Origin of the sequence: Shewanella sp. SP1S1-7 (assembly GCF_031932105.1) — a bacterium.
Taxonomy (GTDB): Bacteria; Pseudomonadota; Gammaproteobacteria; order Enterobacterales; family Shewanellaceae; genus Shewanella; species Shewanella baltica.
The window spans coordinates 1-57,671 of the sequence record NZ_JAUOEU010000011.1; the positions used below are offsets into that span (position 1 = coordinate 1).

Consider the following 57,671-nt stretch of genomic DNA (forward strand, 5'->3'; position numbering starts at 1 on the left):
CCCAATAGAATATAGCTAGGCAGCCAGATATCGGTAGTGAAAGTAATGATGTCCAAAAAAGTGTGCTGACAACAGTTTGCTCCGTTGGTAATTTTCTCGCGGTAAGGTTGAACAACGCAATTGTGAATGTGGTAACAAGGGCGAAGACTGCCGCCAATTCAAATTCTGATGGTCTTAAAACCACGATAACTCCTGAAAACCCTATAAGAGATAATACACTGCTCTTAATCGTTAGTTTCTCTCGGAGAAGTAAAATCGATAATGGAAGCATCATTAGTGGCGCAGCATGAAAAACCGCATTAGCCGTCGCTAAAGTTAAGTGAGTGATTGCAATTACCATACAACCGCTGCCTATTATAATTAGATGTGCCCTAAATAGATTGAGTTTAGCGCTATACAGTTTTCGCTTTTGTTTGGACTGCTTTAACCATAAAGGACAAATAACTAAAGTAGAAAATAATTGCCGTATAAAAATGTACTGAAAGGTTGATACCTCCCCATTAAGTAACTTAACTGCGACATCAGATAGTGAAGCAGCAAGATTACCTAATATGAGAAGGATAATCGCGAGGTTTACCACAGAAAAAGACACTGTTATTTTTCCAACTTCATATCGATATGTGGGATATCATCCTCCAAATACATTACAGAAGTCGGCATAAATCCATGGTTTTGGTAGAATTCTGATAGGTGTTCTTGAGCGCCAATTTCGATTGACTCTCTGGGCCACAACTTGTCACATGCACATAGAGCCTCTTGTACCAGTTGATGCCCTATGCCACCTCCACGAGAACTTTTTGAAATAGCAACACGACCAATACTGACGGATGGATAACTAACCCCCTTTGACATTAAGCGTGCACAGGCTATTAACTTGTCATCTTGATAACCCAGTAAGTGGTAAACACCTTCTTGGTGATCTTTACCATCCAACTCAGGATAGGGACATTCTTGCTCGACAACAAACACGTCAACTCTGAGTTTTAGCAGTTGATATAGTTGCATTGTTGTTAATTGGGGAAACGGATGGAATTGCCAAGTAATCATTTTAATTCAGCCTTACAAATAGTGATATCCGAAATTTAGCAAGGTGAATAAGTCTAGGCATTAACAATTGTTAAGTTAGGCTGCGTTTTTTGATACGACTAAGGCTGATAGGTGTAATGCCAAGATAAGCTGCAATTTGATAATCGGTGAGACGCTCTAACAAGTTAGGATAACTGTTACAGAACTGTAGATAGCGTTCTTCTGGAGTATAAAGCAACATAAAACGCTCTTTGTTTTCTTTATACATCAGTTGTATTTCCAATAGCTTGAGATAAATACTATATTTATTCTCACGCCATTTTCTTAATGTTTCGATAGGGAGAGACATAATCGAGCAAGGGGTAAGTGATTCAAGTTGGTATGGTGATGGCGTTTGGCTAACTAGGCTTTCAAAACCGATGATCCAGTCATTTTCCCAATAAAACTGTTTGCTAAACTCTTTGCCCTTGTCAGTAAAATAAACAGCGTGACATATTCCTTCTAATAGAAAGAAAATCTCTTTTGCAACTTCCCCTTGATGGTGAAAAATATGCCGACTAGGCAAAGAACACAGCTTTGCAGATTGCTTTAGTTGTTCTACTTCGTGCCGAGTAAAGTCATTTTGTTGTAACTGCTCTAGGAAAGCGTCAAGCATAATTGGTTGTACCTAAGTATTTATCTATAACCAAACGTTAACTGAATATTTAAGCACACAATAAATTCGCAAAAAACAATTAAAGTGGATGTGTGCAGGTGATGATAATCTACATTAAATTAACATTCTATGTGCCATTTTATCCCCCAAGGTTCCTTATTTGTAGCTACGAAGGAATTACAAGCAAGAATCGTAATTAATAAAACAAGAACATTTCGCATATTCACCTGTAGGTATCATTTATCAGCAAGACTTTGCAAGGTAGCATACCCTGTGAGTTTACTATCTGCCAGTGTCTACTTATCGTTCAAAGCCGATCTTTAGAGTAATTGCGTTAGCTCGTTAAGGGCATTAGCTTGTTAAGATAACAAGCCTAGAATCTTATCGTAGTGAATAGAGGTTCATACAACTTCTGCTCGCACGGTCATTATCCATTTAGATACTTATGATTCCATGTATTCTGAGACGTTAGCGATCATCTTGCGGCTTTAGGTGTTCCATTTCATTGAATATGTAGTCATTCAATATCACACGTTTGAAAAGTAACTTTCGCGTTACTTCAGAGACATCTACTTCGTTACACACGGATTCAAACTCTTGAATAATCGTATTAATCTGCGATCTGATAATTTCTTCTGCTTTTTCGGCCTTAATATTGAAGCTTGGTGCTGCTTTCAGACAAAGTGATAACAGAGACAAATTTGAATTGTCGAAGAGCTTCATTCCATGATTTGCCTCCCCACCGCTACGGTTTTGTGGACAAATATCATAAGCAGGTGATAGAGATATTTTATCCCCTTCGACAAAGAAAGCGTGATTGCGAGCATGGTCATCCGTATTGCCGATCAGCACGTTAAATACCATCCGTGCAAATAGCTCTTGGCTATCAGAGGCAAATGCGATGCAATACTGCTTCATAACGTTTACTAGGTCTACATAAGAAGCCTCGCTAGCCAATGCTTCATCTAAGCCTAAAACTGTCAGTCCGGACACCATAGAGCGACGACACCAAATACCACCAATCAAGTCTCTATCGAATCGTTTAACAAGAAGAACATCTTTGCCTAATGCTTTTTTTAATACAACTTCGGCCACATTGAGTCCGGCTAACTTAGCTAACTTCATGGCTACGTATTCTGAATAGACAACCTCGTAAGTATCATTTTGGGATGAAAACTTAGCAATATACTTAGCTTCACCACCAGTGATCATCGCTTTCGGACGAGCACCTCCCAGCGATGTACAATGCATAAGTGCTTTATCCAAATCCAACGGGATTTTCTTACCTTGAGCGACGATTTCAGACACCAGGTATAACTCTTCAAGCGTGGCTGCATCAGTAGAACGATCAACATACTCAGTGGCCGATTCTTGAAAGTCGAGAGAACCGATCCGGTCTGAAGCGGAATGCATCAAATACGTTATTTCGTTAGACTCAGCATCATAGCCTTTGCTCATCAGCCGAGAAATAATGGCCCTACGTCCCCAAGCATCAGGAGCTGCATCACGCAAGCATGAGAATATAGACATGCCTTGAACTGGCTGCATAGTACCAGCAGAAAGCGGTAATTCATGTGAGTAAATTGGCTCTGCATCTGGACGCTTCAAGTAAGACTGACCATAGGTAAAATGTTGGCCAGATTCATCAATAGTGAGTCTACCGGCTACCACAGGTTCTGACTGTCCTCTAAGCCATTTCCAAACGAAGCATTGGTTACTAGAAGTCGTCATCCAAAATTACCTTTTTCCTTCTTACTCGATTAGGCAGCAGTGCTTCTATTTTCGCATTTGTTTTATGTTTAATAGCAAACCGATTTTCATCGGGTTCAAATAAGGAAACACCTAACACCCAAGCAGTTTCGAAGTAAAGTCCGATACTTACAGACGGATCACCCTTAAGAATCTTTATCATAGTGGGCTTAGATGCCCCAACTCGTGAACACAGCTCTTCTACAGTGAGTTTCTTTTCCTTACGCTGGATTGAAAGCAGAGTGGCGAAATGAGCTAGTGCAACACTAGCAACAGTGCCAATTTGAATTTTATTCCTTCCCACAAGTAAATTACTCTTTACCATAAACTAATTAGAGTGAACAATAATTTACCAAAACCCAAATGTCAAAGTAATAGGCCAAAACTAGCTTGGTAAAAAATAATTTACCTTAAAAATTTTAAAGTAAACTATATTCTACCAAGTAAGCATCATTGAAATGGCAGAAAATGAACAACAGAGATCCTATCTGAACTCTCTATTAGGTCGTTGGTTTAACACGCTTCGGGGTAAAACGTTTTAAAGCATCAATCCACTTCTGGACATTTTCCAAGCTACAATTTTCAGTCGATATATCTATCTTCATCGCGATATTAAAGGACAGCACTTAAGCATTAGCATCAGTAAATCACTTTTTGAGGAGCATACTGAGTTTGATACTCAGTATTTAATGGGCTTGGAAATGATGATGCTATTGTTGATGTATAAAGATGAAATATCTGGCTATTGAGAGTTGTTTACTGCGGATTCAAGCAGTTATTAGGATCGTCCCGACTCTCAATTTTGACACCGACGAACAATTCTGGGCTGAGCAGATTATTGAAGTTTAAGTTTAAGATAACGTTTAGCAGTGATGTTAAGTGTTAGCCCTTACTCGCGAACCCAAAAGGGTTCGCTTCCATACATAATCAAACTTGTTCACGAATTAAGTCCATAAATCATTTTTAATTAGGCTCTAGCAAGATGTGACAACACAAACACTTTAGAACAGAAACGTATCAGATTACTCACTAATTTAGTTACAGATGAATTACTCGGATTAACCAATTAACGCATGCTTTGATTTACGAACTACATCACAATTTATATTCACTCTTTAGACTGAGACTTCAAAACACTCACAGAAAGCTCTTGCAACTTCTTAATAAACACATCCCAGTTGTAACCTGCAACACCACCAATAGCTAAATAACCTAGAGTCGCACTTTCTGGGCTCTTTTCACTACTAACATTTCCTGCTAATACAAATAACCCAGCTTGAATCAAAGCAAAAACCAAAATCCCTACAACAAGAGCAAGCACTGGAAGAAAAAAATATCCCCATATGTGGTCAACCTCGAAAGATTTTTCAATCGCTTTGTAACGATGAAATGAAGTTATACCTAATAGGGCACTACCTAATAATGAGCCTATTATGACAAAATTCAGGAAATAAATGAGCTCTGGAAATTGTGTCCGTTCATCCCCCCCCCATAGCCAAGTAATTGACGAAAACTGGTTTAGCCAACCATCAAATAGAAGCCAAACGGCTCCAAGGGTATATGCACAAATATAAAGAGGCACAATAACTACTATTTTACTATAAGCATTCTGTATCTTGGACACCCAAATTCTCCCTTTAAGCTAAGTCAATGAATAAACTACAATATGCAATAAACTATTATGCATTATCAAGCGTTACATGATAGCATTAAAGCAATAATTTCGGGTGTAAAAACACCTCTTCAGGCAATTCAAAGATTCGATATTTAGAATGATCAATAACAAAACTGAATATAGTTGGCCAGCTAACTTCCCTGAAGGGATTCCTGCACTAGAGGAAACAGTACCAGCTGAAGGCTGGGTATACCGACTGGCAAGAACATTTCCACCAACACAAGTGGATTTTCTCCCTCATAGAGAAGAAAAACCTAACTACCCTTACAACAAAGACCAAATCCCGTTGTCATATGGAGTCTCTGTTTGGACGAAGCTAGATAAAATCAAGCAAGTTGCACGAAATTATCCTTATCCAGAACAATATGGGAATTGGCATACTGTGTGTGGAAGCTTATGCCCAGAACTAGGCGTAATACCTAAAGAACTGACCATGAGTGGGCACGTAACTTTATGGGTACAGGAAGGAGCTAAACCTCACGAGTACATAAGTCATAAGGTAGAAGAATAATGAAAGTTTTACCTAGAGACACATATTTAGGCCAACTAAGATTTTTTGAAATCTACGATGACTTTTATGGGCCAAAATGCTTTTCTGTAAAAGATGAGTTAGATCACTTACATCTAGTTTACTGGGGTGGGGACTACGACGACCACACTTGCACCAAGTGGGTTTACGCTCCTGTATCAACTGCAATCCTTGATGAATTACTTCGTGAAGAACGAACTTTTCATAGTGTATTTCAAAAGTCGAAACAATTAAAAATTGTTTCGACTTTTGATGAGAGTCGTGGGCTACCTACGTCTATTGAAGAACTTACAGAACTTAACTGCGCTTCTGTTAATCTACCTCCAAAAGGTTTTTCAATTGATTTTGAAGAAATACAATCAATTGCCCCAGAATCTAATTGGGACTTTAACTTACGAATAGCCAAGCGTAGTGGCCATAACTCTCCAAGTGATGGTGCTGTATCCAATGTACTTTCTGCATTTGGGGATATGATCAAACTATTAATGAAGGACGAGCGTAACAAAAAGCCTGGCATATACCCATTATCAGCTCAATATGGTTCTTTTGATGTGAAGCTTGGTTCAAGTAACCAAGATCGAGCGGCTGTCGCTATAGAGCTACTTGAGAGTATCCTCGCAGATGAAAATACGATTCTAGACAAACTAGAAGAATTAGAGGTTGACCCTTACCGTCTTAAAAACCTTCTTGATGTTGTGAATCTCGACAGCCTTGAATTAACGCTTCGGTCAAAAACATCTGATACTTTGAAAAAGCCAATACGAATTAGTTCAGTAAGTCTATTACCAATCATTAAGAAGCTTGAAGAAAGTACCAAAGTGTTTATTGACTCAAACAAGGTACCTCAAGCCAACTGCTTAGACCGTGTAATTACAATTGTAAAGCAAAGGTTAAACGGTGGTGAGCTTAAACATGAATTAATTGAAGGTATTACTTCAGACCGCCAAGTGGATTACCACACACATGCTGCAAAATGTTTGGGGCTCCTTAACCCAAATAACACCGTTACAACTGCTGGTCGTGTCCTTTTACAGAAAAACAATGATATTGCGAAATATCAATACCTTGCCGATAGATTTGAATCTAGCGATTTTGGCTGGACTTGGATGAAATGGGCTGAAGTTACCAGCATAGTAGAACTTGACCCTGCAACAGCTGAACAATTTGTTAAAGAAAGGGTAAAAGGCCTAAGAAGGACAAGTATTGCACGACGATCCAGCTGTTTAGCCAGTTGGGTGATTATTTTAAAAAAGTTTCATAGAGGCTATAACGAAACTAAATAGAACTCTAAGTAATAAAAAGGAGCCGTTAGGCTCCTTTTTATATTCATTGGTAAAATTATTGCGCCAACCTAATATCTTAAATTGTAGTGGCCAAACGCAACACATAGCCAAAATGCCACGCGATGCAAATCAGTCTTAAACAGTTATAAACCGATTTCGATGAAGTGATCTTCATAAGTTACATTGAGCACTATATTATTAAAGATCCACGTGATATGGGAGTTTTCACCTCTGCCCTTTTTTGGTCTCTGACGAACGTACCAAATACCAAAAAATATATACTCAGCCCCAACTTTAAAGTGCTTCAAAAGCCGAGGATCTTTAATTGTAATTTCAGGTGTCGGTTTATTTATGACACCTTTCTCATTCACTTCAATGAATGGGGATTCTAACTTTATTTGATGATATCTAAAGCGCTCTGTTGGCGGACTAATCTCTTTTATGTGCCCTGATATCGCCAAAGGCGGTGTGGTTTCCTCTGGTTTATAGTATTTCAAAAAATCAAATAGGTTACTGATATCGAAGAAGAATTGGCTCCAAGGTATTTTACTCCCCTTAAAATCAAGTGTTACCAAAGAAGAAAGTTCTTCTTTTTCTTCACATAATTCTCTTAGTTCTAATATCTGTTTTAGTGTACGTAGATAATTGGTTAAGTGCCCTTTGTTTGAAAACTTTTTATTTTGTTCACCTGTTGCTCCCCAACTAGCCCCTTTTCGTTTCACTTGATGATCTGTTAACTCCCTTAGCGCTCTCAATAGTATGTGTAAACGAAACTCATATTTGAATGCTGAAACAGCTCTGAATACTTCTGAGTCAGAGCTCTTAGCGACAAGTTCTAATCTCCCAGATAAATCAAACTTGCAACTCAAACTATGTTGCTCATATCGCTTTAGTCTAAAACATGGAGCAATTTCTACCGTTTTTGACTCATACTTTCTGTTATGTCTTTTGACAAAACTAAGTTCTGCGTGGCACCCGTCGACGCTGCAAAATAGCTTACCAAAAGGCTGTTCTTCAAAGCCTAAAGCAGAGACCAAAGTACCATTTACTCGAATCGCTTCTGGAATTTTACTACCCACTATTCCTCCATAGGTTTATAACGCCCACATTTATGACAGGCTTGTAGCGGAGTAGAATACCAGTCCGACAACATGTACTTGTTATGCATTTCGTTCCACATTTTGAAGAGTGTTTAGCTCAAATATTGAATCAGAAAGCCTAGTTCCTGCTCCTACGACTCGGGCTAAAACTTTGAGCTGTTCCTGTATCACCTTGCTTTTAGATGGTTCCGGATAATTGAAAGTATGATCAATCTCTCCCCAAACTTCTTCAAATAAAGTGCGAACTTGAACCTCGCAGGTGATGTTGCTGTCCGCCCTAGGTTTAAACACATAATGTACACTGGTATAAAAACTTTCTTTAAGCTTGGGGGAAACCCCTAAAGCAGCAAATGTTTTGGAATATTCAGGATCCCATGTATATGCCTTTGGTGGCTCAAAAAGAGCAAGTTCCCCCGATTCAACATATTTCATTAGCGTTTTATGAATGGCTTCAAATTGACCAATATAAAGGTGGAGTATTCGTATACCACAAATATCAGTAATTCGAGCTTTTATGTTGTCTTTCGTTATAGGCCCCTTCCTCTCACCTTCAGGCAACATTAAATCATCATGATTTTTCCTCTCAATTTTGCTTTTTAGATGGTCAAGATCCTTAAATCTAGACTTATAGCTATGAACCAACTTTTTAAGCTCAGGATCTCTGTTTATATAAGATAAAAATTTGTCATGGAGTAATTCATACGAATGCATATCGTCTTTAATGAAGTTAATTGCGTCATCCAGATTGATATTTTCCATATTAGAGTAACTCCAATCTTTCCAATACATCATTGGCAAGTTCTAAATAGCCCTTTCGAGTATCGAAATAGCTACCAGCATTCCCTTTTATCGTAGGTTTTTCATCACCTAAGTTTGGAAGATTTGGAACCTCCCACATTGGGGCTTTATATTTTTGAGCCATTGTCGGGAGGGTGCCATGGCCATGAATTACAGAGTTACCACCTATTGAACTGTCAAAATATTTCTTGCCACTGTTTATTAAACAGTCACTTGGGATAAAAGTTTTTATAGTTGTTGGAATTTTTTTTGCATAATTATAATGTGCGAGAGCTATGTTCAGCTCATTGGGAGCATCAGATCTTTTTTTGGCATTGTAGACCGTGTACCCCAAGAGTTTCACAAATTTACTTGGGAAGTATTTCCTTTTACTGTCAGATAGTAAGGAATACATTGTATTGAACTCCCTGCTCCATACGGAAAGAGCATTACCAATATTTCTAATACCGTAGTCAGAAAACATATCAGGAGCACAAGGGATAAGTATTGCGTCAGCGCTTGATATAATTACTTTATTAAGAGACCCTAGACTAGGGGATGTATCAATAAGTGTAATGTCATAACCAAATTTTTGAGAATAGTCTTCACATATTTTTCGTACTGAAGTAACAATTCTGATTGCCTGAGGCTCACCTAAAAAAGCTTCGCTCCAGTGTTTAGCTAGTTTATTTTCGAACAGGTGAAGGGTTAGTCTACCAGGAATTAAATCTAAATTAGGCCTCAGAGAAACAGGTGTAGATAATTCTTTTTCTTCTGATTCGCCGTCTTCAATTGGTTTTAATAGATAATGTATCGAATGGTTATCATTTTGGAAAGCCTTAAACTGCTCGTCACTCATTTTTGATTTCGCAGCTTTATAGTCTGCAATATACTCATCTTCTGAATTCCAAATTTCCTCTAATCGAGCTTCGGAAAGACCGTACAACGTTAAATTAGACTGAGGGTCGAGGTCGATAAGTAAAACTTTCTTTCCTTTCTCTGATAAAGCTGCACCTAAGTGGTAGGTCAAAGTGGATTTACCAACTCCTCCTTTGTTGTTAAATACCGATATTATTTTCATCTATACTCCTTTATGAATATTTTGCGTCATCTGAGTTTGGTCTGTACTCTCGCTTGCATAACAGTTTATTAATGCACAAGCGCGTTTACCTCATTAGACCAGTAAAAACGCGAATTGTGAATCGCCATCAATTCAACAATCATCAGAGTGTCAATGAAATGTGAGCCACTCCTTAATCTCACCTCTAGGTGAGCATGAACATTAGTCGCCGATTCACTTCATCAGTAAATGAAGCTTATTGTTAATAAACTACCACTTTCAACATTACAAAAAGTAGGTCAATTGGCCCGTGGTCGCTAGTAACAAATAATCTAGCGGTGACTCTGAATGAGGCAGATAATGAGATATCAGTTTTGAAAGACAAAAGGAATCAATGAACACGAGAATACGTTTTCCCATCCAAGAGTCTTTTTACTTGGAGCACATTAAGAGCACCTATTTTATCTGCAATATCTTCCACAGATATTCCAACTAGATTGAGATCACGAGCTGTACGAACTTGCTCGACTGATAGGCGACCTTCAGCACCACAAATGATTTTTGCGGCATAACTGTCTTCTTTCCATAATTCAGAAATAAGGAGGTTAGGTACGCCGCTTCTCGGATTAGCTCGTTCGGCAGCTTCAATCGCAGTTAGACGCTCTTTCAACGTGGGCCGCTCTTTGTTAAGAACACCAAGCTTATGTAATTCGCGTATCCCCTTGAAGCCACCCGGGATCATATTTAATGCCCGTCCCTCCGCCATTTCGATATCCACTCGAGCTTCTTCCCAAGCCATGATGTCATCGTAAGACTGATTAGCAACGATCAGTTCAGACATGAAGTCGACACGCTCATTTTTAGCGAAATGTCTCCAAGAATTATAGAACTTTTTGTTTTCGCCCGATTCAATACCACGTATATGCTCTTTCATTCTAATCAACCAATTACGTGATGTAATACCAACGTAGTTGTATCGCGGCTCTTCTGGGATCCCCTCCAAAGTCGCATTGTTGTTCAGCCACTCAAGCAAATATGAGTCTGGGTGCTGAACAACAAAGCTATGGTAGTAACCCATGTGACCGTTCGGTTTCAATGGGAAGCCTTTCATGAGGTACTGAATCGGAACTGATATTCGCCATATATGACCGTTGAACATATCTTTGTATATGTGCAAGATTGCTCGATGTTCATCTGGTGGCCGATAGCATGATCTGCATTTGCAATCACTGAGGTTATAGACCTGAACGGTGGATTCCAGCAAGGTCTGTTCGCTCCAGCTTTCATGGAAGCGAGGCATGTCTTGTTTAGAACCATACCTAATTGTCAGGTCGAATGGTGCAGAATAGAACGAACGATCCCTCATTATTTCTGAATGAGACACTAACTTGCGATTGTATTTTTCCATTTCATCAACAACACCAAGCACCGTACTTTCGTATTCTTTGCTTAGATATTTAGGCTTTACATCGCCGCCTCCCATGCGAATAACAGCTTCGTCATTTAAAGCTATGAGATCAACATCAATCAGTTTGGCTAAAATACCTGAGGGAAAAAAACTACCGAGAAGGCGTTTAACTTTTAATGGGTCAATGTAACGAAGTTTTTTATTGTATTTTTGTTGTTCAAGAACCTGATTAATATGTTTGCGACGAACTCTCATATCAAATACCTATTGAACGCTATTTCCTGCCATTGGACACCAATTGATCTCCAATATTTTGTTTATAGGCGGTTTTTAGTCCGGCCCTATGAGCATATCGAACGATTTTTATATAGTTGTATCCAAAATATCACTCCCGAATACAAGATTAAATTACTAGATAAATGAATCACCACAGCTACTCTCTTCACCTTGTTGTATTACTAAAATTTAGTCAACTGATTCATGTTGGCAAAGAGAAAAAAACTGGCGCTAAAACGTTTTTAGGCAATAATGTTTTAAAGCATCATCCACTTTTGTACATTTTTCGGGTTATAAATTTCAGTCGACAGCGGCATATTAGATAAAAATAATGCTATTAAAGTAGCCCATTTCACTCAATCACTTCAAACCGGAGACAAAATTAGTTTTCCAATTTAATCACCGCGTAGTAGCACATAAAGCTTTTAAGTAACCTAACCTTAGAGCTGTAAATGATTTGTTATGTCTCTTTATTTTTAATCCCATCGTTTGAAATATTTCTTCAACTTGATTGAATTATCCTAAGATGTGCTTACTTATCAATGTGGGGAACAGGGACGACCTCGCAATGAAGCCTTAACAGGTTGAAATAATAAAAATTATTATTTCAGATGGCAGTACCAAAGTGTGCAGCCGACTTCATCTACTGGTAATGCATTGTAAAATCTTTGTATACCCTTCAAAAGGCACTTAGGTGCCTTTTGTCGTTTTTGGAAATTAGAGATTGTTTGCTAGCGATAAAACCGTTCGGTGAGTTCATCACACAGCAGAGTACGATAGATAATTCGTTGCTTAAGTGATGCCGCATCTTGCGCAGTTAATAAAGGCTGACGAGTCTTTTTATCAGGCCTTGTGGTTAGCTCCTCATAGAGCTGCTCATGAAGTCGTTTAATGTCGCTAAAAATGTGCAAGGATTGAGAAAACAGCATGACCTTATCGTAGTAGCCTTGCCCTATCCCATCATGCCATTTCAGTAAAATGGTTTGCCGCGCGGCTTTTGTCTTAAAGGAATGCTCTATTTCGACGGCACAAATGGTTCCATCCACCTCCCTCACTATTCCATCCACATTTCGCACGCTGCTGTGAGTAAAACGCCGTTTAAACTCGGGCTCAGTCATCATGGCACACCATAGCGGGTTAGGTTCTCCGTTGGGCTTGTGATGATGGATGCCTTTCAACAACACAAACTGCATGATTAAGTCGTGCATTAAAGTGTTCTGGTTCACTTGCAGCGCCGGATGCTCTTTCGCACGATAATAGACTGCAACATTCAGTAACTCTTCGGCGTATTTTGCGCCACTGTAAGTGAGTGTATAAACACGGCCATCGTGGGAACGATGGGTAGTAACAAGGCAGAGCAGTTGCTCTTGGACAAGCTTATTTAAATGCTCCAGAGATTGCCGATGGCTGATGCCATAGAGCCAAGCAATGTTACTCGGTGAAATCAGACCGAATCGAGCCACCAATTTCATGGTGAACTCGCGGCGGATTTTCCCCGTTTTATTGTTATTTACGCCAGGTCGATATTGCATATCGAAATTCAAAAACGGGTCGTATCGAAGTGGAAGATTCGCGACCGATTTATCCTTTGCGCTACTGTGTGATGTCATTAAAAATACCTTTGATTAAATGGGTACAATTAACTAGCCATCGAGGGGACAAATTTAACGCATTGATGATATTTTTGAGTGAATAATTGCAGATTTTCATCACGATAAACTGCTTTCATCCTGTCGGAATGAAAATAGCGATGAACATCGCTACCAAGCCAGCCTTTGGCTGATGAGTCACTTGCTGCGCAAACGACTCAGATGCCCTGAAGCGCCCGCCAGCTCTGATGACTCGTCATCGACGCTAGCTTACGAACTCCGTTCTAGCACTCCACGGCATCAGACGCGCATGCACCGAGCTACGCTCTGTACTAACCGCATTTTCGCCGCTCACGTCGAGGGGGCGATGTGCCATCTTATTCCCCCTCGCGTCTCGCTCACTTTTCTCACGAAAAGTCTGGGGTTTAGCGGTGTATTTGTGCCAAATTCACCCCTAAATTTTGCTGAGGCAAAACTAAAATGCGGTTAGTACAGACCAGCTGTACATGCGCGTGCTCCTTTGAGCCATTACTGCGTAATCGCCCAAATCCGCGCTTGAAAGCTTGTTATCACAAGCACTTTTGTCGCAGAAAATCGTACCGATTTTTGCTCGTCAAAAAGCACATTCTGTTAACGCCAACCTGCAAGCTCAGCATTAAAATGTCGTCACTAATGTGAGTGTGAAGTCCGAGACAAGATAAAAAAATGAAAGAAAAACTACAAAACTCACTCAACATTTTTATTGTCCACCATTGCGAAAAATATGCTTGAAAAAGTGCTTTTTTTCATTAATGTCAATTTAGGAGCTTTACTCTTAATCACATTAAAGGAATAACTGCATGACTGACAATAATCACAACGGCCCGATCGTAAACATTGATGGCACACCTATGATAAGTAACACAGGAGTCGATGTGCATGGCAACCCATTTGGCATTACTGAATCCGACACATCGGCGTGTAATAGCAGCACAAGCGATGATGCTTGGTCATTGCCTAACGACACATTTAGCTGCGATTTCGACAGTGGATTTGGGGATGGTTTCTAATTATGCGCCGTCATCTAAACGACAAAACACTTGCCAAATGGATACCTTTAGTCCTTTTGAGCATTATCACTATCATGTGCTTTTGCTGGTTTATCTATACTGAGGATATGAATTGCCTTTTACCTCCGTTAATACTGCATATTAAGTACGCCTTCGGTGTTTTAGCCTATGATAGACGTTATGCAAATACACCCGAGCCAGAAGATCCATGGGTGCGTTTTAAGTACATGATGTTCCGGTTTTGCTAAACCTCAACGTAACTAACCAGACAAATTAGTGAATGACGCCTATAGGGCGGTTAAGGAAAAATGATGGAATTTTTACTACCAATTGCGCTAATGATTATTGGCAGCATAGTGCTTGTGAAAAGATGTAAGCCAAAGAAATAGATAAGAAAAAACTCTGAAACCCGTGACCATAGTAAGGAATCTGCCTAAATGTTAAAGCAGTTTCCTTATTTAAATCGCATCGAAATCAATCTGGCTCAACCACCACTTCGAGCCAACAACTTTCGCCAGTTAGCTTGACTATTAAGTAAGGCGTCATCATCTGAGAAAGTTATTAAATAACTCAATCTCAACAGCACTCCAGTCTGGAAAGCGTATTGAACCAAACTGCCACAAATCCCCCTTAAAAAACTCTTGGCCCTTTCCTTCAACGTGGTCGTCGATAAGAATATCTCCCTTCAGCAATCCTTTGTTCGGAATTATGATAAGACGACTGACATATTCCATGCCTAAGTGTTGCTCTACCCAAATACGCTTCTCCATATAACACAATGGATTTTGCAAACTTGGCGCTGTGGCTATGTAAGGTTCAATTTCTGGATGTTCGAGCATCTTTTTCATCACAGCAATGCCACCTACTTTAGGGGCTAAGCAGCTGAAAAATCCCAATTCAGCTTGAGGGTATGCCTGCTCAGGTTTCTGGAGTTTTTTAAAGGTTACAGCTTCTGTATAATTTACAAGCACATCGTCCATGTCTACATATACGATTTTTGGCATATATTAACCTTAAGTAATTTCAATCATTTAAATCAAAATGTGAAAGCTTTTTCAGCCATCTCTCTCATGCAGTATTTTTGCGTTGGTAGCCACTTACCATAGTGTTTCTCGATCATCTTTATGCTGGTATGTCCCATTTGCCGAGCAACCCAAGATAAAGGTAGTCCTGCCGAAATTAAGTGCGATGCAAAGGTATGCCGCGTTTGACTTGGCCCTCTAAAACGAATCCCAGCTTTCTTCAAGTGGTAACAATAAAATCTTTGTCTCAAGTGGGCATCTGAAGTGTATGCTTTTCTAGTATTACTATTACAAAATACAAAGTGAACACGCTGCCTCTCTATAGACTTATTGTCCTCTCGAAGCACATTAATCGTTTCTAGTGCAGAATAATTATAATTATCACGCTGATCAATGAGTATTGTTTTTGCCTGCGGGAGTAACTCTATATGCCTGTTACTAGATAGGTTTTTTGGCTTTTTGTAAATGCCTTCAACGACTGCACGCGAGATATGAATTGTATCGTTCTCTAAGTCAACATCTTCCCATGCCAACGCCATCAACTCACTGACCCTTAGACCGAGAAAGCAATTACAAATGATCATATTGACTTCAGATTGTCTATCTGTGGCCACTGATGCTATTTGGGTTATCTCTTCGGCTAAGAATGGATCTGGTACTTGCGTTAACACTTTGAGATTTGTAACGTTAGTAGATTTTAACCTATCCAGCGGATTAACCGATATTGCCTCATCCAACAGCGCAAAGGTAAATATCTGATTTAAAATGCTTAAAATCTCCTTAATCGTTTTGTTACTCAAATACGCTAGTTTAGTATTCATCCATGATTCAATATCTAACGGCTTAATTTTATCAACTGCATCATTTGCAAAGCGAGGCACGATATGCGTCAGAATCTTATTCTCGTAGTTTTTAATCGTACATGGCGCTAACGTTATCCTTTTCGCGTTCAAAAAAGCGTCAATGTAATGATTGAAGAATTTAGCTTCAAGCTGTTCCTCTCGAATGAAATGATAATTATCAAGTTGCTTTAAAAATTGCTCATGATTATATTTTGCTAGATTTTTCAAATCACTAACGATTACTGATGCGCGTAACAATCCTTGTTCAGTGCACTCAATATCATCCAATGCCATACGGTATAGTTTTGAGTTAAGTTTAAACATCATTCGGACGCAGGTACTTGAGCGAATATCTAGATGTTTAATATTTTTTTTCTTACAAAACAATTTCGCTTGCTCAACTGTCATTAACATCTGGTCTATCCAAAGTATGAAATATACCTTGATATTAACTTAAATTAATGATATTAAAAGGAATCTTCACTGTGAAACTCAGCTTAAATTCCTTCCTAAACAAAATAGTCACTCCAAGAACTGCCCTAAAAAATAGTCAATTCAAAAATAATTTTTTTAAATATCAGTAGTGTTGCCTGGCTCGACAACAAACCTTAAATCAGAATAAAATAATTAAAAATCAGCAACATAAAAAAACCTATGAAGCTTGGGTTACAAAAATAAAAAGCAAAGAAAGCATAATCAAAATTTTCAGCGCCAAATCACTTCGATGACAATAACCTCATATCAACAAAATGCGAGGTTAAGATATGTCTCAAAAACTAGGATGGGTCACTGCAGAAATTTTGGAACGTTACAAAGGGTTAACTTATAACGCAATTAAGAGCAAAATTCGTCGTAAGGTGCTGATTAAAGGGATTCATTACAAGAAATTCGATGGTACGAATATGTTTCACTACGAAGCAATTGACGTATTAATCAATGAACAAGGGAATTAAGCACAGTGAAACAATTTCCTTTAAATACTGTGCAACTAACACCTGCTGAAGCAAAAGGGGTGATAAATCAGCATCAAATTAAAAATATTGAAGTACATGGTAATTCGTTAAGAGCTGTGTTTAAACGACAAAACAGGACTTATAAACAAACACTGTATGTGGGTCTTACATCTCTAGAAATTGTTTCCGTGATATCTAAGTTAGATGAATGGCGGAAGTTATCGCCAGCCGAGTTGGAACTCGCGTTCGCTAATTATAAAAGAAATAATACCAAAGTCCCTTTAACTATTAATGACTTAATAGAAAACTATACAAAAAACCACTATCCCACCTTAGCTCCCGCTACAGTCAAAAGCTATAAAGGTCACTTTAAGCGTATCTCATTGGCTATTGGTGAAAAAAACATACTTGAAATTAACTCAAATGATGTCTTTAAGTTTCGTAACGAACAATTATCTACGTTGGCATGGAAAACAGTGAATGAGACGATCAGGCTGCTGGATGCACTCTTACAAAATGCCGTCGACAACGGTGATTTAGTTAAGTCGCCGATCAATTTACGAAGAATGAAAATTAAGCAGGGTCATGGCGATAGCACAATCACTGAAAAATTATTCACGATCGGGGATCTTAACAAAATTCAGAATAGCATTTCTATTAACCCAATGATTGCACTCATTATATTGTTCAATTGTTGCGCAGGGCTCAGGTTTTCAGAGCTAATGGGTTTATCTTGGGAGGATATTGATTTAGAAAAAAAAATTATTACCATCCGCAGAGCGAGAGTAGATGGAAAATATAAAACCTTAAAAGTAAGAGGCGTCGAATCTCGTCAAGTCGATATTTTAGATCCTGCGCTTTGGATGCTGAATGAAATGAAGAAAAGGTTCTATGAACTATCACCTCAACAAACAATCAAGACTCTTGGTGCGGATTATAAACAAATCAAACAAGAAAATGTCCGATTCGTCTTGCTATGCATGGATACACAAACAAGCTATCAAAACGAACAGAAATTTAGAAAGGATTTTTATCATTTTCTGAAGGTTATCAACGTCAGCAAGACAAAACCAAACCATTGCCGACACACTTTTACATCCTTAGCATGTAATGAAGGTGCTAATCAAACGTACATTTCAAAACAACTCGGCCATGCAAGCGTCTTAACAGCAGAGAAACACTATCTTAAATGGAATAAATCTCCAAACAAAGTAGAACGAGATAGCGCATCCCAAAAGATAAATTCTATTTTTGAACGGTTCACAACCGCTCAAGGGTAACTATAGAGCTGCTTACATTAGATAAAATAAGCATGCCAATATCCAGCATTATTAAGGTTCTAAAAAATCACCGGAACAATGCTGGTTTCAACATTTCAACTGTTCTTCCCTTCACATTAGCTAAGCAACATTTCAGTTGTTTTCACCCCATCAAATAATTCTAGAAATTGTCGAACTAACATAGATGATTTTTTACACACCTACACTTGATAACATACCAACTGCATGTATGCCTAAGATGGGTAGATAAGTGCTGAATGAGTGAAAGAATATCACTAAGGTAAAACCGGAAAAAATGATTGGAAGGGAGATTTTAGGCTAAACAACTATATTAAAATCCACATTTGGATCCCAAATAGTTCCCAAAACAAAAACAGCGACTCGTAAGTCGCTGTTTTTGTTTAAGAATTTGGCGGTGAGAGAGGGAGTCGAACCCTCGATACGTTACCGTATACACACTTTCCAGGCGTGCTCCTTCGGCCACTCGGACACCTCACCATATGTCGATTTATGTTAGCGTGGTTAATCTTTCACGTTTAACAATCGCTAGCGATTTCATATAGCCTTGCCGAGAGGCTTTCATCGTTAACGGAGCGGTACTGTACGCAAAAGCCTAAAGGGGGTCAAGTAAAAAAGACTCAGTTTCAGGCGGTTGCGCAATTGCTAAACAAACCGCAGTCATTTCCTGAATCTTTTCACCGTTTTATACCGTTAATTGACGGTAAATTTGTGTACTTCTTTTGACATTAAATTCGCGTCAAACGTCAGGGCTTTGGTCAGTTCCCTAAGCTCATCGGAGATCCTTTGGGTATTGAGGTAAATCTCACTGATCTTCAATGCATTACGGTTTACGTCTTCGGATACGGCCGATTGCTCGTGGGTTGCGGTGGCAATTTGCTCGTTCATGCGGTCAATAATGTCGACTTGCTCCACAATCCGTTTCAGTTCAACGCCCGCTTGCTCGGCTTCATGAACACTGTTATTCGCCTGTGCCAAGCCTCTGTCCATGGCTTTTACCGCAATGCTCGCCCCAGCCTTCAATCTATCTGTCATGTTTTTAATATCAGAGGTCGAGGTTTGTGAGCGCTGTGCCAAACTGCGGACTTCATCGGCAACAACAGCAAAGCCGCGGCCCATTTCCCCTGCTCGCGCGGCTTCAATCGCGGCATTGAGTGCGAGTAGATTGGTTTGCTCTGCAATACTGCTGATCACCTCAAGCACAACCACTATGCCATGAATTTCACGGTCTAAGTCGTTGATGGCTTTAGAGGCTCCACTGATATCATCGGCTAAGGCTTTGATCGCTTTACTGGTTCGGCCGACTTCGAGGTTACCTTCTTTAGCCTCTATATTGGCGGCGGAGGACGCTTCGGATGCCTGCACTGCATTGCTGGCAATCTCGGCCACTGTCGCACTCATTTCAGTCATCGCCGAGGCCACTTGCTCTGCCTCGCTGTGACCCGCCATCACATCTTGCTCCATGGCGTGGGTACAAAGGTCCATTTGGGCAACCGCTTGCTGTAGTTTCGCGCCGCTAGCACGCACATGTAGAATAACCTTTTCAAAATCACTCATCATGTCGTTAAAGGCGATGGCAAGTTCACCAAACTCATCCGAGCTTGTTTGAGTCAAACGCACACTCAAATCATAATGTCTACGGGCTTGTGTAATAGTCGAATACAAATGATGCACACTGTCGTGCAAGTAGCGGATCACAGATAAACTCAGTATCAAGACTATCGCTAATACTGAGATTAAGGTCGTGAGCACTAAGAACATTTTCTCATTTGCTGAGGATAATCTCTCATGGGTGATCTTGAGTAAATCAGCTGAGACCTGCTGCTCATACTCACGTAATAACTCAATCCGCGCGGTTGATTTACTAAACCAATCTTCTGGGCTTTGTTGTTGAATTTTTTGATTATCTTGCTCAAATGCGATTTGACGTAACAGTTCAACGTCATGCATTGCAGCTGAACTCTGTAAACGGTTAAATGCAGCGGATAAATCCATTGAGGCTAAGGCTAAAAACCTTTCTTGGTAAGTATTTTGCTCCGAGACTAAAGTGATAAATTTTGCATAAACCTTAGTCTTAAATCCGGCTTGACCAAAGGTTGAGCTGAGTACCGCCCTTTCAATCCCCGCCCTCTCCTTCAATTGCAAAAAGGCACTAAAGGCTGCGGCTTTGATAGCGATTTCTTGGTTGGCACCCGTTTTTGCGGTTTCATCGACTATCGCCAGTAGTAACTTATTTAACTGAGTGTAATAGGCGACTTCGTCGGCGACGCTGATACTTAAACTGTCCACCTGCGAGCGAATTGAATTTAACCGCCCTAACTGTGAATTAAGTTCCTTAAGTTTAGGAGCAAATATCGCTGGCAGCTGATTTTGAGTGATAAATTGCTGATAGAGACTAAGCTGCGTATCCGTTAACTGTCTTTGGCTTGGTATTTTACTGGCGAAGGCTTTTCCTGCTGAGCCGATAAATCCTGCACTCATTCCGCGCTCTTTTTGTAACTCGTGTACTAAGTTACTGTTTGTTACAGCCAACTCACTCAGTTGCACCACTAAGGTTAAATCTTGCTTATATCCATATTTTTCAATGAGGTATAGTGTACCGCAGAGGAAACAGGCTAATAAGGGAGGTAAGACAACCATTAATAATTTTTGTTTTAGACTGAGATTACCAATCCATTGCCATTTCATAGAAATATCCTTTTAAACTTAGTGTTAGACCAAATAACCAAACACTAGGTATAGCATATGATTAACCATATAACGACTAAGGCTTATGGGAAAACTCAGGTTAATCCTCTGATAAACGAGGATTAACCGCATGTCTCATCAATAGCGTTAGATTTGGTTTTTCAGATAAGGTGAACCGCGGGATAAACATCAAACGAGTCACTGATAAAAACAAAAAACGCACGGGATAAACTCCAATGCGTTTCGTAAAAAGAAGGAAAAACTCAATTCTGCGGGGTAATACGACTCTAGCTAAAGAGCTGAGGGAATAATCCCTTTACACCTGCCGCAATCACTTCAATACCTATGGATAGCATCAACAGCCCCATAAGACGAGTAATGACGTTAATCCCCGTCTTACCCAAAATCTTATAGATAACGGATGCCATTCTAAACAGGCCAAAACTCACTAAACCAAACACAATCACAGTAATGAACATCGCAATGATGTTCGACAATGAATTATGCTCAGCGGCAAAGACGATGACCGAACTGATAGCACCTGGTCCGGCCATCAGTGGCAAAGCCAAAGGCACAACCGCCACCGACTCCATCGCCGAAGACTCGCGGTCTTCCTCTTGGTTGCGCTTCACTTCACCTAATTTACCTTGCAACATCGACATCGCAATAATGGCGATCAGACTACCACCCGCGATCCTAAAGGCAGATAACGAAATGCTGAACATATTCAGAATGTGCTGACCCGCCACAATCGTGACTAAGAGGATCACCACAACCGCAAAGTTGGCCACTTTACCCGTGTGATTCCGCTCAGCTTCAGTTTGATGGCTGGTTAAGCTCACAAACACAGGCAACAACCCGACTGGGTTGATGATGGCAACTAGGCCAAGAAAAAATTTAACGTAAAGAGTTAACTCCAAGGGACTATCCTTATATGCGTGTCACGCCGTCTTCATCAAAATATGCTTGAGGGGCAAGTATAGTATCTCAAGCGCTATTGACTGAAAAATGAGATTTTTGAGGTTAAATCACAACTTCGAATAATATTTAGTTATCGAAGCCGATGCATTTTCAGCGCAATTTTAAACAAACAAGTTACCCTAAGTGTAGTTTTATTACATAAAAGCCCGATATTGTCGGTAATATCACACTTTCAACGCGGTTTTAGGTGTAATTTTCTACCATAAAGAGGATTTAGTGAATGACTTGATTCACTAAATCTTTTTAGGAGTATTAATCATGACAGTGACCAATGCACAAGAACTGGATCTCATGGTCGAGCGTGTGGCAAAAGCACAAGCCGAGTATGCGACGTTCAGCCAAGCGCAAGTCGATAACATTTTCCGCGCAGCGGCCCTTGCCGCTGCCGATGCGCGTATCTCTCTGGCGAAAATGGCCGCAGCAGAAACCCGCATGGGTGTCGTTGAAGACAAAGTGATCAAAAACCACTTTGCCTCTGAGTACATTTACAATAAATACAAAGATGAAAAAACCTGTGGGATTTTATCTGAAGATGTCACCTTCGGTACTATCACCATTGCTGAACCCGTCGGCATCATCTGTGGCATAGTGCCCACCACTAACCCCACATCGACAGCGATATTTAAGGCTTTAATCAGCCTTAAAACCCGTAACGCGATCATCTTCTCGCCCCATCCTAGGGCCAAAATATCTACCACAACGGCAGCAAAATTAGTGCTTGATGCAGCCATTGCTGCTGGCGCGCCCAAAGACATTATTGGCTGGATTGATGAACCCAGCGTCGCACTGTCAAATCAATTGATGACACACCCAAGGATCAATTTAATTCTCGCAACCGGTGGCCCAGGCATGGTAAAAGCCGCCTACTCTTCCGGTAAACCCGCGATTGGCGTAGGTGCGGGTAACACGCCTATTGTTATCGATGAAACCGCCGACATCAAACGCGCGGTCAGTTCGATTCTCATGTCGAAAACCTTTGATAACGGTGTGGTTTGTGCGTCAGAACAAGCCGTGATTGTGGTTGACAGTATTTATGAGCAAGTAAAAGAGCGCTTTATCTCCCACGGTGGCTACATGCTGTCGAAGGATGAAACCGCGGCTATGCAGCAGGTCATTTTAAAAAATGGCGGTTTGAATGCCGATATCGTTGGCCAAAGCGCCGCCAGTATCGCGCAAATGGCCGGCTTTGAAGTGCCGCACTGGACCAAAGTGTTGATTGGTGAAGTCACCGACATTTGCGACAGCGAAGCCTTCGCCCATGAAAAATTATCGCCACTGCTTGGCATGTACCGCGCCATCGACTTTAACGATGCCATGGATAAAGCTGAAGCTTTAGTCGCACTCGGCGGCATTGGCCACACATCAGGGCTTTATACCGACCAAGATACCCAAACTGAACGTGTGCATGCCTTTGGTTTTAGAATGAAAACAGCACGTATCTTGATCAACACCCCAGCCTCACAGGGCGGCATTGGCGATCTGTACAACTTCAAACTAGCGCCTTCGCTGACGTTAGGCTGTGGTTCTTGGGGTGGCAACTCGATTTCAGAAAACGTTGGCCCGAGCCATCTGATCAACAAAAAAACCGTCGCTAAGAGGGCCGAAAACATGTTGTGGCACAAGCTTCCTGCATCTATCTATTTCCGCCGCGGCAGTTTACCCATCGCACTCGAAGAACTGAGCGATAAAAAACGCGCGCTGATCATCACCGACAGATTTTTGTTTAACCACGGTTATTGCGACGAAACCATGCGGATTTTAAAGGCCCAAGGCCTTGAAACTGAAATCTTTTACGATGTTGAAGCCGATCCCACTTTAGCAATAGTCCGTCAAGGCGCTAAGGTGGCTCAAAGCTTTAAACCCGATGTGATAATTGCGCTCGGCGGCGGCTCACCAATGGATGCGGCGAAGATTATTTGGGTGATGTACGAGCATCCCGATGTGGATTTTGCCGATTTGGCGCTGCGCTTTATGGACATTCGTAAACGTATCTACAAATTCCCTAAAATGGGCACCAAGGCCATGATGGTGGCAATTCCAACCACTTCAGGCACAGGCTCAGAAGTCACCCCTTTTGCGGTAGTGACAGACGAAATTACCGGTAAAAAATACCCGATTGCCGATTATCAACTCACGCCCAACATGGCGATTGTTGATCCTAACCTAGTGATGGACATGCCTAAATCTCTGACCGCCTTTGGTGGCATAGATGCGGTGACCCATGCTCTTGAAGCCTATGTCAGCGTGATGGCAAACGAATACAGCGACGGCCAAGCACTGCAAGCCCTCGACTTACTGTGCAAATATTTACCCGATGCGTACAACTTGGGCTCACAATCACCCGTCGCCCGTGAAAAAGTCCACAATGGCGCCACCATCGCAGGTATCGCCTTTGCTAACGCTTTCCTCGGGATTTGCCACTCAATGGCGCACAAACTGGGCGCAGAGTTCCATCTCGCCCACGGTTTAGCCAATGCGCTGCTGATCAATAACGTAATACGCTTTAACGCAACGGATCTGCCCACTAAGCAAGCGGCCTTTAGCCAATACGACAGGCCAAAAGCCCTGTGCCGTTATGCTGCCATCGCAGATCACTTGAAACTAGGCGGAAAAACGGATGAAGAAAAAGTCGAAAAATTGCTTGAGAAAATCACACACCTCAAGAAGACGATTGGCATTCCTGCTTCTATCCAAGAAGCCGGCGTCAACGAAGCCGACTTCCTCGCCAAGTTAGATGAATTAGCCGAAGATGCGTTCGATGATCAATGTACCGGTGCCAACCCACGTTACCCCTTGATTAACGAGCTAAAACAGTTGTTCCTCGATAGCTATTATGGCCGTGACTATAGCGATAACAACTAGGCCATCGCCTAACTATGCTAAGCGTGTGCTAAATAAACGCAGCGCGACATAAATGAAAAAGCCCTCGAATGAGGGCTTTTTACTGCGTGATGTACCGTGACTTACCCAGTTAATGAGTGACTTAATCGATGCGTTAACAGCACGAACGTAAAATCACTTCACTAGCCGCTAGCTCAACTTACGAGCACTAGGCTAATCATCCATAAACTTAATATCAATAAACTGGTCATCACAATAAACAGCGACTAACGCTGCGCCAGTACATAATCGATGGCGCTGGTGATGGCAGCAACCTGCGCCAGATTACATTCGGCAGGCGTGGCTGTTGGGCTATCTGGGTACACTTCTGTAGTTGTGTTATAGATACAACCCGTGACACTGCTGCAAAGCCCTAATGACTTAAGCGGGTAGTTAATCACTCCGTGTTGCACCACAGTCGAGCCAATGATCTCACCTTTCTCGTCGGCAGGAGCAATGTGCGTCACTTTGCTCACGCCATCTATAATGGCTTTTTGGAAAGCATCCATTGAATGTTCGGTATCACCCACAGCATAAAAGCCATCTGGGATAGTGCCTTTGTCATATTCAATGCCATCACGGGCGCACAGCGCTGGGCGAAACTCTAATTCATCTGAATCTGTGGTTTCATGTAAATCCACATGCACTTCAAAACCTTGCTCAACTGAAGCAACTAAAGCCATCAAGGCCGCCGATTCTTCTGCAGGGCTATTGGCATAGAACGAACGGTTTGGATCGATAGCCTTTGGATTCCAGCGATTAATCGTCTCATAACCCCAAGGACTCACACATACGGCAACCACTAAGTTCACCTGTTGCACGTAATTCGCCACTTCGTTAGTTAAAAAGGCCAATGCGCCATGCACACCGCTGGTCTCGTAGCCATGCACGCCGCCAGTCACCAGCACGGTTGGCTTTTGTGGATCAAACTGCTGGCTCTTCACCGCAAATAATGGATAACGATCGGCATTAATCGATAAGGCGCCATATTGCACAATGCCAAGCCCAAGCAAAGATAGCTTTGCTTCCATTGCCTTGAGTGGCGTCACGACATCGTCTTGATATGAACGCTTGATTTGGGTGCTCGTCAGCCATGCGGCTTTTTCAGACTCGCCCCATTTTTCACCCGCGGTGCCGATGGGATAAAAGGTTAAATTTGCCATAATTCCTCTATTTTTAGTTCTATTAGCTCAATTGAGAGTACTAGTGTTTGGATGAATGAGTGCTGCCAGCCTAAAGCGTCAGCTGCATGGGAATATCGCGGATCCCGCCGCGCTCTCGCTCAGATCCTAATGGCACAAAGCCAAAGCCTAAGTACACAGCCTGCGCATTCAGCGCCGAGTTCACGGTAAATACGCCCGGATTGCCTTGGGCTAAACATTGAGTTTTAGCATGTTCCCACAACATTCGCGCTACGCCTTGTCCCTGCGCATGGGAGGCGACAAAAAGATGGTACAAGTGACTATTCGCCTTCATTCCCACTACGCCTGCGAGTTGGCCCGAGTCCGTTATGGCGACATGATACTGATAACCCATAGCAAAGTAGCTACCAATCGCTTCTATCGACATGGCATTGACTAAGATTGTAGCCCCCTCTTCAGTGCAAGTTGGGGCAATAAAATCTTGGGTTAACTGAGTGAGCAATTCGCTTATTTCAGGGATATCAGCTAAGGTTGCGGCTCGAATATTCATCTTAACTCCTTGATTAAAAATAAATCCATTATATGACGCAATAAAAAGCCAGAACAGAGTCCTGGCTTTTTAAGACGCTTGAACAAAAGACGCTTCGCGTAAAACACTTTAATAGTTAATCACATCAAACGACTCGCCGATGATAACCCTATCAGGGCGAGCCTTACGTCTTTCATTACACTGTCATTCACTGTTTGTTATTAAACAGTCTGTCATTCAACAGTCTGTTATTGTGCTGGCAGTTACTGCTTAGTCCAGCGGTCCATCCAACGGAATACATTGGCGTACCATTGCTCTAGGTTTTCAGGTTTTAAGATCCAGTGGTTTTCATCTGGGAAAATCAACAACTCAGATGGAATCCCTTTACGCTGCATAAAGCTAAATGCAGCTAAACCTTGATCATAAGGAACCCGGAAGTCTTTCTCGCCGTGGATCACCAACATGGGCGTTTTCCAGTTTTCAACATAATTCACTGGGTTAAACTTCTCATATAAGGCTTTGTTATCTGAGTAAGTACCGCCAAATTCATACTCAGGGAACCATAATTCTTCGGTCACATGGTACATAGAACGCATATCGAACAGACCTGCGTGATCAACAAGACACTTGAAACCATCGTTCCAGTTACCTTGGATCCAGTTCATCATGTAGCCGCCGTAAGAACCGCCAAGTGCACAGGCGTTTTGCGGATCGAGCCATTTTTGTTGTTGGCTCACTGCCGCTAGGCCTTTTTGCAGATCTTCTAATGGCTTACCGCCCCAATCTTGGCTGATAGAATCCGTAAAGGCTTGGCCGTAACCGGTAGAGCCGTGGAAATCCACCATGACAACGCCATAGCCTGCACCCGCCCATAACTGCGCGTTCCATCGACCGCTGAAGGCATTACCAAATGAACCCTGCGGTCCGCCATGTACTAAGTAGGCAATCGGGTATTTTTTACCTTCTTGGAAGTTAGCCGGTTTGATCCAGTAACCGTAGACGTCTTCGTTATTCCAACCCTTGAAGCTGAACTGTTCAAACTTACCGAACTTGATCTCGGCTAACTTGTCTTTATTCACTTCAGTCAGACGCTTAAGGCCTTGACCATCTGTGGTGATACTGTAGAGATCGCCTGGCTCAACTAAGGTTTTGCTGTCGAAAATCAGTTCATCGTTAGTGACCGCAATTAGGCTGTTTGTGCCATCGCTGTAGATAGAACGCACATCGCCAAATTGTGTATTCACTTGGAAAATAGACACTTGGCCTATGTCTTGCGCCGTGACGTACAAGGTACGATTGTCAGGGGCAAACATCAGTGAACTTGGGCTACGATCCCACAATGGCGCCACTTCTTTAGTTTGGCCTGTGGTAGTATCGCGCAGCATGATGCCGTAACGATCCGCTTCAAAACCCGGCTTCTTCATCGCTAAATAGGCCATGTAACGACCATCGCTCGAAAACGTTGGCTGTGCATCCCATGCGAGATTGTCTTTGGTTAAGTTGGTTGCAGCGCCACCCGTGACTGGCACTTGCCATAAATCATAGTTAGTGGTCCAAGCTTGATCTTTGCTTGGCGCTTTCGCGCTATAAACCACAAACTTACCGTCTGGTGTGAAAGTCACTTCTTCCATACCCGAGAAAGGTTTTGGCGGCGTTTCAGTGTCTAACCCTTGGGTGACATCAACAACTTTAGTCAGTTTTTCACCGTTTATAGCGCCCACAAATAAATGGTTACGGGCGTGATCTTCCCACGTATCCCAGTGGCGAACCATTAACTGTTTGTATTCGCGACCCGTCGATTTACGCTCAGATTCAGCGGTAAATTTATCCTTTGAGCAGGCTAAATCCTTACATTCTGGGAATACGCGCATACTGAGTACAACTTGTTTACCATCGTTTGATAGCTTGTAGCCATCAATATCCAAAGGTAAATCAGAAACTTGAACCGCTTCACCGCCCGTTAATGACAGTTGGAATAGCTGGCTTGAACCGCTACGACCGGCAAGGAAATAAATCGACTTGTCGTCGGTGGCGAAACTCACATCGTGCTCAGTGCCCGCGGCAGAGGTCAGTTGTAACGGTTTCGCTTTCGTGTCAGTCAGATCCAATAGATACAGATCAGAACTGCCCTCTCCCTTATCGTTTACCGTTTTAAGACCATAAACTAATTTAGTGCCATCGTGGGACACTGTCGCAGAATGCATCTTATTGAGTTTAATGAGTTGTTGCACAGTAAAAGGCGTTGGATCGGCCGCTTGGGCTGATAACGCCAACCCTGCGGCGCCGAGCGCCAATAGGAGAGGAGCTATTTTCATTGTTATGTCCGTCTTTTTGTTGAACAGGTTCGAGGCTTGCAAATATTCAATAATCATCATTGCTGCAAACACGAATGTTAAAAACGATCTGAGATCGTATCTTTTGAAGATAAGCTTGCCACACTATCGAAACAAAAACGCTCAGGCAAGCCAAATGGCGAACCTGAGCGTATTTTTTTGTGACAAAATGTCAGTGGCGCAATGATTTGTGTAAGGAACTGATATCAGATTACCGAAACAACCGATATCAGAGCGCAAATTTAAACGGCTTTGCTTAAAAAGCCATCAAGTTCAATCCGCTAACGCCTTCGCTTCACTCCCACTTAGGCTTTCGCGTTGGCGATATTCACTTTCCAAATTGCTGGGCCAGTTTCATGGGCGTTCACGCCGTTTGAATCCACAGCCACAGTCACTGGCATATCTTGCACGTCAAACTCGTAAATCGCTTCCATGCCTAAATCGGCAAAGGCCACGACGCGAGAATGTTTAATCGCTTTTGACACTAAATACGCAGCGCCGCCAACGGCCATCAGATATACCGCTTTGTGTTTTTTGATCGATTCAACTGTCGCAGGGCCGCGCTCAGCTTTACCTATCATGCCCATCAAGCCAGTTTTCTCTAACATTAGATCAGTGAATTTATCCATACGGGTTGCTGTGGTTGGGCCCGCAGGACCGACAACTTCAGCACCGACTGGATCAACGGGGCCAACGTAGTAAATAAACTTACCGGTAAAGTCCACGCCTTTTGGCAAGCCTTCACCGCTTTCAATCAGGCTTTGAATGCGCTTATGGGCAGCATCACGGCCTGTGAGCATTTTACCGCTCAGCAGAATGGTTTCACCGCTCTGCCACTGCTCGATATCCGCTTGAGTCACAGTATCTAAGTTAACACGGCGCACATCATCACCCACTTCACGGGTGATTTCTGGCCAATCTGACAATGATGGTGGCGTCAATTCAGCTGGACCTGAGCCATCTAAATGGAAATGTACGTGGCGAGTCGCTGCACAGTTAGGGATCATCACCACAGGCTTTGAAGCCGCGTGGGTTGGCGCCGATTTGATTTTAACGTCTAACACTGTGGTTAAACCGCCGAGACCTTGGGCACCTATACCTAAGTTGTTCGCGCGCTCAAAAATGTCTAAACGCAGCTTTTCTTCGGTCGTTTGCGCGCCACGGGCCATCAACTCATGGATATCCACGCTTTCCATCAGCGCTTCTTTAGCTAATACGGCGGCTTTTTCTGCCGTGCCGCCAATGCCGATACCCAGCATACCCGGTGGACACCAGCCTGCGCCCATCGTCGGTAGCGTTTTTTCTACCCAAGCGGCGATATCATCAGATGGGTTTAACATCACCATCTTAGCTTTGTTTTCACTGCCACCGCCTTTAGCCGCAATCGCTACTTCGATGTGGTTGCCTGGCACCATGTCGATGTGTACCACAGATGGGGTGTTATCTTTGGTATTTTTACGGCTGCCCGCAGGATCTGAGACTATTGATGCACGCAGTGGGTTATCAGGATTGGTATAGGCACGACGAACACCTTCGTCGACCATTTCCTGAATTGTCATATCGGTTTTGTCCCATTGGACACCCATACCCACTTTAACGAAGGTGGTCACAATCCCTGTGTCTTGACACAGAGGACGCTTGCCTTCGGCCGACATACGCGAGTTAATTAATATCTGGGCAATGGCATCCTTCGCCGCCGCACTTTGTTCACGCTCATAAGCTTGGCTCATGGCATCAACAAAATCCTTCGGGTGGTAATAAGAGATGTATTGCAAAGCATCCGCCACACTTTCAATAAAGTCGGCTTGCTTAATCACAGAATTGACAGACATTTCATGGTTAGATGACATAGTAGGAGCGCTCCAGCAGCCTTTGCGGCCTAACTTATTTTTGTTTAATTCTTTCTGGGCCAATATGATACTCTTTCCCATCTTTTTGGGCTACATCACATTTTGAATAGGGTTAATCGATGGCAATTAGGGCGTCAAAACAGCTTGCATCACGCCAACTTGACTGGACATTAAGCACCGCAGCACTCTTCGAACACTTTGCCAATGACCCATGGGCAATCCTGTTAGATTCAGCGAACGCGCCGCATCAGGACGCCAGATTCGACATCATTTGCGCCAATCCCATCGCAACATTAGTGACTCAGGGCGAGCGTAGCAATATAAAGCTCATCGATACGAGCTTGAGCTTACCCGAGGCGATGGACCCAAACCGTGATCCCTTCGACCTGCTCAACACTTTATTAAATCATTGGTATTCAAAATCTTTTGATTGCATTCTGCCCTTCAGTGGCGGCGCCATGGGCAGCTTTAGTTACGACTTAGGCCGTCGCATCGAATCCCTACCAACAAGCGCTCAGCAAGATATTCAACTGCCAGAGATGAACATCGGCTTTTACGACTGGGCGTTAGTTTATGATTACCAAGCCCAGTGTTGGCATTTATTGCACTATTTAGGTGAAGCTGCACTCGACATTGAATTGAATAAAATTCAAGCGAAAATGGCACATAAGCCAAATACAGCCGAATTCATGCTCACAGGCCCATGGACAGCACAAATCGACAAAGCCCAATACACAGCCAAATTTGAGGCAGTACAAGCCTATTTGCACAGCGGCGATTGCTATCAAATAAATTTAACCCAAAGATTTGAAGCTGGCTATCAAGGCGATGAATGGTCGGCTTATTGCCAACTGCGCAATGCCAATAAAGCACCCTTCTCGGCCTTTATGCGGTTACCGCAAAACGCGATTTTATCGATTTCACCTGAGCGCTTTATTCAGCTTCGCGGTGATGATATTCAGACTAAACCCATCAAAGGCACGCTGCCGCGTCACGCAGATCCCGCGCTCGACGCAAAAGCTGCGAGCACCCTTGCCAGCTCGCCAAAGGATCGCGCCGAAAACGTCATGATTGTCGATTTGCTGCGTAATGATATCGGCAAGGTAGCAGCGGCAGGCTCGGTACGTGTACCGCATCTGTTTGAAATTGAAAGCTTTCCCGCCGTGCATCACCTTGTCAGTACAGTGACGGCTAAGCTTGATGCTAAGTACAGCGCCAGCGATTTGCTGCGCGCGGCGTTCCCCGGCGGCTCAATTACTGGCGCACCGAAAATCCGCGCCATGGAAATTATCGAAGAACTCGAACCTTCACGGCGCAGTCTGTACTGTGGCTCTATGGGCTATATCAGCCAAGATGGCCAAATGGATACCAGTATCACCATTCGCACTATTGTGGCTGAGCAGGGGAAACTCTATTGCTGGGCGGGCGGCGGCATAGTGGCGGATTCTGAAGTGAATGCCGAGTACCAAGAAACCTTTGATAAGATCAGTCGAATTTTGCCTTTACTTGGCGCAGAGCCGCAAAAGCCGTAAGCTCTCATACAAAACAGTCACGGAAACCTCGATGGATCAAGCGGAATTTAGACTCAGATTTAATCTGCACCCTTTAGCGCTGCAAGATCCGGCGGCCTTCCCACACCTTGGACTGCGCAAAGCTGCGGTGTTGATCCCACTGCAGGATATCAACGGTGAACTGAATCTGATTTTAACCCAAAGACCCATGCACCTTCGCGCCCATCCGGGGCAGATCAGTTTCCCCGGTGGTAAAATTGAGCCCCATGATGTCGATGCAATTGCGGCGGCGTTAAGGGAAGCAGAAGAGGAAATAGGATTATCGCGGCATAACGTCGATGTGGTGGGCACATTTCCGGCCCACAATACTTTTACCGGATTTGAAATCACCCCCGTGGTCGGCATTATCAAGCAGGCATTTGATTGGAAACTCGATCCTGGTGAAGTTGCAGATTGCTTTACTGTGCCATTAAGCTTTCTTATTGAGCCGAATAATCGCCACCAAAAACGCTTTTTACGCCAAGGACGCTACTACAGCGTGCATTTTATTCCCTATCAACAACGTTTTATTTGGGGCGCGACCGCCGCCATTATCGACCATTTGTGCCGCCAGTTAAGCATTTCTGCCGATATTCTCTGACTTCATTTGCCATAGCGAAACCGCTACGAGCCAACTGGCTTGCTTAAACCACCAAGTGGATATACAAACCGGCGACAATCGAGGTTAACAGCAACATGGGAATGTTAAACCAATAGCCCATGCGACTGTGTTGGGCGACATAAAAATTAAACGCTAAACTGACCAAACTAATGCAGCCACAGGCCCAAATCAAATACTGCAATAACTGGGTTTCATGTGGATCCCAATGAACTCTAAATGTCGCACCGCGGCTTAAATAATCGCCAACTTCGCGATCGGGTCTCGCGTCACCAAACACTAATAGCGCATAGACGGCAATTGCCCAGCCTAAAATGGATAAGGCCGCAAGGATAATTTGAAATATTCTAGTCTTGCTCATACCGCCTCCCGCCGTTTAACTCACTATATCGCCCAATATCGATATTATTAACCTCAGGATACCTTTTTCAGCTTGAGAAAAGCCACCAGCAAGGTAATATAAACCTCCAAAATTTTCATATAAAACGTTTCGTTGGAGAATTAAGCAACAATGAGCATCGCATCTGTCGCATCTGTATTTAAAGGTGAGCACGCCGTCGGTTCTAAAGTCACAGTGCGTGGCTGGGTCAGAACCCGTCGTGACTCTAAAGCCGGCATCTCTTTTTTAGCTGTTTATGACGGCTCTTGCTTTAATCCTATCCAAGGCGTCGTGCCCAATAGCTTAGATAATTACGACAACGAAGTGTTAAAGCTAACTGCGGGTTGTTCTGTTGTGATGACAGGCGACGTGGTGGAATCTCCAGGCGCAGGTCAAGCATTTGAACTGCAAGTGACTGAACTTGAAGTCGCGGGCTGGGTTGATGATCCAGACACTTACCCAATGGCCGCTAAGCGTCACTCAATTGAACATTTACGCGAATTAGCACATTTACGCCCACGCACTAACATTATTGGTGCCGTTGCCCGCGTGCGTAACTGTTTATCCCAAGCGATTCACCGCTTCTACCACGAAGAAGGCTTTATTTGGGTATCTACCCCACTTATCACCGCCTCTGACTGTGAAGGCGCAGGTGAAATGTTCCGCGTATCGACCTTAGATATGGAAAACCTGCCACGTACTGATGCAGGGAAAGTCGATTACGATAAAGATTTCTTCGGTAAAGAAGCTTTCCTAACCGTATCTGGCCAGTTGAACGCTGAAACCTACGCCTGTGCACTGTCAAAAGTGTATACCTTTGGCCCGACTTTCCGTGCTGAAAACTCAAACACCAGCCGCCACTTAGCGGAATTTTGGATGGTTGAGCCTGAAGTCGCCTTCGCTAACTTAAACGACATCGCAGGCCTTGCCGAAGCTATGTTGAAATACGCGTTCAATGCCGTATTGACTGAGCGTATGGACGATTTAACTTTCTTCGCCCAACACGTTGATAAGACAGTGATCGACCGTCTGCAATCTTTCGTTTCAAGCGATTTTGCTCAAGTGGATTACACGGATGCGGTTGAAATTCTGCAAAACTGTGGCAGAACCTTCGAGTTCCCTGTGTCTTGGGGCATCGATTTATCTTCTGAGCATGAGCGTTACTTAGCCGAAGAACACTTCAAAGCCCCTGTGGTAGTGAAGAACTACCCGAAAGATATCAAGGCCTTCTACATGCGCTTAAACGATGACGGTAAAACCGTTGCCGCGATGGACGTGTTAGCCCCAGGTATCGGTGAGATCATCGGTGGCTCTCAACGTGAAGAGCGTTTAGACGTGCTAGATATGCGTCTAGCCGAAATGGATCTGAACCAAGAAGATTACTGGTGGTACCGTGATATGCGCCGTTATGGCACAGTGCCACATGCAGGTTTTGGTCTAGGGTTTGAGCGTTTAGTGTCTTACGTGACGGGCGTTAACAACATTCGTGATGTTATCCCATTCCCACGTGCGCCGCGTACTGCGAACTTCTAATATCCCTTAACTAGGGACTGCATTGCTAAGACATCTCTATTAAACCTTAGCAAAACGAAAGGAGCTGACTATTCAGCTCCTTTTTTGTTTCTGCGTTTTTGCTAACGTGCTGGACTCATGCTATGAGCAGTTATCATGACCTTACTAACATCATGCGGCGAAACAGCCACTCATTCGCAGATACTAATCCACTTGTTACTTATCCGCTTGATACAGCGCCTGCGTGATATATTCCGCCACGTGTTTGGCTGCGATTTCATCCATTGAGGTTAACTTGATATGGCGGCGAAATTTGCCACTGCCTTCGAGCACCTTGTGCGGATCGCTAAAGTTTGCGCCCAAACTAAACTCCAATGACACATGCTGCTTATAGGCAAACACCCCACCAAAAGCGCTCTTTGCGCTAAAGAGTATTCCGCCGTACTTCACCGTTTCAGTGATATCGAGCGAGGATGCGTCTGCAATGGCGTTAACGGTTTGGCGCACGCCCTGCACGATTTCAAGCAAGCTCGGGCTCATAAAACCGATGTCTTCTAAGAGTTTTTCAAGTTGTTCATTCATCATCGCCTCCTGCGTAATGGTATTTTCCATAGCGGCCTTCTATCACGACATCTTTATCATCCAATAACGATTCTTTGCTGATTGTATCCTGAGCTGTGAAGTGAATAAAACGCCATTAGCTGCTCGGTAACACAATTAATTGATTAAACCTTAATTCAGCATACCAAGTACGGCTTTAGGTCACTATGCCACGGTGCCATTACAATCAATAAAAAGGCCAAGCATCACTATGCTTGGCCTTTGGCTGGAGATGGCTAATAAACATTTAGCCGCACTAAGTCACACTTACTAACACTAACCAACGCTAAGTTAAACGAGACTAAACTACACAAAACTAAGTCACGATTACACAAAACAAAGTCACGCTAAGCAACACGGGGAACGATTCAGCTTAAAATCCCTTCACACCTTCCATATCAGGGAGATGGTGAGCAATCCCCTTGTGGCAGTCGATACAGGTCTTTTCGCCGCTCGCCAGTGACGTTGAGTGCATCTGTGACGCTCTAGGTGACTGGCGGGTAAAATCCATATAAGTGAAGTTATGGCAATTACGGCACTCGAGCGAGTCATTGGCTTTTAATCTTTCCCATTCATGCTCAGCTAACTCACGCCGTTTACTTTCAAACTTTTCTCGGGTGTTAATCGTGCCGAAAACCTTCCCCCACACTTCCTTAGAGGCCTGCATCTTACGGGCGATCTTATCTGTCCAGTTATGTGGTACATGGCAATCTGGGCAGGTTGCCCGCACACCACTGCGGTTAGTGAAATGAATCGTTGTCTGTAACTCTTGATAGACGTTATTTTCCATCTCATGGCAACCGATACAGAAGGCTTCCTTGTTGGTAGCTTCAAGGGCAGTGTTAAAGCCGCCCCAGAAAATCACCCCAGCCACAAAGCCACCTAAGGTCAAAAAACCTAAACTGTAATGCACACTCGGACGATTGAGTACCTGCCAGATTTTTTTCAGTTTATCTAACATGCTAACTCCTAGTGTTTTTTCTGCTCAGTGTTGGTTTTGATCAGATGTTCCATGTCTACAAAGTCGTTTTCGACCAGTAATTTGGCATCTAACTGCGGCACATGGCACTGAGTACAGAAATATCGACGCGGCGATAATTCGGCTAAGAAGTTATTATCCCTGTCCATATAGTGCGTGACACTGACCATAGGCGCTTGGGAATCCCCGATGCGACTGCGAGCATGACAGGCCATACACTTATTCACTTTAAGATCGAGCTGATAGCCGTCAATTTTGTGCGGGATCACGGGTGGCTGCATGGGATAGTTACGCACTTCCTTCACATCGGTATTACGCACGTTTTGCATCGCTGGCGGCGTCGGCTCGACATTGATAGGCGCTTGGCGCAGGGTATCAATTTTATCTTCGGGAATACTGGCGGCAGATACACTTGTCATCATTAATGCGCCAAAGGCCAGTAAACCGATCGCTGAAACTAATTTTAGGGTTTTCATCGTGTTCTCCTTAAACCTTGACGATCTTCACCGCACATTTTTTAAAGTCAGTTTGTTTTGACAAGGGATCTGTCGCATCTAAAGTGACTTTATTAATGAGCTGGCTAGCATCAAACCAAGGCACAAACACTAAGCCCACAGGCGGTTTATTACGGCCACGGGTTTCAACTCGGGTCTTAATTTCACCCCGTCGTGACACCACACGAATTTCGTCACCGCGGCGCAGACCGCGTTTCTTGGCATCTTCGGGATGCATAAAACACACAGCATCAGGGAAAGCACGATAAAGCTCAGGCACACGTTGGGTCATAGAACCCGAATGCCAATGTTCCAGCACTCGGCCCGTCGATAACCAGATATCGTATTCTTCGTCTGGCGACTCGGCGGCGGGCTCATAGGGCAGCGCAAAAATCACCGCACGGCCATCGGGATGACCATAAAACTCAAAGCCCTTACCTGCTTTAACATAAGGATCGCTCCCCTCACGGAAACGCCACTTGGTTTCCTTGCCATCGACCACAGGCCAACGCAGACCATGGGCCTCGTGATAAGCATCAAATGGTGCTAAGTCGTGGCCATGACCGCGTCCAAAGGAGGCGTATTCTTCAAACAGGCCTTTTTGCACATAGAAACCAAAATGTTTAGCTTCATCGTTCAGATACTTAGGATCCGCATCCGTCAATGGGAACTTATCAACATTGCCGTTTTGGTACAGAACTTCGAATAGGGTTTTGCCCTTAAACTCTGGATTAGCAGCTAACACATCTTTTGGCCACACTTCATCTGTGGTGAAACGTTTCGCAAACTCCATCAGCTGCCACAGATCCGAATGCGACTCACCCGGCGCTTGCACCATTTGATGCCAGAACTGAGTACGGCGCTCGGCATTACCGTAAGCCCCCTCTTTCTCAACCCACATAGCAGTGGGCAAGATCAAATCGGCGGCTTGAGTGGTAACTGTGGGATAAGCATCTGATACCACGATAAAGTTGGCAGGGTTACGGTAACCCGGTAGCCCTTCTTCGTTGATGTTCGGCCCCGCCTGCATATTGTTGTTCACTTGCACCCAATAGCAGTTCAAGTCACCGTCTTTTAGGCGGCGATTTTGCTCGACAGCATGATAACCGGGTTTAGGTGGAATAATGCCGCTTGGAATTTTCCACGTTTCTTCAGCGTGTTTTCTGTGCTCGGGATTGGTCACCACCATGTCCGCAGGTAAACGGTGAGAGAAAGTCCCGACTTCACGGGCCGTGCCACAGGCCGATGGCTGACCTGTCAGCGAGAACGGACTGTTGCCAGGGGTAGAAATCTTACCTGTTAATAAATGGATGTTGTAAATCAGGTTGTTACACCACACACCACGGGTATGTTGGTTAAAGCCCATGGTCCAGAATGACGTCACTTTCGTATTAGGATCAGCATACAGCTTCGCCAGTTCGATCAGTTTATCTTCTGGCACGCCAGACAGTTTACTGACTTTCTCGACTGTGTATTCGGCAACAAAGGCTTTGAAGGCTTCAAAATCGATTGGCGTTGAGTCCCCCGCCGTTTTGACGTTTTTGGCTTTCTGTTCAAGCGGATGAGTCGGACGTAAACCGTAGCCGATATCAGTCGTGCCTTGGCGGAAATTTACGTGTTTCTTCACGAAATCCCAGTTCACTTTATCGTTTTGAATAATATAGTTAGCAATAAAGTTCAACATGGCCAAATCGGTTTGCGGAGTGAACACTATCGGTAAATCTGCCAGATCGAAGGAGCGATGTTGGAAAGTCGATAACACGGCCACTTTGACATGAGGTTCACTCAAGCGTCTGTCGGTCACGCGGCTCCACAGGATCGGGTGCATTTCGGCCATGTTCGAGCCCCAAAGCACAAACGCATCGGCGGCTTCCATATCGTCATAGCAGCCCATTGGCTCATCGATACCGAAAGTGCGCATAAAACCGACCACGGCCGACGCCATACAATGACGCGCATTAGGGTCGATATTGTTAGAGCCAAAGCCCGCCTTCATCAACTTAACGGCGGCGTAACCTTCCCACACTGTCCATTGGCCCGAACCAAACATGCCCACAGCGGTTGGGCCCTTGGCTTTAATGGTCTCTTTCCATTTTTGCGCCATGATATCGAAGGCGCTGTCCCAGCTTATCGGCGAAAACTCGCCGTGCTTGTCGTATTTGCCATCGGTCATTCGCAGCATGGGCGTGGTTAAGCGATCGCTGCCATACATGATTTTCGATAGGAAATAACCCTTGATACAGTTAAGTCCACGGTTCACTTCACTGTTGGCATCGCCATGGGTGGCCACCACTTTGCCGTCGCGAGTGGCGACAATCACAGAGCAGCCCGTACCACAGAAACGGCATGGAGCCTTGTTCCACTCTAATTTGGTTTGTTCTGAGCTGGTTATCAGGTTACTTGCGCCAGCGGGCAAGGCTAAACCTGCGGCCCCTGCAGCGGCAATCACGGCATTGGCCTTAATAAAATCACGTCTGTTCATATTCATTCTTCACCCTCTTCGAGCGTTTCACTCTGGTGGTAAACCATAGTGGCGGATAACACACCCGGAATGGCATTGATCGCTTCTATGCAGTCCATCAAGGCGCGCTGAGTCTCACCTTCGATAACCACGACCAATTTCACTTCGTTGTTGACGGAAAGTTCGGCATTTTCAATGGTCATGATCTCTTGTCTAACATCTGCCATTTTCTGCGGTAAGACCTGCACCACTAAACTGGTGATATGGAGTTCTTTGCTCATCCGACATTCCACTCTTTATTTAATATTCTGATAATAAAGCGATTAACCCACTCCCGGTGGTCCAGTCAAAATCTGACTAAACCAGATCGCAAAACCCAAGCCACTGACCAGCAGCACGGACAATAACGGTGCGAGAAATACGGTTAAAAAGATAAAAATTTTCAGTTCTAAGGATTTTTCTTCTGCGGTGCTAGCACTCATGCATCCTCCAAGAGGTGTGTTCCTGCCATTTTTCGCGCTGGAACAAGCGTCAGCGGCAGGTTTTATGTATATCCGTTGCATCTTTAACTCACTCAAACATCATACCTTTTAGTTGTTAACAAACTGTATACCTCCAAATTGGTAAAGCTGATGATGCTTGATCCAGATCATCAATTTGGCGATAGATTTAACTAGCTCATGGTTTGTAAACGATTTATTAGATTGTAATGAGGTGAATTCGGACAAAGAAGTTATTAAGGTGTGGCTAAAACATGGTCAAAGATCAGTTTTTTAGCAAGGTGAATGCTTAAAATTAGCGCTAAATATCTCCAAAGGAGTAAAGCAAACTGATTAGGGCGTGTTGACGTTTCGAGATTAAATGTTGTTTGCTCAGGTAAGTTAGTGATCGCAAAACGAGAACGACTAAAACCACAAAATAAAAACGCCGCTAAGTAAGCTTAGCGGCGTAATGAGATAACCAACAATAACAGCTATTAAGTCGTAAATAATAAATTCACTGACCTCATATTTTTATACTTGTTGGATATGATTCAAAATGCGTTTTTCCGATATCGGATAAGCCGTGCCTAACACCTGCGCAAAACAGGAAACACGATACTCTTCAATCATCCAGCGTGCCTCGATTAACGCGGGCGGTGTCGGCTGCGATCGCGGCACTTTCGCCAGTTGCGCAGTCAATGCTTCCTGTACCTTGTTAATGCTCTGCATATGCAAACGGTCACGAGTCGGATCGACAGGCAACTTCTCAACACGGATTTCAATTGCCTTTAAGTAACGCGCCACATCGGTTAAACGATTCCAGCCACAGGATTCGACAAACCCTTTAAACACTAATTTGTCTAATTGGCTTTGAATATCACTCATAGCAAAGGCAATATCTAAGCTAATTTTGCCCTTGAGACGCTTTTTAATACTCTGGTATAAGGTCAAAATCTGCTCAACCTTCAAGGCGATTTGCTCGGCGGTCGGGTTGAGTTCTTGGCGAACCCAATCCTTTGCCTGCTCAAATTGGGCTTGATTACGCACATCGAGGGCTTTTTCATCCAACAACTGCTGCACAGCGGCAGCAATAATGTCATCAATCAAGATTTGCACTTGACCGAAGGGATTGAAATACATCGCCAATTTCGCCTTATTTGGCAAAGCTTGTTGCAAATGTTTTACCGGTGATGGAATGTTTAGCAGCAATAAGCGTCGCAGACCTTGGCGATGGGCATCTAAGGCTTCAAATTCGTCATCAAATAATTTGATCGCAACACTGTCTTTTTTATCGATCAGCGCCGGAAACGCCCGCACTTGATAATTGCCTTTTTGCTGCTGATATTGCTTGGGTAAATCGCCGAAGGACCACTCAGTTAACGCTTCTTGCTCTATACCTTTATCCGCCACCTGACGAATGGCTTTCGCCACCACGCCCTGCAACTCGGCTTTTAAGGTATCGAGCACCCGACCTTCGGCGACTAAGTTGTGTTTATCGTCTTCGATTTTAAAGTTCATCTGCAAATGCGCGGGCAGTTGCGTTAAATCAAAATCTTCCGGCGATATACGCGTGCCACTCATGCGCAATAATTGCTTGCACATGGCCTCAAGCAAACTGGCACTAAAAGGCACCATGGCCTGCACACAAGCGCGGGCATAGTCAGGCGCGGGCACAAAGTTACGTCGTAAACTCTTAGGCAAAGATTTGATCAGCGCGATGCACTTTTCTTCCCTTAGCCCTGCCACTAGCCAATCAAAATCGCTATCGTCGATTTGATTAAGCAGCGCCACCGGAATGTGAACCGACACGCCGTCATCCGCCGCCGCGGGTTCAAAGTGATAACTTAGCTGTAGGCGCAAATTGCCCTTGTGCCACGTATCGGGGAAATCCAAGGTCGAGATATGGTCGGCATTGCGCTGCATTAACAGTGCTTTGCTGAAATCGAGTAAATCCGGTTGCTCGCGCTTGGCCTTCTTCCACCAGCCAAAAAACAGCTGCGCGTTGTAAATCCCTTCAGGGATCCGCGGCTCGTAAAAATCCACTAACACTTGCTCGTCCACCAAAATATCGCGGCGACGGGATTTATGTTCGAGTGATTCAATGTCTTCGAGCAGCTTTTGGTTAGCGACAAAAAACGCTTCTTGGGTCTGTAACTGCCCTTCTGCCAAAGCGCTGCGGATAAAAATCTCACGCGCTTCAACAGGATCGATGGGGCCGTATTGCACTTTGCGGCGGTGCACGACCGTCAAACCATAAAGCACTTGATTCTCAAGGGCGATAACGCTGCCAGGTTTTGCCTCAAAATGGGGCTCTACATAGCTTTTCTTAATCAAATGCGCCGCTAAGGGCTCTAGCCATTCGGGTTCGATTTTAGCGCAGCAGCGAGCGAATAAGCGCGAAGTTTCGGTAAGCTCAGCGGCCATGATCCACTTAGGGCCTTTTTTGGCCAATGGCGAACCGGGAAACACAAAGAATTTACGATTACGCGCACCTAAATACTCGTTATTGTTATCTTTAAAACCAACATGGCTCAACAAACCCGACAACAGCGCACGATGCAAGGTATCGTAACTTGGGGGCGTATCGTTTAAGCGCCATTTTAAATCGTGTACGGCTTGTTTAAGCTGGGCGTATAAATCCTGCCACTCGCGAACGCGCAAATAGGCCAAATACTCATCGCGGCATTTTTTACGGAACTGACTAGCAGATAACTCTTTTTGCTGATCTTTTAAGTGCTGCCACAGGTTAATCCAACTGACGAAATCGGAACTGGGATCGGCAAAACGACGATGGGCTTCATCACTGGCTTGCTTCTTCTCCATCGGGCGTTCGCGGGGATCTTGAATCGATAAGCCCGCAGCAATCACTAGCACTTCGTTCAAACAACCTAACTGCTGACTCTCGACCACCATACGCGCCAAACGCGGATCCACAGGAATTTGCGCCAAGTTGCGCCCAAGTGGCGTCAACACTAGCTTGCCGTGTTTGCTCTCAACCGCTTGTAATTCTTCGAGCAGCAAGAAACCATCGCGGATATGGCGTGGATCGGGTGGCTCGATAAAGGGGAAGCCGCCGATATCACCCAAACCGATGGCGAGCATCTGCAAAATGACCGAAGCCAAGTTAGTACGCAGAATCTCAGGATCGGTAAACGCCGGACGATTATTAAAATCCGCCTCATCGTACAAACGAATACAGATACCCGGTCCCACACGGCCACAACGGCCTTGGCGCTGATTGGCGCTCGCCTGTGAGATAGGTTCAATCGGTAAGCGTTGCACCTTAGTGCGATAGCTGTAGCGGCTGATACGCGCCGTACCTGGGTCGATAACATAGCGAATGCCCGGCACAGTCAGCGAGGTTTCCGCTACGTTGGTCGCTAGTACAATCCGCCTGCCTCTGTGGCTACTGAAGACTTTAGATTGCTCGCCATAGGATAAACGCGCGTACAACGGCAAAATTTCGGTATCGCGATAATTACGTCGGCTCAATTGCTCGGCCGTATCGCGAATTTCCCGCTCGCCATTCATAAAGATCAGAATGTCTCCCAGCCCTTCGGCCACCAGTTCATCGACGGCGGCAAAAATGCCTTCGATTTGATCTAAATCGGCATCGCTATCTTGCACTAAGGGGCGATAACGGGTTTCGACCGGAAAGGTGCGGCCTGAGACTTCGATAATAGGCGCATTGTTGAAATGCTTAGAAAAACGCTCAACGTCTATGGTCGCCGACGTGATAATGACTTTGAGATCGGGGCGTCTTTTAAGGATCTGTTTAAGGTAGCCCAGAATAAAATCGATATTCAGGCTGCGCTCGTGGGCCTCATCTATGATGATGGTATCGTATTGATCGAGATTGCGATCTGAGGTCAATTCCGCCAGTAAAATACCGTCGGTCATCAACTTAATATACGAGTCACTCTTAAGCGCATCGGCAAACCGCACTTTAAAGCCAACCACTTCACCGAGCGGACTGTGTAATTCTTCAGCGACTCGGCTCGCCACGCTGCGCGCAGCCAATCGTCTTGGCTGGGTGTGGCCAATCATGCCGCGGCAGCCTAAGCCAAGTTCTAAACAAATTTTGGGAAGCTGCGTGGTTTTACCTGAGCCCGTTTCACCGGCAATGATCACCACTTGATTGCCCGCAATCGCACGCGCAATATCATCGCGCATCAAAGAAACGGGAAGGTTTTCAGGATAGTGGATTTTAGGGCGAGCATTACGACGCTGCTCAACCTTCTCAAACGCCGCCTGCGCTTGCTCACTCAGCTGGGCTAAGACTTGGGTCTTTTTATCTGAGTCGGCTTCTTTATTGAGCTTAAATAAACGACGACGGATCCTAGACGCATCAGCCTGATAACAAAGATTAAGAAAGGCGTTCGATAGCGGATGTTTGTCTGAGTTCAAATCCAAATTCCATTGCTAGCATCAAAAACGGCGATCCTAGCAAGGAAAGTGGCGCAATGGTATTGCTAATTTACTCTGCACTCAGGATAAAGGCTGTCAGATTATCTCCACTGCGGCTCAGATTAAACTGGTGACAGATAACATTGTTGCATATAGATATTCATCGCTTTGAGCACATTAGTGCGATTTATCGTGCCAATCACTTTACCGTGTTCAACTACAGGATAAACCTTAGGTTTAGGCCCGAGCATTTGTTCAGCGAGTTGCAAAATACTGTCATCAGGCCCGACAAACAGTACTTCAGTACGCATACAATCCTTCACCACTGAGGTCATATCGCAGTGATAGCTACTTTTGATCATCACAGCCAGACAATCCTGCTGGGATAAAAAGCCCACCAAATCGCCCAACTCATCAACCACAGCGGCGCCCATTTTATTATTATCTAACAGCTTTTCGACCGCGGTCGCGAGCGACATATTCGCGCGCAGTAACACGGGCTGACGATCCATATGGTCACGAATCTTAATTAAGTCCATAGTCTTCCCCTCGAATTAACCCTACGTTTGAAGTCTAGTCAAAATATCGGCAAGGATGTGCGATTTATATCGATTGCGCTTATCGAGTGTGTAAACCGAATGTCAAAAAGTGCTGACAGAATAGAAAGAAACAAACGGATACACAGCACGACGAAATAATTAATGTCTCGTTAAGTGCTAGACGAAGCTGCTGATCCGGCGAACTTGGCGGCGTCTTGTACGGCTTGCAAGTCCTCTTCGATATCAAGCACTTTTTGTGAACGCTTCAGCGCCAGCCGCCCGTGGTACTCGGCCGCCGCGCGTATTTCCCCGTCACCACTGGATGCTAACGATTCAAGCGCTTTCTGTAGCCGTACAGCGACTTCCACCACTCCCGCGCCGTCTCTGGCTATGGCGGTAAACGCATCATCAAACATGTCCTGCACACAAACGTGAGGGACTTCAATGCGATCGCACTCTGGCGCGGGTTTGTCATCAACAGCCGCGGGTTCACCCCATAGGGTAAACAGCCGTACCAGTGTGCCTATGATGCAAATGGCCGTACCTGGGTCATTGACCGCGGGTGATAAGGCGCGGCCAGCGATTTCCGACAGTACCACCAACCCAAATCGCGGATCGTCGTCAAAAAGACGGGTATCACCAATCTGGAATGACTCGGCAACACAGGTGCAATCAATCTCAGTCTGCTCCGCACCATCGGCGCTAATGTATGCCAATGGTCGATTGGGCGTGGCGAACGTGCCCGGCAAGGCTGCAATCACGACTCGTAACTCGTTTTTCTCTGCCCAGCGCTGCATCGCGGCAATATTAATGTACTGAACATAACCGACGTTAGCCGCGTACACGGCTCGTCCACGCGCTTGTGGACGCACAGAAACGCCGCCAAGATGTGGTTTTTGGTGTCGCCGTCTAAGTGCATCGGCAGTCGCCTTTTCAACTTTCTCGATTGTGGTTGCCATGCGGCCAAGACGGGCAATGCGATCCACCCAACGTACAAAGGTAAAGATCACCATGCCGAAGATAAACGCGGTCAACAGGAAGAGGATAAACAGACCTGCAGTTTGAAAGTAATCATTTTTGACCGCAGTGAGTGCCACAATACTGAAGATAAATGCCCCAACGAAGGTCGATAGCGCATTCTGGGAGGCATCATCGGCGACAACTAAAATAAATGAACGTGGTGTTGCCGTGTTAGCCGCCGAAGCATAGGCCGAGACCATAGAACCCACGGAAAAAGTGGCGATAACCAGCATGCTGGAAGCCATGACGGATAACAGCGCCTCGATGGAGGCCGATGACACCTTAGGTGCAATCTCAACAAGCTCAGTGCCATCAGCCAATTTTGCGACAAAGGCGACTGCAATCGATAATAGGCAAACAAGCAGTGGTTTAACCCAAAGTCGATGACTAAACCGATTGAGGAAAACCCTGACGCGGTCGGTTAACACGGTAGAAATCATGTAAATATCCTTTACGCTGAGTGCAACCTCATGCAGACGCGATGAGTTCGCTGGACACAAACTGCAGCTTTTTGACTGTGAGTTAAGTACGGCTTTGCGTTTGATGATTGTACGTCTAATGAAATCAAACAACGCTTTATACGCACATACCATAGACTAATCGTAATAGCTCAAACCTATCAGCTTCTTATCCAGTCTTAAAGCAAAAAACCGTAAGCAAAAAGCGAGTGCCACTTTCGCAGCACTCGCTTTTTAAGGTTTCTGAGTCATGTTTCTGTGAGATATTTCTAAGCTATTTTTTACACCAACTTGTAAACAATCTTGTAAGCAATGTCAGTCACGAACCAACGGCTTCTACAATTCAAGTTATTGGTCTTGCCAGATCAGCACTTGGGCGGGTTCACCATTGCTACGGGTAGCGCGGTACATGCCTTCAGTGTTAAATGGCGTAGCGATATTACCGCGCTGATCGACGGCAATCACGCCACCCGAACCGCCAGCAGTAATAAGCCGCTGATTGATCACTTCATCGGCGGCTTGAATAATGGGTTTCTGCTGGTATTTCACCTTAGCACAAATGTCCCCTGCTACTTGATAGCGAATAAAAAACTCACCGTGTCCGGTTGCCGATACGGCGCACACCCCGTTTTCAGCATAGGTGCCGGCACCAATCACAGGAGAATCACCAATGCGGCCAAAGCGTTTTGCCGTCATACCGCCAGTTGAGGTACCAGCTGCTAAGTTGCCATTTTTGTCTAAGGCGACGGCGCCTACGGTACCAAATTTGTAATCGAGATCTTGCATCTCAACACTTGCGACTTGCTCTGATTTAGCAGCAGCTTGCAGTTTTTGGCGAGCATCGAGTAATTGCTGATAACGCTCGTCAGTATCAAAATGACTGTTTGGCACTAAGCTAAAGCCTTGAGTCAGGGCAAATTCTTCTGCACCCGCGCCCGAGAGCATCACGTGCTCAGACTTATTCATCACAGCTAAAGCGAGATCAATGGGGTTGGCGATATGGCGCACTCCAGCGACAGCGCCTGCATTCATGGTTTTGCCATCCATAATGGAGGCATCTAATTCATGTCCGCCGTCATAGGTGTACACCGCGCCGATACCTGCATTAAACAGGGCACTATTTTCGAGAATATTAATGGCGGTTTGAACTGCCACTAAGCTGTCACCGCCCTCCTCTAAGACTTTTGAGCCTTTATCGACCGCTTCCTTTAACTTATCTTTGTAGGCTTGGCGTTGTTCAGGGGTGAGATTAGCCTTAGAAATCGTGCCAGCGCCACCGTGGATCGCAATAGCGAACGGTTTGTCATTGGCCAAGGTGTTGTGTGACATAAAAAGTAGACCCGAGATAATTAAACTAAAGGTGGCTAATTTTGTTTTCATTCTTTACATCCCCTTAAAAAGTAGCGTCCTTTGTACCCATTTCATCGTGTAATTTCAATCATCTCCTTGCCTGTTGGTTTTATTCTGGCGACAATGATGCCACATCACAGGGACTATAAAGTGCAGCCATTTTTGCAAATCACCTCACATTACTTTCGTTTTTGCTTATTTCTGAGTCTGATTTCAGTCACATCCGTCGCTGCGGCGGCAGATGAATTTATTAAATTATCTGTCACAGGCGTGAATGAAGCTCTGCAACGTAACATAGTTGCGCACTTAGGCACCTTACCCGAATCCGAGGTGCAGCGCCGTGCCTTTCTGTTTAATGTCGATGACAATGTCAGCACAGCCTTAGAATCCATGGGTTACTATCATGGCGAAGTGGAAGAAAAACTGACGGAACATGACAAGGGACCGTGGGAACTGAAACTGGTGATCACTGCAGGCGAGCCAACCATAGTGCAATGGGTCGATATTAACTTCAGTGGCGAAATGCTCGATGATCGCGCCTTCGATCAATGGCTGGCAAAGGTCAACCTTAAGCCTGGCGATGTGCTAAACCACGGTGTGTATAGCGACGTAAAATCGCAGCTGGTCACCTTAGCTCTGGCCAGAGGTTACTTCGATGGCGAATTTACGGAATCACAGATTAAAGTTAACCGCGACATCAACACCGCGCAGGTAAGTTTGCATTTTGACTCTGGCAAACGTTATAAATTTGGCCAAGTCAGCTTCGAAGGCCATACTTTAGAACCTGAAATTTTAGAAAAACTTATCCCTTTTAAAGAAGGCGCTTCCTACTCGACTCGCCGTGTGGGCGCGTTGAATCGCCAGTTATTAGACACAGGCTATTTCGCCAATATTAAAGTGATCCCGCAAATCGACGGTGTCGAAGAGAGTCATATTCCTGTGCTGGTGGAATTAACCCCTAAGGCAAGCCACGCCATTGAGCTCGGTTTTGGTGGTGATATTGGCAAGACGGATCAAGCTTTCGACCCAAGAGTGCGCGTGACTTGGCGGACGCCACAAATCAATAAATACGGCCACTCACAGGAGACCAGCCTCGAATGGTCTCCAGATAGACCAAAGTTATTAACCACTTATACTATCCCCTTGACGCACCCCTTAGATGATCAATTGAAAATCCGCGTCGGTTTGCTACGGGACAAATACGGTGTGACCCAAGTGTATGACGCCGAGAATCGCGATTTTAGTAACACAGGTCAGCTTGAATCGACTAAATATCTTATTGGGCTATTACGCCAACAAAGACTCGAAAACCAATGGCTAATGAGTTATTCGCTTGAGGCTATTCGCGAAGAATATACCCAGTCTGATGTCGATTATATGCCGTCGTTTTATTTGGCTGGGATTAACTTTTCGCGGACAACGCGCGGGGATAATTCTCTCGATCCTAAATCCGGTTTTAGGCAGATTTACAGCCTAGATTATGCCGATCCCTATTTAGGTTCAGAAACCCGCTTAGCACGCCTTCAAGCCAAATTTAAATGGATTGATACCTTCTTCGACAATCACAGGATTGTTGCGCGTATCGATTTAGCCGCCAACTTAGCCAACGAGAATGATCTGGCTTCTATCCCGCCTTCGCTGCGCTATTTTGCCGGTGGTGATCAAAGTGTACGGGGTTATGGTTATCAAGAATTGGGTCCCTATTTAGATTATGTCGCAGATGATGGCAAAACCAATCGCGAGGTCATAGGTGGCCGCTATTTAATGGTCGGCAGTTTAGAATATCAATATTATGTGACCCCCACTTGGCGAGTCGGTACCTTTATCGATGCGGGTAACGCCTTCGATAATAATCAATTTGAACCTGTTGTCTCTGTCGGTGGCGGTATCCATTGGATCTCCCCCATCGGCCCAATCAAACTGGATTTAGGGGTTGGATTGAAAGAAACCGATACCATTGAAAGATCATGGCGTATTCACCTGACCATGGGGACAGACCTATGAGCCAGCCCCCAGAGCATAATAAGCCACCCGAACAAGACGCCGTAGACAGTCCCATCACGGAAGTCACTGAAGCCATTGCGACCTCTGTCAGCCAATCGGTGTCATTCATCCAAAAACTGTGGCGACAGTTCAAACTCTGGACTCGGATTATCATCTATGTGCCATTAGGACTTTTAGTATTAATCGCCCTATTACTCGGCACTGAGTTTGGCTCGCGCATCACAGTGGGCTTAGCCGATCAGTTTGTGCCCGATCTTGATCTCACTTACACCTCAGGCTCCATTAATAAAGACTTAGCCCTGTCCCATGCGTCTTGGTCTATGGCTGGCATCAAGGTGCAACTTGAGGATCTGCATTTACTGTGGCAACCCGCCTGTTTACTACAAAAACGTTTATGTGTGAATGGCTTATCTGCGGCCAAAGTCGATGTGACTATTGATACCTTAGCCCTGTCTGCCGACACAAACGAAACCCCGATAGTGCCGCTCGATGAAGCGCCCAGCGAGCTGCAATTACCCTTTGATATTGAGTTAGATTCCGCGGAACTCAACGCTGTGAATATCCAAGTGGATGAGATGCAATTTACGGCCAATCGCCTAAACGCAGAGGCAAAGTGGCTTGCCGAAGGCTTGTCGATTAAGCAGCTTTCCAGTGAAGGATTGTTCGTGCTGATCCCCTCAGCAACCGATACCGCACAAACGAACCAAGCTGCAACTACGACGGCTTCTAACGCCGACATAGCTGCGAGTACGACACCCGACACAGCGACCAGCGCAGCCAGCACAACAGCCAATGCAACGCCTGATCCATCGGCCAACTCGCCGGCAAAAGACAAGCCAGCAAAAGACAGTAGTGTAGAGTGGGCTCTAGCGCATTTGCCACAAGTGTTTATGCCTTTTCCTGTGACGGTTAATGCCCTCACGCTTGATAACACCACGCTGCAAATCGGCGATCGTAAAGATGTCTTTATCCATGCCGAGCTGCAAGGTCGTTTCCGCGAATATCAATTGACCTTAGATCATCTCGCCATCAGCCATACAGATGGCAACGCAGATATCACAGGCAGCTTAACGCTCGATAAAGATTATCCACTCGATTTAGAAGCCAACCTCACCCTTAACCAATTAGCCGAATTACCTGAGCTGACTAATCAAGTACTAGATGTAAAGCTGAGCCAAAGCTTAGGGCAACTAAAAGTCAACGCTGTCGCCAAGGGCGATGCCGACTTCACGCTAGATGGGCAGATAACACTTCGCGATCCAAGCCTGCCCTACAAGGTAAAACTTGAACAGACACGGCTGCAGTGGCCGCTAAAAAGCCCTGAATACTCAGTCAGTGATGTGGCACTGGAAAGTCAAGGCGATCTCAATCGTCAAGAAGCGAGCCTTAAAGGTCAGCTGACGACACCGTTCCACAAAGTACTCGCCATAGACACTAGCCTTCAGCATCAAGATGTGAAGTTAACCATTAATAATCTTGATGCAACGGGCGCGATTGGTCAGGTCAAGCTCACGGGCGAACTCGATTATCAAAAAGCCATTCGCTGGAACGCCAATCTCTGGCTCAATGACGTCAAACTGCAGGAAGTACAACTACCACAAACGGATACGGCGCAAACAGCAACAGGTCTACCGGACAGTTTGATTTCAGGAAAATTACACACTCAAGGCTCATTTGCTGATCCTCGCTGGCAAGTCTCCCTGAACGACACAGAACTCACGGGCACTCTGCAAGGTTATCCCTTCGATATCACAGGGGATATCAATGTGAATGATTCCCTGTATGTCAGTGCTAAGGGGTTAAACGCCAAAGTACTGGGCTCAACTCTGACACTCAAAGGCGAAGCTAACGCCAATTGGGATCTACAGGGTGAGCTGCAAGTGCCCGACTTCGGTCTGTGGTTGCCTAAGGCCAGCGGCCAATTGCAAGCGCAAATTAATGTCACAGGGGATGAGAAGCACCCACAAGTTGAACTCACCGCCCAACTCGCTGAACTGTTTTATCAAAATATTAAGCTGCGAGAATCCAACTTAAAGGCCTATTACAAGCCGCTAGAACAACATGAATTTGCTATCTCGCTGAAATCGAAAGCCTTACAGATTGCGGATCAGAATTTAGATACTGTAACGCTCGGGGCGAAAGGCACGATTGACGCTCAAAAGCTGACCCTGAATGCCACGGGCGATCTTGGCCTCGATACCACAGTGAGCAGTCAATACGATGTGAAAAAGTCACGGCTACGGCTCAATGTCGAACGTTTAAATCTCAATACCCCCGTTGGCCTATGGCAGCTCGACAACGCCATTAATCTCGCTTGGGACCAAAACAAGAATCAGGGCAGCATCACACCGTTTTGTCTCATGAATCCGAACAGCCGTATCTGTCTAAACAGTGAGACGGCCATAGGCAAAAAAGGCAGCGCGCAGGTGAGCTATTCGGGTAATCCGGGGCAATTACTCGTACCGATATTGCCAACGAATATGCGCTGGGATGGCCCCGCCTCATTGTTAGCCAATTTTGCTTGGGCTGCGGGTCGTAAACCCACAGCCGATGTGGACTTTGATTTTGCCCCCGGCAGTATAATGCTCAAGCGGGATAAGAATCGTGAAGTCACCATTAATTACCAACATCTGTCATTGCTGGCGACCTTAGATGCTAAACGGCTTGCAACAGTATTAAATTTTGAATCTGAAGGCGTGGCCAGTTGGCAGAGTGAGATCAACGTCAATGTCACCCCAGACCGCACGCTCTCAGGTTTTGCCAATATCAAACAAATCAACTTACAACCACTGGGAGAATTTTTCCCGCAGCTAAATACGGTACAAGGCTTGCTGACCAGTCAGCTTAACTTTGCGGGTAGTCTAGAGGCGCCGGAAGTATCGGGAAGCATGGCCTTAACGGAGGGCTCCTTAGCCCTGACGGCAAACCCGACACTAATCGACAAAATTGACCTGTCAATGTCGTTCGCGGGTCAACAAGCCCAGCTCAAAGGCCGCTGGATGATGGGTAATGGTTTGGGCAGGGTAAATGGTCAACTGCAATGGCCCCAAGGTCAATTTAGTGGCGAATTAGCCCTCGAAGGCGATAAGCTCGCCGTGATCCAACCGCCACTGGCTATCCTCGATGTTTCACCCGATATCAATTTAAGCTTCAATAGTAAGCAACTGGCAGTAAAAGGAAAAATTGCAGTCCCTTCTGGCAATATTAAAATTGTGCCATTAGCAGAAGGCGGTATCGCCACCTCAGAGGACGTGGTCTTTGACGATTCCATTGCCGCTATGCAACCTAAAACCAGCCCCTATGCCGTCGTAGCCGATCTGAATATCAGTGTAGGCAACGAGCTCAGGATTGATGGCATGGGCCTCAAAGGTAAGCTGCAAGGAACCTTAAAGCTGCAACAACAAGCGTTCCGCCCACCTTTGCTCTTCGGTAATATCAAGGTCAATCAGGGCAGTTACAAATTTATGGGCCAAACCCTGAAGATCCGTACCGGCGAAGTGCAGTTTGTGGGGCCAACGTCAGTGCCAAACTTAAATATTGAGGCAATACGCGAGATTAAGAGTGAAGACTTAGTCGCAGGTGTGCGCGTTACTGGCACTCCCGCCCGCCCTGTGGTGACCCTGTTCTCTAACCCCGCTAAAGAGCAGGCTGAAATCTTGTCTTACATTATTAAAGGCAGTGGTTTTAACAGTGCCAACAATGAGCAAAATAACTCGTTGATGATGGGCGCGGCCTTAGGTTTAGGCTCGCAGGTGGGCGGCGGCGCAATAAATAATATAGGTAATACCGCGACCGGATTAATAGAAGAGTTTGGTTTCTCTAACGTGCAACTCGACACCAACGATGAAGGCCGTGTGGCGATCAGTGGCTTTATCGGCGAGAACTTGATGGTGAAATACGGGGTAGGCGTGTTTAACCCTGGCTATGAGATGACGGTCAGATATTACCTGCTCTCACAGCTTTATCTCGAAACCGTATCGGGTACTTTAGGGCAATCTCTTGATATCTATTACAACTTTAATATCAAGTAGCAAGATTAAGACTCGGGTGGAGTGTCGATACACTCTGCCTATCTATGATAAGTCTTTGGCAACAATAAAATGAGTCACGCCGATCCATCAGATAAAAATCAGCCACAAAAAAAGCGCCCTTAGGCGCTTTTTTGCTTCAGTTACGACAATTAAGCGTAAACGAAGTCAACATGTTCAATGATTGGCTTGAACACGTGGCGTTGCATAGCTTGTGCGCGTACACCCACTTCTTTACCATCAACAACGATAGTCAGAGTTGAAGTGTAGAAATCAGCGTTAGCTTGAATGTTGATGATATCTTTGTGATCAAAAACAATAGAAACTGGCTCTTTGCCTTGGCCATAAATAACAGCAGGAACTTTACCAGCATGGCGTAGGCGGCGGCTCGAACCTTTCCCTATTTCAGTGCGGGTTTGTGCTTGGATAGTGTAAGACATGTGTTTCTCACTTAAATTTAGAGTAAAAAGTTGCCGACATTTTCGACCAATGACGGCTCATATAAAGCGCGCGAATACTAACATAGATACCCAAGGCACACAAGAATCCTACACCCCACCAATTTTTAAGCCGCGGCGTTAGTAAAAAAGGTAGCTATTTATCAAATTGAAGAACTTGTATCTTGACTGTTACAGCTGAGAAAAGGCTTTGATCTCAAACAAAAAACACGCGATCTAGATCACACTGGGAAATTGAGAAGCCTGATAAGCTCGGGCAAATTTCGATAACTGCTGTGTCAAAAAATGCGTCATGCGCTATACCAGTTACAACAAGAAAACAGACTTTCATGCCAACTGGCCCGTGAACTCGTCTCACTTATCGAAACCGTTCCTTACCAGCAAAATACCCTCGAATTAAAATTTTTAGAATTGCTTGCCTGTACCCAACAGAAAAACCGCAGCTTGATTTTACTCATGCAAGTCATTGAGTCGGTCGACATTGAGTTACAAAGGCAAAGGCAGTATCAATTCTCACAACATTTGAGTTTATTGATTTGTGATTGGCAACAGCATAGAGAAATGAACAAGCTCAACCAGCAATTTATCCCGCTGCTGAGGCATTACCTGACAGAGTCTCAAACCCTAGAGCAAGGATTCTATCAACGAGTCCAACAACAAATCATTCAAGCTACCAATGTCGTACTGGCCCACAATCGACATGCACAAAGCCAGAGCTAGGATAGTAACCCACGCCTCCGAGTTTTAGGGATAAAGCCGCGTCTCTGAGGGTTTTAAGCTTAACGCTTGGGATCGCGATATCCATAGCCATACCGCGCATGTGATAACTCTTTTTTGCCACGCCGCCACTGTTGCTCGCTAGCATGGCATTGGTTTTGGGTGAACGGTAACCAGAAATCACATGGATTTCATCGTCGACATTCAACGTCGTTTTAAGTGAATAGAGTAAATCGAATAAACGTTTATCCATGGGCGCTGCCACATTCTGACGGTGATCGCGCAATAAATGGCTGAAATCGTCTAATACCTTACTTTGATAATGACCATCAACCCAGTAACTGCCATCGTCGCGTTCACCGGTATGGCGATTAAACAAACTTAACTCACGGATCCCTTTGGTTGAACGACTGGCTACTGCTTTTGAGGGAATAAAAGAACATAATGCCACACCACTTAGGCCTAACAATAACTGCCTACGGGCAGGACATATCAAAGTCACATGATCACCTTTTGTATGCTTTTTGGTCACTAATCAAGCAAATTATACTGAATAGGCCCTAAGATCAAGTTTTGCCAACCCTATTCTGCCCACGATTTTAAAATGCTCTGCGAGTTCAATTTGTTATCTTAATTCTGCTTTATCGTGCAAAATCTTAATTGAGATCTAAAACCGTGGCAGGCACGGCATTCGTCAACTCAGCTTCTAAATGGTAAATGTCATTACGGTATTGCTCTTGCCCACTGTCATCTAGCCACGCAGTCCAATACACCAGATGCACTGGCAGCTTTTGAGAAAGTGAAAACCACTGGGGCTGCGTTACATCTGGGGCTAATTTGTCCCATAAACGCTTATCTTTGACTAAATGTTCCTTAAACCATTGAGCTAATTCAGTGACTTTTTCAATCCGAATACAGCCTGATGATAGTGCCCTATCATCCTTATTAAAGAGACTTGGCTCAGAAGTGCCATGCAAATAAACACTAAAACTGTTATCAAAGTGGAGCTTATATTTGCCTAATGCATTCTTCGCCCCTGGGCGTTGCACTAGCTGATAGGGAAACGAAGTGCTAGCTAAAGCCTGCCATTTTTCTGGCATGTGTTGCACCAATTGACCGTTATAGTTATACACATCAAATTGGCGTTCATTAAGATAATGACCATTTCGCCGAATTTGCGGCAGGATATCTCGGCGTAAAATGCTGCTTGGCACTCGCCAACTGGGATTGAGGACCACGCTGGAAATCTGGCTATCCAGCAGCGGGGTTTGCCGTGAAGACTTGCCCACTATTACTTTGGAATTAAGCACTGTGGTGCCATTATCGACTAAGGTCATTTCAAAGGCAGGCACGTTAATCAGCAAGTAGCTTGGCTCCAACTTACGTTCAAACACTCGTTGCCGAATGGTATTTTTAGCCAGTAAGACAGCCCTAGCCTTTGGTGATTGATTCAGCCAATACATGGTCTGCTTACCAATCACCCCGTCTTGTTTTAACCCATGCCTGTGTTGAAAACGTTTAACACCAACCACCAATTCTTCGCCATAGACAAGGTTCGTTGTTGCTTCTGTTTCTAAATCATCCAAAAGCCACAAACGTTTAGCTATGATATCAAGGAGTGGATGGCTCATTCCGGCCGTTAACTTTTCATCCAACACTAAGGTTTCCCAAGGCTCAGTCGCATCCAATTGCACTAAATGGGCGACTTGTTTTAGCACCCTCTGATATTGAGCATCCGTTGGAATAACGGTTAATACTGTGTCTACAGGTGCGCCGTTATTACATTGCGCAAAGGTCTTGATATAACGCCAGTAGCCCGTCACATCAGCTTTAACCCGCGCCACATCAGCCGCTGATAAGGTATTTGGTGATAGCGTTAATTCACGATAATGCAGACCAAAAACAGGATTAACGCCTGCAAGATCCAGCAACAACACCTGTTGTACGAGTGCCGTAAGTGGCAAGACTGCATCGGGCTCAGCCTCTTTACCCTCTGTACTTGGCTGCACATGCTGCATGCTTGGCTGTACGCTAATACTGGGATCAGATGAAATGGCTTGAGTCTCGTCGGCGGCTATCGCCAACGTCGTTAACATAATAGGAAACCAGGCAATAACACTCAGCACTAACAGTCCCAAACAGCGACTCATGGGCATACGTTTAATTTGCGATGCGCGTACAAAGCGGGGGAAATACTGGATTATCTTGTGCAATACCATAAATACTCCCTTCGCTATTTAAGGTCAGCTGAAAACCAGCGATCATGTCAGTCATGTAATACGACTATTCCATGGGGATCAGTGAATTACTAGGGGAAAACTGCAGATTATGAAAAGAAAAAATGCCACTGAGGTCGTCAGTGGCATTTTCATTATCATAACCAACTTCATTTATGAGCAAATGCTGCGCTAATGATGGTTGGCTATGTGTTGATATTTGTTAGCAAAAAGACACCAGATCTTCTTCAACAAACTGCTCGGGTAATTTCTGCAAGCTACGTAACATCAAAGGATTCGCTAATACCATCGCCATTTCTTGGCGATTCAATACAGCTAATGCGCTCTGTTGGCAACGAGCCTCATGCACTTTCACATGCACTATCGCTTCCATCGCTTCAATCGGAGTCCCCGCAGCGCGCAAAGGCTGTTTATCTACCATAGCCAAATGCAATTCCATCAACTCAGGGTCTTTAAGCACCTGTGCTAATGTCCAAGGCTCAGCAATGTGTTCTTGGTAAGCGGCACGCGCTTCCTGTGCTTGCAAGCAAATCTTTGCAGGATTACGCTCTTCAGGCGTCGCAAGAATACCCGCACGCTTGAACACTTCGCCGATTTTAACAGAACCCGTCCATGCTGAAATAGGCACGGCAATCCACAGACCAATCAAGGCTGGGCTCATCCAAGCTAACAAGGTCAGAGAA

46 protein-coding genes and 1 tRNA gene (1 of these 47 running past the window's edge) are annotated in these 57,671 nt (G+C 44.6%); 12 read left to right on the top strand and 35 right to left on the bottom strand.

All coding sequences use genetic code 11. The features are described from left to right. The 6 genes from Q4Q49_RS10585 to Q4Q49_RS10610 form a co-directional block, all read right to left on the bottom strand. Positions 1–592: DMT family transporter (locus tag Q4Q49_RS10585; protein WP_311999310.1), on the bottom strand; the 592-nt coding region annotated here is incomplete at its 3' end. Positions 593–594: 2 nt separating this feature from the next. Next, positions 595–1,047: a GNAT family N-acetyltransferase gene (locus Q4Q49_RS10590; protein WP_259562348.1), complete on the bottom strand. Its 453-nt coding sequence runs from the start codon at positions 1,045–1,047 to the stop codon at positions 595–597. Between the two features lie 70 nt (positions 1,048–1,117). Next, entirely contained in the window at positions 1,118–1,681 is a 564-nt protein-coding gene (locus Q4Q49_RS10595) for a Crp/Fnr family transcriptional regulator (protein ID WP_259562349.1), read from the bottom strand. Positions 1,682–2,149: 468 nt separating this feature from the next. Next, positions 2,150–3,412: a HipA domain-containing protein gene (locus Q4Q49_RS10600; RefSeq protein WP_311999311.1), complete on the bottom strand. Its 1,263-nt coding sequence runs from the start codon at positions 3,410–3,412 to the stop codon at positions 2,150–2,152. Further along, positions 3,399–3,734 (bottom strand): helix-turn-helix transcriptional regulator, encoded by a 336-nt coding sequence (locus tag Q4Q49_RS10605; protein WP_311999312.1) that lies wholly within the window; start codon positions 3,732–3,734, stop codon positions 3,399–3,401. The genes Q4Q49_RS10600 and Q4Q49_RS10605 overlap by 14 nt, the downstream gene beginning before the upstream one ends. An 804-nt stretch (positions 3,735–4,538) precedes the next feature. Continuing rightward, a complete protein-coding gene (locus Q4Q49_RS10610; protein WP_311999313.1) occupies positions 4,539–5,054 on the bottom strand; it encodes a hypothetical protein in 516 nt (171 codons plus the stop codon). Between the two features lie 148 nt (positions 5,055–5,202). Here Q4Q49_RS10610 and Q4Q49_RS10615 point away from each other — a divergent pair, with 148 nt between their 5' ends. Then, positions 5,203–5,616 carry a hypothetical protein gene (locus Q4Q49_RS10615; protein WP_311999314.1) on the top strand — a complete coding sequence of 138 codons (414 nt, stop codon included), beginning with the start codon at positions 5,203–5,205 and terminating at the stop codon, positions 5,614–5,616. After that, entirely contained in the window at positions 5,616–6,917 is a 1,302-nt protein-coding gene (locus Q4Q49_RS10620; protein ID WP_311999315.1) for a DUF6575 domain-containing protein, read from the top strand. Before Q4Q49_RS10615 ends, Q4Q49_RS10620 begins: the two co-directional genes overlap by 1 nt. A gap of 143 nt (positions 6,918–7,060) precedes the next feature. Here the strand turns inward: Q4Q49_RS10620 and Q4Q49_RS10625 are convergent, their stop codons facing one another. From Q4Q49_RS10625 to Q4Q49_RS10645, 5 genes are all read right to left on the bottom strand, one after another. After that, a complete protein-coding gene (locus Q4Q49_RS10625; RefSeq protein WP_311999316.1) occupies positions 7,061–7,996 on the bottom strand; it encodes a hypothetical protein in 936 nt (311 codons plus the stop codon). An 81-nt stretch (positions 7,997–8,077) separates the two neighbouring features. Continuing rightward, entirely contained in the window at positions 8,078–8,776 is a 699-nt protein-coding gene (locus Q4Q49_RS10630; protein WP_311999317.1) for a RelA/SpoT domain-containing protein, read from the bottom strand. 1 nt (position 8,777) lies between these two features. Continuing rightward, entirely contained in the window at positions 8,778–9,875 is a 1,098-nt protein-coding gene (locus Q4Q49_RS10635) for a ParA family protein (protein WP_311999318.1), read from the bottom strand. A gap of 370 nt (positions 9,876–10,245) precedes the next feature. Then, a complete protein-coding gene (locus Q4Q49_RS10640; RefSeq protein WP_311999319.1) occupies positions 10,246–11,517 on the bottom strand; it encodes a hypothetical protein in 1,272 nt (423 codons plus the stop codon). Between the two features lie 752 nt (positions 11,518–12,269). Continuing rightward, entirely contained in the window at positions 12,270–13,148 is an 879-nt protein-coding gene (locus tag Q4Q49_RS10645; RefSeq protein ID WP_311999320.1) for a hypothetical protein, read from the bottom strand. A gap of 818 nt (positions 13,149–13,966) precedes the next feature. Between Q4Q49_RS10645 and Q4Q49_RS10650 the strand changes: the two genes are divergently transcribed. After that, positions 13,967–14,176: a hypothetical protein gene (locus Q4Q49_RS10650; protein WP_107947334.1), complete on the top strand. Its 210-nt coding sequence runs from the start codon at positions 13,967–13,969 to the stop codon at positions 14,174–14,176. A 545-nt stretch (positions 14,177–14,721) separates the two neighbouring features. Here Q4Q49_RS10650 and Q4Q49_RS10655 read toward each other — a convergent pair. Further along, a complete protein-coding gene (locus Q4Q49_RS10655) occupies positions 14,722–15,180 on the bottom strand; it encodes a 5' nucleotidase, NT5C type (protein ID WP_107947332.1) in 459 nt (152 codons plus the stop codon). A gap of 32 nt (positions 15,181–15,212) precedes the next feature. Further along, a complete protein-coding gene (locus tag Q4Q49_RS10660) occupies positions 15,213–16,454 on the bottom strand; it encodes a site-specific integrase (protein WP_115334762.1) in 1,242 nt (413 codons plus the stop codon). A 350-nt stretch (positions 16,455–16,804) separates the two neighbouring features. On the opposite strand from Q4Q49_RS10660, the gene xisR reads away from it, so the two are divergent. Next, complete coding sequence (gene xisR, locus Q4Q49_RS10665; RefSeq protein ID WP_014620713.1) at positions 16,805–16,993, top strand: excisionase family protein; 189 nt, start codon at positions 16,805–16,807, stop codon at positions 16,991–16,993. 5 nt (positions 16,994–16,998) lie between these two features. Then, positions 16,999–18,273 (top strand): site-specific integrase, encoded by a 1,275-nt coding sequence (locus Q4Q49_RS10670; protein WP_311999321.1) that lies wholly within the window; start codon positions 16,999–17,001, stop codon positions 18,271–18,273. A 410-nt stretch (positions 18,274–18,683) separates the two neighbouring features. On the opposite strand, the gene Q4Q49_RS10675 is transcribed toward Q4Q49_RS10670, so the two are convergent. The 3 genes from Q4Q49_RS10675 to Q4Q49_RS10685 form a co-directional block, all read right to left on the bottom strand. Further along, a tRNA-Ser gene (locus Q4Q49_RS10675) sits at positions 18,684–18,771 on the bottom strand. A 213-nt stretch (positions 18,772–18,984) separates the two neighbouring features. Beyond that, the gene (locus Q4Q49_RS10680) at positions 18,985–20,979 is read right to left on the bottom strand and encodes a nitrate- and nitrite sensing domain-containing protein (RefSeq protein WP_311999322.1); all 1,995 of its coding nucleotides are present in this window, start codon (positions 20,977–20,979) and stop codon (positions 18,985–18,987) included. 287 nt (positions 20,980–21,266) lie between these two features. After that, positions 21,267–21,899, bottom strand: a complete 633-nt coding sequence (locus tag Q4Q49_RS10685) for a YchE family NAAT transporter (RefSeq protein WP_006086441.1) — start codon at positions 21,897–21,899, stop codon at positions 21,267–21,269. Between the two features lie 319 nt (positions 21,900–22,218). Here Q4Q49_RS10685 and adhE point away from each other — a divergent pair, with 319 nt between their 5' ends. Further along, complete coding sequence (gene adhE, locus Q4Q49_RS10690) at positions 22,219–24,822, top strand: bifunctional acetaldehyde-CoA/alcohol dehydrogenase (protein WP_311999323.1); 2,604 nt, start codon at positions 22,219–22,221, stop codon at positions 24,820–24,822. A 245-nt stretch (positions 24,823–25,067) separates the two neighbouring features. Here the strand turns inward: adhE and Q4Q49_RS10695 are convergent, their stop codons facing one another. From Q4Q49_RS10695 to Q4Q49_RS10710, 4 genes are all read right to left on the bottom strand, one after another. Further along, the gene (locus Q4Q49_RS10695) at positions 25,068–26,003 is read right to left on the bottom strand and encodes a M14 family metallocarboxypeptidase (RefSeq protein ID WP_311999324.1); all 936 of its coding nucleotides are present in this window, start codon (positions 26,001–26,003) and stop codon (positions 25,068–25,070) included. Between the two features lie 70 nt (positions 26,004–26,073). Further along, a complete protein-coding gene (locus Q4Q49_RS10700) occupies positions 26,074–26,532 on the bottom strand; it encodes a GNAT family N-acetyltransferase (RefSeq protein WP_311999325.1) in 459 nt (152 codons plus the stop codon). A gap of 242 nt (positions 26,533–26,774) precedes the next feature. Continuing rightward, positions 26,775–28,826, bottom strand: coding sequence for a S9 family peptidase (locus Q4Q49_RS10705; RefSeq protein WP_311999326.1), 2,052 nt, complete (start codon positions 28,824–28,826; stop codon positions 26,775–26,777). A gap of 323 nt (positions 28,827–29,149) precedes the next feature. Then, positions 29,150–30,694, bottom strand: coding sequence for a fumarate hydratase (locus tag Q4Q49_RS10710; RefSeq protein WP_311999327.1), 1,545 nt, complete (start codon positions 30,692–30,694; stop codon positions 29,150–29,152). A 119-nt stretch (positions 30,695–30,813) separates the two neighbouring features. Here Q4Q49_RS10710 and pabB point away from each other — a divergent pair, with 119 nt between their 5' ends. Both pabB and Q4Q49_RS10720 read left to right on the top strand, forming a co-directional pair. Continuing rightward, positions 30,814–32,226, top strand: coding sequence for an aminodeoxychorismate synthase component I (gene pabB, locus Q4Q49_RS10715; RefSeq protein ID WP_311999328.1), 1,413 nt, complete (start codon positions 30,814–30,816; stop codon positions 32,224–32,226). 31 nt (positions 32,227–32,257) lie between these two features. Next, a complete protein-coding gene (locus Q4Q49_RS10720) occupies positions 32,258–32,845 on the top strand; it encodes a CoA pyrophosphatase (RefSeq protein ID WP_311999329.1) in 588 nt (195 codons plus the stop codon). Positions 32,846–32,888: 43 nt separating this feature from the next. On the opposite strand, the gene Q4Q49_RS10725 is transcribed toward Q4Q49_RS10720, so the two are convergent. Then, positions 32,889–33,224 carry a hypothetical protein gene (locus tag Q4Q49_RS10725; protein ID WP_311990860.1) on the bottom strand — a complete coding sequence of 112 codons (336 nt, stop codon included), beginning with the start codon at positions 33,222–33,224 and terminating at the stop codon, positions 32,889–32,891. A gap of 150 nt (positions 33,225–33,374) precedes the next feature. On the opposite strand from Q4Q49_RS10725, the gene asnS reads away from it, so the two are divergent. Next, positions 33,375–34,775 carry an asparagine--tRNA ligase gene (gene asnS, locus Q4Q49_RS10730; RefSeq protein ID WP_006086433.1) on the top strand — a complete coding sequence of 467 codons (1,401 nt, stop codon included), beginning with the start codon at positions 33,375–33,377 and terminating at the stop codon, positions 34,773–34,775. A gap of 195 nt (positions 34,776–34,970) precedes the next feature. Here the strand turns inward: asnS and Q4Q49_RS10735 are convergent, their stop codons facing one another. The 10 genes from Q4Q49_RS10735 to Q4Q49_RS10780 form a co-directional block, all read right to left on the bottom strand. Continuing rightward, positions 34,971–35,336, bottom strand: coding sequence for a DUF1801 domain-containing protein (locus tag Q4Q49_RS10735; protein ID WP_311999361.1), 366 nt, complete (start codon positions 35,334–35,336; stop codon positions 34,971–34,973). 391 nt (positions 35,337–35,727) lie between these two features. Beyond that, a complete protein-coding gene (locus Q4Q49_RS10740; protein WP_063882789.1) occupies positions 35,728–36,315 on the bottom strand; it encodes a cytochrome c3 family protein in 588 nt (195 codons plus the stop codon). 8 nt (positions 36,316–36,323) lie between these two features. After that, positions 36,324–36,809, bottom strand: coding sequence for a nitrate reductase cytochrome c-type subunit (locus Q4Q49_RS10745; RefSeq protein ID WP_106650358.1), 486 nt, complete (start codon positions 36,807–36,809; stop codon positions 36,324–36,326). A 10-nt stretch (positions 36,810–36,819) separates the two neighbouring features. Continuing rightward, on the bottom strand, positions 36,820–39,309 hold the full coding sequence (napA, locus tag Q4Q49_RS10750; RefSeq protein ID WP_063882885.1) for a nitrate reductase catalytic subunit NapA: 2,490 nt from the start codon (positions 39,307–39,309) through the stop codon (positions 36,820–36,822). A gap of 2 nt (positions 39,310–39,311) precedes the next feature. Beyond that, positions 39,312–39,569: a chaperone NapD gene (locus Q4Q49_RS10755; RefSeq protein WP_006086429.1), complete on the bottom strand. Its 258-nt coding sequence runs from the start codon at positions 39,567–39,569 to the stop codon at positions 39,312–39,314. 42 nt (positions 39,570–39,611) lie between these two features. Continuing rightward, entirely contained in the window at positions 39,612–39,770 is a 159-nt protein-coding gene (locus tag Q4Q49_RS10760; protein ID WP_006081405.1) for a nitrate reductase, read from the bottom strand. 531 nt (positions 39,771–40,301) lie between these two features. Further along, positions 40,302–44,177, bottom strand: a complete 3,876-nt coding sequence (hrpA, locus tag Q4Q49_RS10765; protein ID WP_409373188.1) for an ATP-dependent RNA helicase HrpA — start codon at positions 44,175–44,177, stop codon at positions 40,302–40,304. Positions 44,178–44,299: 122 nt separating this feature from the next. Continuing rightward, positions 44,300–44,716 carry a CBS domain-containing protein gene (locus Q4Q49_RS10770; protein WP_311898863.1) on the bottom strand — a complete coding sequence of 139 codons (417 nt, stop codon included), beginning with the start codon at positions 44,714–44,716 and terminating at the stop codon, positions 44,300–44,302. Positions 44,717–44,886: 170 nt separating this feature from the next. Continuing rightward, complete coding sequence (locus Q4Q49_RS10775) at positions 44,887–46,176, bottom strand: DUF2254 domain-containing protein (protein ID WP_311999331.1); 1,290 nt, start codon at positions 46,174–46,176, stop codon at positions 44,887–44,889. 366 nt (positions 46,177–46,542) lie between these two features. Continuing rightward, complete coding sequence (locus tag Q4Q49_RS10780) at positions 46,543–47,574, bottom strand: isoaspartyl peptidase/L-asparaginase (protein WP_311999332.1); 1,032 nt, start codon at positions 47,572–47,574, stop codon at positions 46,543–46,545. Positions 47,575–47,694: 120 nt separating this feature from the next. On the opposite strand from Q4Q49_RS10780, the gene Q4Q49_RS10785 reads away from it, so the two are divergent. Then, positions 47,695–49,548, top strand: a complete 1,854-nt coding sequence (locus tag Q4Q49_RS10785; protein ID WP_311999333.1) for an autotransporter assembly complex family protein — start codon at positions 47,695–47,697, stop codon at positions 49,546–49,548. Beyond that, entirely contained in the window at positions 49,545–53,579 is a 4,035-nt protein-coding gene (locus Q4Q49_RS10790; protein WP_311999334.1) for a translocation/assembly module TamB domain-containing protein, read from the top strand. Before Q4Q49_RS10785 ends, Q4Q49_RS10790 begins: the two co-directional genes overlap by 4 nt. A gap of 149 nt (positions 53,580–53,728) precedes the next feature. Here Q4Q49_RS10790 and rplY read toward each other — a convergent pair whose 3' ends face one another. Further along, positions 53,729–54,016 carry a 50S ribosomal protein L25 gene (gene rplY, locus Q4Q49_RS10795; RefSeq protein ID WP_028760163.1) on the bottom strand — a complete coding sequence of 96 codons (288 nt, stop codon included), beginning with the start codon at positions 54,014–54,016 and terminating at the stop codon, positions 53,729–53,731. A gap of 303 nt (positions 54,017–54,319) precedes the next feature. Here rplY and Q4Q49_RS10800 point away from each other — a divergent pair, with 303 nt between their 5' ends. Then, on the top strand, positions 54,320–54,754 hold the full coding sequence (locus Q4Q49_RS10800; protein WP_311999335.1) for a hypothetical protein: 435 nt from the start codon (positions 54,320–54,322) through the stop codon (positions 54,752–54,754). Here the strand turns inward: Q4Q49_RS10800 and Q4Q49_RS10805 are convergent. From Q4Q49_RS10805 to mdoH, 3 genes are all read right to left on the bottom strand, one after another. Continuing rightward, positions 54,705–55,253, bottom strand: coding sequence for a DUF882 domain-containing protein (locus tag Q4Q49_RS10805; protein ID WP_311999336.1), 549 nt, complete (start codon positions 55,251–55,253; stop codon positions 54,705–54,707). The genes Q4Q49_RS10800 and Q4Q49_RS10805 overlap by 50 nt on opposite strands. A gap of 154 nt (positions 55,254–55,407) precedes the next feature. Further along, on the bottom strand, positions 55,408–56,970 hold the full coding sequence (locus Q4Q49_RS10810) for a L,D-transpeptidase family protein (protein WP_311999337.1): 1,563 nt from the start codon (positions 56,968–56,970) through the stop codon (positions 55,408–55,410). A 220-nt stretch (positions 56,971–57,190) separates the two neighbouring features. After that, a protein-coding gene (gene mdoH / locus Q4Q49_RS10815; RefSeq protein WP_300477601.1) for a glucans biosynthesis glucosyltransferase MdoH crosses the window boundary here: on the bottom strand, positions 57,191–57,671 show its 3' end. The gene runs 1,703 nt beyond the window's last position; the window shows 481 of its 2,184 coding nt (coding positions 1,704–2,184); its start codon lies off the right edge, out of view; its stop codon occupies positions 57,191–57,193.

Coding starts and splice junctions, on each gene's coding strand:
- Q4Q49_RS10590 (WP_259562348.1), bottom strand. CDS start 1,047: ATGATTACTTGGCAATTCCATCCGTTTCCCCAATTAACAACAATGCAA.
- Q4Q49_RS10595 (WP_259562349.1), bottom strand. CDS start 1,681: ATGCTTGACGCTTTCCTAGAGCAGTTACAACAAAATGACTTTACTCGG.
- Q4Q49_RS10600 (WP_311999311.1), bottom strand. CDS start 3,412: ATGACGACTTCTAGTAACCAATGCTTCGTTTGGAAATGGCTTAGAGGA.
- Q4Q49_RS10615 (WP_311999314.1), top strand. CDS start 5,203: ATGATCAATAACAAAACTGAATATAGTTGGCCAGCTAACTTCCCTGAA.
- Q4Q49_RS10620 (WP_311999315.1), top strand. CDS start 5,616: ATGAAAGTTTTACCTAGAGACACATATTTAGGCCAACTAAGATTTTTT.
- Q4Q49_RS10630 (WP_311999317.1), bottom strand. CDS start 8,776: ATGGAAAATATCAATCTGGATGACGCAATTAACTTCATTAAAGACGAT.
- Q4Q49_RS10635 (WP_311999318.1), bottom strand. CDS start 9,875: ATGAAAATAATATCGGTATTTAACAACAAAGGAGGAGTTGGTAAATCC.
- Q4Q49_RS10640 (WP_311999319.1), bottom strand. CDS start 11,517: ATGAGAGTTCGTCGCAAACATATTAATCAGGTTCTTGAACAACAAAAA.
- Q4Q49_RS10645 (WP_311999320.1), bottom strand. CDS start 13,148: ATGACATCACACAGTAGCGCAAAGGATAAATCGGTCGCGAATCTTCCA.
- Q4Q49_RS10650 (WP_107947334.1), top strand. CDS start 13,967: ATGACTGACAATAATCACAACGGCCCGATCGTAAACATTGATGGCACA.
- Q4Q49_RS10655 (WP_107947332.1), bottom strand. CDS start 15,180: ATGCCAAAAATCGTATATGTAGACATGGACGATGTGCTTGTAAATTAT.
- Q4Q49_RS10660 (WP_115334762.1), bottom strand. CDS start 16,454: ATGTTAATGACAGTTGAGCAAGCGAAATTGTTTTGTAAGAAAAAAAAT.
- xisR (WP_014620713.1), top strand. CDS start 16,805: ATGTCTCAAAAACTAGGATGGGTCACTGCAGAAATTTTGGAACGTTAC.
- Q4Q49_RS10680 (WP_311999322.1), bottom strand. CDS start 20,979: ATGAAATGGCAATGGATTGGTAATCTCAGTCTAAAACAAAAATTATTA.
- adhE (WP_311999323.1), top strand. CDS start 22,219: ATGACAGTGACCAATGCACAAGAACTGGATCTCATGGTCGAGCGTGTG.
- Q4Q49_RS10695 (WP_311999324.1), bottom strand. CDS start 26,003: ATGGCAAATTTAACCTTTTATCCCATCGGCACCGCGGGTGAAAAATGG.
- Q4Q49_RS10700 (WP_311999325.1), bottom strand. CDS start 26,532: ATGAATATTCGAGCCGCAACCTTAGCTGATATCCCTGAAATAAGCGAA.
- Q4Q49_RS10705 (WP_311999326.1), bottom strand. CDS start 28,826: ATGAAAATAGCTCCTCTCCTATTGGCGCTCGGCGCCGCAGGGTTGGCG.
- Q4Q49_RS10710 (WP_311999327.1), bottom strand. CDS start 30,694: ATGTCATCTAACCATGAAATGTCTGTCAATTCTGTGATTAAGCAAGCC.
- pabB (WP_311999328.1), top strand. CDS start 30,814: ATGGCAATTAGGGCGTCAAAACAGCTTGCATCACGCCAACTTGACTGG.
- Q4Q49_RS10720 (WP_311999329.1), top strand. CDS start 32,258: ATGGATCAAGCGGAATTTAGACTCAGATTTAATCTGCACCCTTTAGCG.
- Q4Q49_RS10725 (WP_311990860.1), bottom strand. CDS start 33,224: ATGAGCAAGACTAGAATATTTCAAATTATCCTTGCGGCCTTATCCATT.
- asnS (WP_006086433.1), top strand. CDS start 33,375: ATGAGCATCGCATCTGTCGCATCTGTATTTAAAGGTGAGCACGCCGTC.
- Q4Q49_RS10735 (WP_311999361.1), bottom strand. CDS start 35,336: ATGAATGAACAACTTGAAAAACTCTTAGAAGACATCGGTTTTATGAGC.
- Q4Q49_RS10740 (WP_063882789.1), bottom strand. CDS start 36,315: ATGTTAGATAAACTGAAAAAAATCTGGCAGGTACTCAATCGTCCGAGT.
- Q4Q49_RS10745 (WP_106650358.1), bottom strand. CDS start 36,809: ATGAAAACCCTAAAATTAGTTTCAGCGATCGGTTTACTGGCCTTTGGC.
- napA (WP_063882885.1), bottom strand. CDS start 39,309: ATGAACAGACGTGATTTTATTAAGGCCAATGCCGTGATTGCCGCTGCA.
- Q4Q49_RS10755 (WP_006086429.1), bottom strand. CDS start 39,569: ATGAGCAAAGAACTCCATATCACCAGTTTAGTGGTGCAGGTCTTACCG.
- Q4Q49_RS10760 (WP_006081405.1), bottom strand. CDS start 39,770: ATGAGTGCTAGCACCGCAGAAGAAAAATCCTTAGAACTGAAAATTTTT.
- Q4Q49_RS10770 (WP_311898863.1), bottom strand. CDS start 44,716: ATGGACTTAATTAAGATTCGTGACCATATGGATCGTCAGCCCGTGTTA.
- Q4Q49_RS10775 (WP_311999331.1), bottom strand. CDS start 46,176: ATGATTTCTACCGTGTTAACCGACCGCGTCAGGGTTTTCCTCAATCGG.
- Q4Q49_RS10780 (WP_311999332.1), bottom strand. CDS start 47,574: ATGAAAACAAAATTAGCCACCTTTAGTTTAATTATCTCGGGTCTACTT.
- Q4Q49_RS10790 (WP_311999334.1), top strand. CDS start 49,545: ATGAGCCAGCCCCCAGAGCATAATAAGCCACCCGAACAAGACGCCGTA.
- rplY (WP_028760163.1), bottom strand. CDS start 54,016: ATGTCTTACACTATCCAAGCACAAACCCGCACTGAAATAGGGAAAGGT.
- Q4Q49_RS10800 (WP_311999335.1), top strand. CDS start 54,320: ATGCGTCATGCGCTATACCAGTTACAACAAGAAAACAGACTTTCATGC.
- Q4Q49_RS10810 (WP_311999337.1), bottom strand. CDS start 56,970: ATGGTATTGCACAAGATAATCCAGTATTTCCCCCGCTTTGTACGCGCA.